Source organism: Arthrobacter sp. HS15c, assembly GCF_040812005.1.
Lineage (GTDB): Bacteria > Actinomycetota > Actinomycetes > Actinomycetales > Micrococcaceae > Arthrobacter.
Genome location: NZ_JBFOHM010000002.1, coordinates 228,858 through 286,071, shown reverse-complemented (window position 1 = coordinate 286,071; position 57,214 = coordinate 228,858). Strand labels below are relative to the sequence as shown.

The following is a 57,214-nucleotide window of genomic DNA, read 5'->3' as shown; positions in this document are numbered from 1 at the left end:
TGCCCGAGGCCCACGATGTCGGCCTCGGGCTGGCCGCCCGAGGCGTGCACGTCATCTCCGTGGACTACCGGCGCGTCCCTCCATGGAGCCCGTTCCGCAAACCCCGCCCCGGCAAACTTCCCGGCGTCCGGTTCCCCGTTCCCGTGGATGACGTCACCGCTGCGTTCGACGCCGTTGCCCTTTCCGCATCCGATTCAGGCCGCCCGGGTTCCCGGATAGCTCTTGGTGGCGCCAGCGCAGGGGCGTGCCTGGCGGCCGCCGCGACGTGGGGCCTCAGCAAAGGACGGGAACGGCCATCTTCCCTGGTCCTGGCCTACCCCACTGTCCACGCACAGCTGCCACCAATGCAGCCGGAACTCAAGAAGAAGCTCCGGGGCGTCCGCGGCCTTTGGCAGTTCACTCCGGCGACCGTGGAACGGATGAACCGCAACTACGCCGGATCGCTCGGGGCCATGACAGACCCGCGTGCGTTCCCGGGCGGGGCAGACCTGTCCACATTCCCCAAGGCCCTCATCCTCAACGCAGAATTCGACAGCCTTCGCGCGTCAGGCGATGCATTCGCCTCCGAACTGGCTGCCCATCACGTGCCCGTCGAAAACGAGTACCTGCCAGGCACCCGGCACGGTTTTCTGAACAAACCAGGAACCACCGGCATGAACGCAGGGCTTGACCGCATCGCCTCCTGGCTCCACGCATCAACCTCGGCTGCCTGAGGGCCAACGATCCCGCCGAAGTCAGCCAGTAAGACCACTTGACTGCTACGCGGTCAGCGCCAAGCCACTTTCCGTATCCCCAGGAGACCTACGAATGATTCGTTCCCCCTTCAACGCCGGCTGGACTTTCCGTCCGAAGGCCAACGAGTTTGCCGAGCTGACCGGCGCCGCCATGCCCCCCGTGCCGGTAACGCTCCCGCACGACGCCATCATTGGGACTCCCCGCGACCCGGACGCCGAAGGCGGTGCAGCCACAGGATACTTCCACGGCGGCACGTGGGAATACTCCAAGTCGTTCGATGCCCCCCAGGAGTGGGCCGGAAAGCGGATCTACCTCGAATTCGAGGGGATTTACCGGTCCTCCCTGGTTTACGTGAACGGCGCCCTTGCCAGGAGCTGGGCGTCTGGCTACACAGGGTTCACCGTGCCTCTGAACGACTTTCTCGTCCTTGGGGAAGAGAACACCCTTCGGGTGGAGGCCCGTGCGCACCGCGACTCCCGCTGGTATTCAGGAGGAGGGATCCACCGGCCGGTTCATCTCATGGTCGCCGGCACCGTCCATGTCCCCCTGGACGGAGTGACCGTCACGACTGAGGAGATCAGCCAGGGTTTTGCAACCATAACGGTCCGCACGGAGATCACCAATGCTGCTGACCGGCTCGCGACGGTCCAGGCTGAAACACTCATTACTGCACCGGACGGGACCCTGGTTGTACGCGACAGCGCGCCTGTGACGCTGGGACGTGGTGAGACCACGGTAAGTACGCGACGCCTGGTCGTGGAAAACCCGGCACTATGGAGCCTGGATGACCCGGCACTCCACCAGGTGCAGGTCTTATTGCGACTAAACCAAGAGATTGTGGACGAAACCCAGGTGCGGTTCGGCATCCGCCAGTTCGCCGTTGATCCTATCCGGGGTCTTCGGCTGAACGGCCGGGAGGTGAAACTACGGGGCGCCTGCGTTCACCACGACAACGGCCTTCTCGGCGCAGCGACCATAGGGCGCGCCGAAGAGCGCCGTGTGGAGCTCCTTAAGGACGCCGGGTTCAACGCGATCCGCAGCTCCCACAACCCCCTCAGCCGGGCCATGCTGGATGCTTGCGACAAACACGGCATGCTTGTGATGGACGAGGCATTTGATGCCTGGACGCAAAGCAAGAACGACTTTGACTACGTATTGGACTTCGAGGCCTCCTGGGAACGCGACATTGAGGCGATGGTCCGCAAGGACCGCAACCATGCCAGCGTGTTCGCATACTCGACCGGCAACGAGATCCCCGAGGTCGCGACCCCCCATGGCGCCCGTTGGGCGCGAAAGCTCGCCAACCGCGTCCGCGAACTGGATCCCACACGTTTCGTCACCCACGCCCTCAACGGGCAGCTCGCAGTCATGAAGGAATTCATCGCCGAAATGATGGCGGATCCCCAGGGCAACCCGGAGGTCCACGAGGGCATGGGCATCAACACGATGATGTCCCAAATGGCCGAGCTCGGAAACCACATCGGCGCGTCCGAACTCGCCACAAACCGCACGGAGGAAGCCTTCTCCACCGTGGACATCGCCGGGATGAACTACACCGAAGCCCGGTATGAGCTTGATCGTGAGCTGTTCCCCCACCGCGTCATCGTGGGCGCGGAGACATTCGCCACCCATATTGATAAGCTCTGGGCGCTCGTCACGGACAACACACACGTTATAGGCGATTTCACTTGGACAGGCTGGGACTATCTTGGTGAGGTCGGCATCGGACGAACGCGATACACAGACACCGACGACGACGGCGTTACGGCCCGCTACCCGTGGCTGCTCGCGCACGTGGGCGACATCGACATCACCGGACACAGGCGCCCTGCTTCCTTCTACCGCGAGATCGTTTTCGGCCTGCGCCCCACCCCCTACATCGCCGTCGGCCGGCCTGAAAACCACGATCGCGAAATCGCCTCCAGCCCCTGGGCCTGGTCAGACTCCATCGCCAGCTGGACCTGGCCCACATTCGAGGGCAAACCAATCACAGTTGAGGTGTACTCGGACGCCGACGAAGTCGAACTCCTCCTCAACGACACACCCATCGGGCGGGCCCCGGCAGGTGCCGGCCACCGCTACCGGGCGGTGTTTGAGACCACATACCACCCCGGAACCCTTACCGCTGTCAGCTACAGCGACGGCGACGAAGTTGCACGGCACCAGCTCGCCACCGCCCAAGGCCGGACCCGGGTCAAGGCCACCGCCGACCGTACCCAAATCAGTGCCGCCGATACCGACCTGGCCTTCATCGACATCGCGCTCGTGGATGACGACGGCTCGCTGTTCAGTTCAGCAGACCAGCCCCTGACCGTATCGGTGTCCGGCCCGGGCACGCTGCAGGCCTTCGGCACGGCCAACCCCACCAACGAACACACGCATTTCACCGACGAAACCCACCGCACCTATGACGGACGCGCCCTCGCCATCATCCGCCCCACCGCGGCCGGCTCAATCACCATCAATGTGTCAGCCGCCGACGGTACAGCAACGGAAGTGACCGTCGGGGCAGGGATGACGACGGATAACAACCTGGCCAGGCGCGCCCATCGGTAAACGACCAGAGGACTCAGTTAGTGACCACCACACCGCACGCCGGCACGGACGGCGTGGCCACCAATCCGTTCCTTCCCCTGAACGAGTACATTCCCGACGGCGAACCGCACGTCTTTGGAGACCGGGTCTACCTTTTCGGGTCGCGCGATTCTGAGACGGGGACCACCTACTGCGAGCTGGACTACGTCTTCTACTCGGCTCCGGTCGGCGATCTCTCGACGTGGACATCCAACGGCGTCAACTACAGGGCAAGCCAAGACCCTGGGTACGAGCGGGGCCGGCGGTACATGTACGCGCCGGATGTGGTCCAGGGCAACGATAAGCGCTTCTACCTCTATTACTGCATGTCCGGGGACAAGGGCCGCGGTGGTTACCACGGGCCGATCAGTGTCGCTGTGGCTGACGAGCCGGACGGCACCTACGAATATCTCGGGTTTGTCCGGAATCCGGACGGCTCCGCCTACGACGAGTATGTGCTTTTCGATCCCGCAGTCATCAACGACAACGGCGTCATCCGCCTCTACTACGGGATGTGCTATCCGTTCGAAGACCAGCCTGCCTTCACACGTGTGCTCACCCGGCGTGTCCAGGCAAAAATGTTCAACAAGACTCCAGCCGGGATAAAGGCGCACGGTGACAGCGTGCAAGGGGCCATCGCCGTGCGTTTGGACGATGACATGCTCACTGTCCGCAGTGAACCCCAGCGCATTATCCCCACCCGAACCAACGGGACCAGTTTCGAAGGGCATGCGTTCTGGGAAGGCAGTTCAATCCGCAAGGTCGATGACACCTACTACTTCGTCTATTCCTCCTTCAACTCGCACGAGCTGTGCTACGCCACCAGCCGTAACCCCGACCGCGACTTCGTGTACCGCGGAGTAATCGTCTCTAACGGCGATATCGGCCTCGAAGGGCGCACGGCCCGCGACCGCATCAATCAAACCGGAACGAACCATGGAAGCATCGAAAGAATCGGCAACCAGTGGTATGTCTTCTACCACCGCAACACCCATGGCTCGATCTACCGGCGTCAAGCATGCGCTGAACCTATCCGCATTGAAGCTGACGGCACTATCCACCAGGTCCCTGTTTCCAGCAGCGGCCTGAACAACGCACCCCTGCCGGCGGACCAGACGTACCCCGCGGTCACGTGCAGCATGCTGACCAACGGCAGAATGCGGCACGGGAAGGCACGGTCCAAGCGTTTTCCCAAGGTCACCCATGACGCTGCTGACCGCTTTGTCGGCGATGTCACCAGCGGAACCACCGTCGGTTTCAAAGCCTTCGCGTTCGCCGGGCCGACCCAAGTCGCCGTAACAACCCGAGGGACCGGCTCTGGCCTCATCAACGTGTCCACTGAGACCGGTGTTGCCGGCTCTCTCACGGTCTCGCCCTCCTCTCGATGGCGCCAGGAATCAACAGTTATCGAACTGGAGGGGCCCAACAACCTCTACTTCAGGTTCACGGGCAAGGGTCGCCTGGACATCCTCACTGTCTCCTTTTCAGAGACCGGCATACCGCAGGTGCAGTAGGCAGAGATACCGCGGGTACACGATGTTCATGGTCGGAGCCCGAACAAGACTGGTACTACCCGGCACACCAGACCTTCCCGGCACCCGACCCAGAAAGAACTTCAACGATGCAGCCAACCAGCACGCAGACAGTGTCACCCCCACGCGGGGCGCTACCGCAAGACAGGTGCCCCTTTGATCCTGACCCCCAGTACGCCGAGTTGAGGGTGTCAGAACCGGTGACCCGGGTCAGCACGCCCGCCGGTCTCGACGTTTGGCTCGTCAGCGGGTACGACGACGTACGCAAAGTTCTCGGCGACAGCATCAACTTCAGTAGCATCGACGCCAGTTCTTCCCACCTTATGGGTGATCCGGAAGCCCTGGGCGGAACTCCTCCTCCGGGAGTCCTCCTGCGCTATGACGGCGACGAACACGCCAAGCTGAGGCTCCGCCTCGCCCGCGAATTCATGATCAAACGTATCGCGCGCCTCGAACGGTTCATCAGGCAACTCGTCACGGAACACATCGACCGCCTGGGTCAGAAGCAAGGCCCGGTCGACCTCTACCGCGAGTTTGGACTGCCTGTTCCCGCCCTGGTCATCAGTGAGCTGCTTGGAGTCCCGGAGCATGACCGGGAGACGTTCGAACAAGCGACAGCCGCCCAGGTGGACCTCAGCCTGTCGCTGGAGGAACGGCAGGCCGCAGGAGCGGAAAACGCCGGATTCTTCGCCGCGCTCGTTGCCGCCAAGTATGAAGACCCGGGCGATGACCTCATCACCAGGCTCATCCAGGAGCCCGCCGGCCGTCCCATGGATTTCGCAGAGCTGACCGGCCTGTCCATGCTGTTGCTGGCGGCCGGACACGATACCACCGCGAACATGATTACGCTGGGCACCTACGCCCTGCTGCAGAATCCCGACCAGGCCCAAAAGATGGTAGTGGACCCTGCCGTCATGGAGACAGGCGTGGACGAGCTGATCCGGTACCTCAGCATTGTCCACAACGGCGTCCTCCGGAAGGCAACGGCGGACGTAACCATCAACCACCAGCTCATCCGGCGAGGTGAGCACGTCGCCGTCGTTCTGGAATCCGCCAACCGGGACCCGCGCTTCCTCGAAGGCGCCAACACGCTGGACCTCACCAGGTCCTCGGCCCATGTCGGATTCGGCTACGGTCCCCATCAGTGCCTCGGCCAGCACCTTGCCCGCTTGGAGCTGCGGATCGCCCTGCCTGAGCTGTTCCGCCGGGTCAAGGGATTGCGGGTCGTGACGGACACGGAAGACATCCATTTCAAGAATGACATGGTCGTATACGGAATTCATGAACTGATGATCGACTGGGATGAGGTAGTGGCATGAGGATCGACATCGACAGCGCAAAATGCGTGGCAGCAGGAGTCTGCGTCCTGGCCGCCCCTGACGTCTTTGACCAGAACGACGACGACGGCGTGGTCGTTCTGCTCGACCGGCAGCCTTCCACGTCCCAGCTGCCAAAGGTCAGGGACGCGGCAGCCCGGTGCCCAGCCGCGGTCATCCGCCTCACCGAGAATCTGTGAGAGCCGAACCGCAGCGGATCGTTGTCGTCGGGGCCTCGGCGGCCGGCCTCAGCGCCGCCGAAGCCCTTCGACGCGGAGGATATGCGAACAAACTCACCATCATCGGGGCCGAGACGCACCGCCCCTACGACAGGCCCCCGCTGTCCAAGCAGTACCTGACGGGTGAATGGGACGCCGAAAAGGTCATGCTCCGGCCGGCAGCGCATCTGGAAGACCTCGACGTCGATAGCCGTCTCGGCATACCGGCAAGTGGACTCGACATTGACGCGAGCAGGGTGGTCCTCACCGACGGTACGGAGGTCGGCTACGACACCCTGATCCTGGCGACAGGGGTGTCACCCAAAACGCTGCCTAACACCCGGCACTTACGGGGAGTCCACACACTGCGCACCCTCGACGACGCCGACGGACTCAGAGACGAACTTCACGCTGAGAGCCGGGTGATCATCATTGGGGCAGGCTTTCTGGGGACGGAAATTGCCGCCGTCGCAGCTTTGCGCGGTGCCCGCGTCACCCTCATTGGGAATGCCGCACCACTGGCAGGCATCCTTGGGCCTGACCTCGGCGCGCAACTCGGTGGCCTCCACGCGAGTCACGGAGTGACACTCAAGGCCGGACCGGAAGCAGCCGTCGCTTCGGTCCTCCACGAGGACGCAAGGGCCACTGGCGTGGTCCTCAGAAGCGGCGAAGTGCTCCTGGCCGACGTCGTGGTGATGTCCATCGGATCAGTTCCCGCCGTCGGCTGGCTCCGCACCAGTGGCCTGAGTGTCGCAGACGGCGTTTCGTGCACCACTGACTTATCAGCGGCACCGGGAATCTACGCCGCAGGTGACGTCGCCCGGTGGCACAACACCCGTTACGACGTCAGCATGAGGCTGGAACACCGCATCAACGCCGTGGATCAGGGAATTCATGTGGCCGAACAGATTCTTGCCGGAACGAGCCAGGACTACACTCCCGTTCCGTATTTCTGGTCGGACCAGTACGACCTGAAACTACAGAGCTACGGCTGGCTGCGGGACCACGATGAAATGCTTGTCACGGAGGGGTCGCTCAGCGAAGGAAAATTCGTGGCACTGTTCCGCCGGGGCGGGCGGCTGACAGGTGTCCTTGGCGCACGGTCGCACAAGGCGCTCAGGACGTGGCGGCAGTACCTCTGCGATGGTGCCAGCTGGGGCGATACCCTTGATGCCGCATGAAAAGCAAAACCACCAGCCGCCATTGAGAACCGGCAGCATCATCAGCTGGCACAGAAGCATCCCAGACCTGTGGCAGCTTTTCCTTGACGTCGTGGCGGGGGCCGTTCTGGTGACGGAGGCGTACCGGATCAGCCAGGAAGGCTCCTCCGGCTTCACTTCCTTCGTGCTGCTGACGGGCGGCCTCGCCGCCGTGGCGGTGAGACGCCGCTTTCCTGTGTTGGCGCTGGTGGCGACGTCTCTCTTGACCGTGTTCCTGCCACTGCAGACCGGGCAATACCTTCCGGCCTGGATACTGCTGGAAGTCTGCCTCGCTTCCTTCGCCATGCTCAAACCGCGAACCCGCGCGGTGGCCGCCACCACCGCTGTGGGGATTGTTCTCGTAGGCGGGGCGCTCGTATTGTTGCACCTGCTGGTCTTTGACCCGTTGTTATGGGCGCTGGTGGCGTGGACTGCGGCGGCGGGCGGAATCGGTTCGGCAGTCCGCTTCCAGCGGCAATACGTTGAAGCTTTGGAGGAGCAGGCCAGCAGCCTCGTACGGACCCGTGAAGCTGTGGTTGCCCGGCGGATTGCCGAGGAACGGATGAGGATCGCGAGGGAACTGCACGATGTCATGGCCCACCATATTGCTGCCATCAGTGTCCATGCAGGCTCGGCAGAAGCCAACACCGTAAGCGACCCGCGAACGGCTAGGGAGTCCTTGGTCCGCATCAGGACGGCCAGCAGCGAAGCGCTCCGCGAACTGCAAGCTATTTTGCACGTCCTCAGATCAGGCCAAACCGGAACCGAGGCTGACATCCCCGCGGCCAGGACAGCCCAGCTCCCCCACCTCCTCGAGGCCTTTCGTTTACTCGGCTTACGTGTTGATTATCACGAGGACGGTGTTCTTCCCCAGAACCTCCCGCCGGCTTTAGACCTTGCCCTCTACCGGATCACCCAGGAAGGACTGACCAACGTGCACAAACACGGAAACGGGACAGTGCTGCTTGACCTCACGACCACGCGTACAGGCATTCACCTCAGAATCCGGAATGATGCCACCGCCGCTCCTGACCCGGCCCGCACAGTCCGCCCATTCGGCCAGCAGGGATTCGGGATCGTCGGCATGCAGGAGCGCGCCATATCCGCGGGCGGACGCCTCAAGGTTGCGTCCGACGGAAAGTACTTCACCATTGACGCGTCCTTCCCGCTGGGGCCCAGGCTATGATCCGCATCGTTGTGGTTGATGACCAGAAGATGATCCGGGTGGGCCTGCGAGGGATCCTGCAGACCCGGCCCGATTTCACGGTTGTGGGCGAAGCCGCTGACGGCATCCAGGCGGTGGCCGTGGCCGCGGAGGCAAGACCCGACGTGGTGCTTATGGACATTCGGATGCCCGGCATTGACGGCGTCGAGGCCGTACGCCGGATCCGGGCCGACCGGGACTTGGACGGGGTAAGGATTCTTGTCCTCACAACCTTCGAAGACGACCACAACGTCATCCGGGCCATCAAGGCCGGCGCCCAGGGATTCCTCGGAAAAGACGTGGGACCGGCAGAGCTGATCGGGGCGATAGAGCAGCTAGCAGCAGGAGGTGCCCTGCTCTCACCAGCCGCTACCGGATCGCTGGTTTCTCACGTCGCGCGCTCGTCAAAGCGTCCAGTGGATGAAAGCGCCGAAAACGTGTTGGCCACCCTGACGTCCCGGGAGCGCGCGGTCCTGGTACAGGTTGCAGCGGGGCTCACCAACGACCAGATAGCGGCGGCACTGTTCATCTCCCCATTCACGGTCAAGACCCACCTCAACCGTGCCATGACCAAGACGGGCACCAACGACCGGTCACAACTGGTAATTCTGGCGTTCAAAGGAGGGCTGGCCGACCCCGTCTAGCTTTAGGCCGTTCCTCCTGGCCTGCCTGGTTAGCGGCCGTGAAGCCGCCCCAGGTCTGCGAGGAGGTCGTCGATGTTCTCGATGCCCACGGACAGCCGGACGAGACCGGGGGTATCGCGCTCCCCGGTTATTGCGCCCCCAGCCAGCTTGAAGGACACGACGGCGCCCGTCCCCTGGGTCCTTACTTACGGCCGCGCCTGTACCAGGGCGGTTCCTGCCCTGCGTGGATCTGGCGGCTTTCGAACAGCCTATCGAATGGGATCCACCACAAGGGCCGTGTCCAGCTCCTGCCTGGCCAGGCGGTGCATGGCCAGGACGCCGACCACAGGACCGGGAAGGAGCAGCAGGAAGGCGTACTGCCACCCGACGGCAGCGGCGAACAGTGGGACAAACTGGATGGTCACCACAGTTAGGAGGAAACCTATGGCTGTCTGTGCCGTCAGCGCAGTTCCGACGTACCGCGGATCTGCGTTTTCACTCAGAGATGTTGAGAAGACGCCGGAATCGGCGATCACGGCGGCACCCCAAACGACCAGAAAGACAAGCAAGGGTGCGCGTTCGGCCCTAAACATCAGGGGTGAGAGGTAACAGCACGCTCCGCTCACGGCCAGGGCCAGGGCGGCGGACCTGGGCCGCCCCCAGCGGTCCGCAGCCCACCCTCCTAACAGGGCGCCGGCCACCCCGCCCACGCCCATTGCGACGAACACTGTTAGTCCGGCGTCGGACGTCTTACCCGGGCCATCTGCCTGGCCTGCCAGCAGGTACATCGGGAGCCAGGTCCAGAGGGCGTAAAGTTCCCACATGTGCCCGAAATAGCCGATGTTGGCCAACCGGAGACGCTGCTCCTTGAACATGGCCAGCGCGTAGCGGGGGTTCGGCTCGGCACTGCCTGTTCCGCCAAATGGACCCGGCCGGATGGCCAGGACGGCTGTCAGGGCGCCCGCTGCGGCAAGGGCCGCTGCAGCAGCCATGACGTTTCGCCATGCAAGATCGCCCAGGCCGCTGATCAGATGGGGTGCGGCGGATCCTAGCGTCAGGGCTCCTATGAGGATCCCGAAAGCCTTTCCGCGCAGGGCAGGGGGCGACCATGAAGCCATCAGCTTCATACCAACGGGATAGACGCCGGCCAAAAAAGCACCGGTCAGGAACCGCAGTCCTATAGCAGGAGCCAAGGCGTCCACGAAGCCTGCCAGAATGCCGGTGGCAACGGCGGCCCCGGCGGCACAAGTGCCGAGCAGGAGTTGTGGCGGGAATCTGTCGGCCAGGCTCAGCAATGAGGACGTGACCGCGCCGATCACGAAGCCAATTTGTACCGACGCTGTCAGCCAAACGCCGGCCACGGGACTGATACCCCATTCGTGCTGCAGGGTGGGGCCTACTGCTGACGCGGAGAACCAGACAGCGAGGCCAAGGACCTGTACGACGGCGATTAGGGCCTGCTGCCGGTTCAGTCGCTCAAAGTGCACAGTTGCCATCTTTTCATGCGCAGAAATGGAGGCGGGTAGCCGCGTTTGGCGCAGCTACCCGCCCAGAATTTGCTCCTATTCCAGCTCCTGGCGTTAGCGGAGGCGGGTGATAACGGGGACCGGGTTGGCCAGCGTGTCGCGGATCGGCGAGGTTGCCTCCAGCGACACGATCAGGTCTTCCAGGTCCTCGCGTGAAGTGCCGGGGCTGTCGATCTGGACGTCCACGGAGATCTGCTGGGCGCCTTTGCGGACGCTGTCATCAATTCCGAGGAAGCCGCTGAGATCGACATCGAAGTCCAGAGTCAGCGCGACGTGCTTGAGCGGGATGTTCTTGCCGGCAGCCAGGGAAGCAAGCGTGGCAATGTAGCAGGCAGCCAGTCCCTTGAGGATGTACTCGGCAGGACTGACAGCGGTATCGGTACCCAGGAGGGAGACCGGTTCGTCGCTGTGCAGCGTGAACCTGCCGCGGCGCGTTTCGTCAGCTGTGCCTGCCTGGGTGAGGGGGCCTGTGACGGTCTTTGCCGTCAGCCCTCCGGCTGACTCGCTGAGCATGCGGAAAGTGACCTTGCCGAGCTCGCGTTTTTCGGTGACGGCTGCCACCGTCGCTTCAATCGCCGCGAGGTCAGCGAAGGGCTCTTTGGCCAGGGTGTTCGTTTCAGTCATGGTGTTCCTTTCGTTTGTTTTGGTAGCGCTACTGCATTAGGGACTCCTGCTACGTCAGCGACTCCTGGTAGAACGGGTAGTCGGTGTAGCCCTTGGCCCCTTTTGCGCCCTCGCCGTAGAACGTGGACGGGTCCGATTCGTTCAGCGGAAGGCTGTCCTTCCATCGGCGTGCAAGATCCGGGTTTGCGATGGCGGGCCGGCCCACGACGACGGCGTCGGCGTGGCCGTCGGCGACCAGGGCAATCGCCTCATCCCGGGTGGTGACAACACCGAAGCCGCTGTTGACCAGAAACGGGCCACCGAACCGCGCGCGCAGGTCCTGGACGAGTGCACATGTGGGTTCGTGGTGGAGCATGCTCAGGTAAGCAAGGTTCAGCGGGGCAATGCCGTCCACTAGGGCCTCGTAGATTGCACGGACCTTGGAAGTGTCGCTCTCGGCTATGTCGTGCTGCTCGTTCTCCGGGGAAAGCCGGATACCGACCCGGTGAGCTCCGATCGCTGCTGCTACCGCGTTGGCGGTTTCGACGACGAAGCGGGCATGGTTTTCCGGCGCCCCACCGTAGCGGTCCGTGCGGACGTTGGTGTTGGGGGAAAGGAATTCGTGCAGGAGGAACCCGTTGCCTGCGTGCAGTTCCACGCCGTCGAAACCGGCTTCGATGGCGTTCAGCGACGCTGTAACGGTCTCCTCGATTACGGCCGGAAGCTCCTCGAGCTCGAGGGCATGCGGGACCGGGTACGGCTTCTTTCCCGTGGGTGTCCGGGCTTCCCCGTCCATGGGGATGGCACTCGGCGCCACAACGCGGTGACCGCCGGTGATGTCTTCGTGCGAGACCCGGCCACCGTGCATGATCTGGGCGAAGATCCTGCCGCCCTCGGCGTGGACGGCGCTCGTGACACCTTTCCAGCCAAGAATTTGTTCCTCTGTGACAAGTCCCGGCTGGCCGGAGTAGGAACGTCCCGCCAGGCCCGGGTAGGTGCCCTCACTGACAATGAGGCCCAGCGAAGCCCGCTGACGGTAGTGTTCAGCAACCAGCGGGCCGGGAATACCGTCGTCTCCGGACCGTGTCCGGGTCAACGGTGCCATGACCAGCCGGTTAGGAAGCTCAAGCTCGCCGAGGTTCAAGGGGGAAAACAACATCAATAGGGGCCTTTCAAAGAAGAATGAATGGCTGTGGAAACAGCCGTTGGGCGCAGGAAGGGGCGCCCTGGGGGCCAATTTGCCCCCAGGGCGTCATGGGACTGGCCGGTGATTGTCGGGAAGGCTAGGAAACTCCGGCCGCGGCGTGGGTGTGGCCTGCGGCCACCGAGTCCGGTGCTCCTTCGTAGAACTTCATAGCCATGAACCCGTGGGCGAAGCTGCCGCCCGCTCGCAGTGCCGAAGCGATCATGACTGTTTCGGACAGTTCCTCAGCGGTCGCACCTTCGGCCTTCGCGGCCTTTACATGGGCTTCAATGCAGTATGCACACTGGGTCGTGAGCGCCACGGCAACGGCCATGAGCTCGGTGTTCTTCCGTGAAATAACCTTGTTGGCGCCGCTCAGTGCTTCCTGGTCGAATGCCAGGAAAGCCTTCACCGCGTCCGGCGCTCCGGTACGGAGGTTGCGGAGGTAACGGTGGTCTGTGTGCTCATGGTATGTCATGGGATTTCCCTTCGTTTGGGCTGCGTAATGGGTGAGAATGACAGAACTGAATTGATGGAAACTAGCTGAGGTACGGTGACAGCCGTGTTTCGAACGCGTCCTTGGGCATGGCGCCAAGGAAGGAGCCCACGACGTCGCCGTTGTTGAAAACCCTGAACGCAGGGATCGACGTGACAGCGTACTTCCGGGCGAGTTCGGGATTCTCGTCGACGTTTACCTTGATGACTTCGATCTTTCCTTCCTGCTCTTGTGCCAGCTGGTCAAGAACAGGACCAACGGCGCGGCAGGGCGGGCACCAGGGAGCCCAGAAATCGACCAGGACAGGAAGTCCGTTCTGCAGGACATCGGACTGAAATGTGGACGTTGTCGTCGCTCGTACAGACATTGGTTTCCTCTTTTATCTATCTTGTTTCGGTTGGTAGGAATTCAACAGCCGAGGATTGGCCGGAGCCCGCAGGGGTTCTCAAAGCTGGGTGGTGCCGCCGTCAACAGCCATGTCAGTTCCGGTAATGAAACTCGCGTCATCGGAGGCAAGGAAGGTGATCGCCTCGGCGATCTCTTCAGCCGCTCCCAAACGGCCCATCGGAACGGAACCCGCCAGTCCGGCGCGCACGGCGTCGGCATCCGTCGCTCCGGCAAACAATCCGTCGAGGATTGGCGTCTCCACCGGGCCGGGGCTGACGGAATTGACCCGGACGTTCCGGCCCATGAGTTCCGCGGCCCAGCTGCGGGCGAAGGACCGAACGGCGGCCTTGCTTCCTGAGTACGCGGTAAAGTCCGCCCACCCCAGCATGTGACCGACCCCGGCAACCAAGACCACAGCGCCTCCGTTGTTCAGCAGGGGCAGCGCCTTCTGAACCGTGAAGAACGTGCCGCGGGCATTGATGCCGAACGTCTTGTCGAAGTGCTCCGGAGTAGCTTCAGGGAGGGTTGCGGCTTCAGCAATGCCTGCGTTGGTGACGATAACGTCTACGGAACCGCGCTCCCGCTTCACCTGTGCCCACAGGCGGTCGAGATCGTCCAGGTTTGCGATATCACCCTGCACGGTAACTACCTCTCCCCCCAGCTCGGCGCTTGCCTTGGCAAGATCCTCTTCACGGCGGCCAGTGATGTACACGTAGGCACCCTCAGCAATGAACTTCTTGGCGGTAGCGAGTCCGATTCCGCTACTGCCGCCCGTAATCACTGCTGTCCTGCCAGTCAACTTGCCCACGAAGATTCCAATCTTTTATGTAGTGGTCACTAAAGAACTGATGAGATATACTGTAGCGAAGACTACAGAAAAAGCAAATCGCGGCCACGAACGCCGTAGAGGAGGGTTGACATGACCAGAGGCCGTAAGCGCGCTTTCGATGGCGACGCCGCCCTGTACACAGCCATGGAGCTGTTTTGGCGCCAAGGCTATGAGGGCACTTCCATAGCGGACCTCACCCAGGCGCTCGGCATTAATCCGCCAAGCCTGTACGCGGCCTTTGGCAGTAAGCGTGAACTGTTCGAAAAAGCGTTGGACCGCTATATGTGCGAGCGGACGGTTCAGCTGGAGGTGGCAATGGCGGAGCCCACTGCTTACCAGGCAGTGTTACAACTGTTGACGGGGAGAGTTGAAGTCTTCACAGCTCCGGGCCGGCCTGCCGGCTGTATGACAATTCAGGCCGGCCTGTCGTCCGGGCAGCCGCACCATGAAATAGTCGATCTCCTTGCGGCTGCCCGCGAGGAGATGAGGCGGACCGTCCTGAATCGGTTCGACAAATCCGTCTCGGGCGGCGACTTGCCAGCCGGGACCGACTGCGCCGCCCTGGCGCGGTGTGTCATGGCGGCAATTTACGGACTGAGTGTTGAAGCAGCCTCCGGCGCCCCCAAGGAGGAACTCCAAGCCGCTGCCATCCTCGCCGCGCAGGTGGTGCCGAGGCCCTAAATGGCCCTTGGAAAGTTGAGGATGACGGATACCTTCATGCCATGGGTCCTAGCAAGGTTTTGTTGACGCACGCCAACCGAGGAGCGTCTTGGGAGAGTTGCCTTCCGCCTTTTACACGAAGTGTTAAAATTGTGTAGTTCCCGGGTCCCCGGATCTCAACAATGGCTGACAGCGAGGGCAAATCATGAGCAATGAACCCAGGAGGGCAACGGTGCCAGCAACGGAGGGACTTCAGGGGTTGGACGCCGAGTCAATCAACCGCATCCTTGAGCCTCTGGTGGAGCCCCTGCAGGCGGCCGTTTCACAACCAACAGAAGTCGTACTACACGACTTACAGCGCATCCCGAACACGGTGCGGGCCATTGCCGGGGTTGTTACCGGCAGGCGGATTGGTGACCCGCCTACTGACAAACTTCTCGAAAGAGTGGCTGCCGGAGATTTGAGCCATGAGGTCGGTTACCGATCCCAATTGCCAGACGGCCGAATACTCCAAAGCACTACCATTATCTATTCGGACAGGGACGGGCGAGCGGCCGCAGCACTGTGCCTGAACACCGACGTTTCGGCTTGGGTCACGCTGCGCTCGGCCATGGACCGCTTCGTCCTCGGGCATGAAGGTGTGCCCACGCAGGCGCAGGCCTCACCCGCAGCCAAGAGGCCGGAGTCCGGGTCGGAGCGCCCGAACGCCAGTGAGTATTTCCCGCATAGTGTAGAAGAACTGAGCGAACGCCTCATCGATGCAGCCATATCCGCTGTTGGGGTTCCGCCTGGAGAAATGCGTAAGGAACAAAAGGTACAAGTAGTGGCGGAGCTTGACCGGCGTGGCTTTTTCCTGATTAAGCAGGCAGCCGAAACAGCAGCCGCTGCGTTAGGAGTGACCCGGTTCACGATCTATAACTACCTGAACGAAGTGAACGGAACGGCTGAAGAGAGTGCTTGAAAAGGACTAGGCCCAGACAGTGTAGTCCAGGCTTAGTTCCAGCATTCAGCTCAATGAGTTGGGCGTACCCGTCCCATGCGTTCAACTGCCTCGGTCAGGATTGCTTGGGAAGTGGCGAAGTTCAGCCGGACATGCCCGGCACCGCCGCTTCCGAACACATGGCCTGAGCTCAGTGCCACTCTGGCCTCGTCCAAAAAGAGCCTGGCCGGGCCGGCCAGGTCACTCACCACGGCGAGTCCGGGGCGACTGTCAGGTGTTTGGCCCCCAAGATGGCCGCAGTCCAGCCAGGCCAGGTACGTTCCTTCGGGTTGCCGGTAGCCTACGTCGGGCAAATGCTCCGCAAGCAACCGGCCAAGCAGGGCCCGGTTTGAATCCAGCCCTTGGAGCAGGGCTTTGAGCCACTCTTGCCCATGCTCAAGCGCGGCGGTGTGGGCTATGAGGCCGAGGTGGCTTGGTCCGTGGCTGACCTCTTCGGGCATGCGGTTGAGGTCTGCGACGGCAGTGGGCCCGGCAACAGCTAAGGCTGCTTTAAGGCCTGCCAGGTTCCACGCTTTGGAAGCAGACATTACAGCGAACCCGTTTTCAGAGCCGGGCACGCTCAAGTAGGGGATAAACCGCGCTCCGGGCAGGACAAGCGGGGCGTGTATCTCATCCGAAACCACCCGTACACCGAACTTGATTGCGAGCTCCGCAACTGCGCTGAGTTCGCCTACCGTGTGAACTGTTCCAGTGGGGTTGTGGGGGTTGCTCAGCAGGTAGGCGGCCCGGCGTCCTTCCTGTCGAATCCGGCCAAAGGTTTCCTCGAGCGAGTCCAGGTCAATCCGCAGATCCTGGCCCAAAGGCGCCTCAACAATCTGCCTGCCGTCGTGGCTGACGAAGGCATAGAACGGTGCGTAGACCGGGGAGTTAACCACGACCGCGTCGCCGGGACTCGTGACCAGGCGCAGGAGTTCCACGACGCCCATCATGACGTCCGGCACGATCGCCGTTCTGCTCACATCCAGACCGCTCCATCCCCAGTTCCCTGCAGCGAAAGCCCCAAACGCCTCGGCGTAGGCAGTTCCTATCGGATAACCCGTGTCCCCAATGTCGATGGCACGATGAAGGGCATCGGCGACGGGCCGTGCGAGCCTGACGTCCATCTCGGCGACCCATAGCGGCAGCACTTCGTCGGGGTGCATACGCCATTTCATGCTGGTGCGCTGGCGAAGCTCCGCCAGGCTAAGCTCCTCCAACGGGTTGGGCACGTCAATGGCCGGGAGCGGATCGCCGGCATTCATCGCGTTTGCCGTCAGCACTGGACTGCCAACTCAATTTCGACACAGGCCCCCAACGGAAGGGAAGCCACTCCCAACGCCAGGCGTGCGTGCCGGCCCCGGTCGCCCAGTGCGTCCAAGATTACCTGGGACGCTGCATCGACGACGGCTGGCGCGTTGTTGAATCCATCGCCGGCTGCGACGTAGCCGCCCAGCCGCGCAACGCCCTTCACATCATCCAGGGAACCCAAGGTCTCGCGGATGACGTCAAGGCAGTTGCCGGCTGCCAGGGCTGCCGCTTCCCTTGCCTCTTCAATGGTGACTGCCGTCCCTACATGGCCCGGATAAAGAAGCCCGGCGTCGTTGACGGGAAGCTGGCCCGAAATGAACAGCAACTCGCCCACGCGCATGGCACGGGCATAAAGAGGCGGCGCGGTAACTGGCTGAGTCATGGTTGTGCCTTCCATCTAGTCGAATATCGGTGCCGGAGAACAGAGCAGGGGAAGCTGCAGGCGTGGCCTCAGGCCGCGCTGACCATGATTACACAGAAAGTGTAGATATGGAAGCCACGTCCGTGGAAACGGGCCTTCGCCGGGACGGTTGCAACTAAACATTTAAGGTTTTTGCAACGAACTGTTGATTAAGCTGTGATGTGGAGCATATCCTCAACTCACAAGTGAAAGCCTGGAGGCATTCCAGCGCCCGGGCATTCAATCCCGCTCTCGCTGTTACCCAGCCTTCCCCCGTGCTTGGATACCGCGGCAGCGGATGCAGGAAAACCCGTCAAGTCCAGGACAGACGCCCAATTCGGACCATCGTTGCCCAGTCCGACACATCAGCGCCGCCGCCCCAAGAAAGGCCCCCATGTCTACTCCGCTATCCGACCTTGACCTGCCGCCAGAGCGGGTAAACCCCCGTCAATCCAGCCGCGTCCATGCTGAAGACGCTGGCTATCACAAGAGCCTGAAGCCACGACAGATCCAGATGATTGCCATTGGCGGCGCGATCGGCACGGGCTTGTTCTTGGGTGCCGGCGGTCGCCTGGCGGCCGCGGGTCCCTCGCTGATCCTTGCCTACGCCATCTGTGGATTCTTTGCCTTCCTCATTCTCCGCGCTCTTGGCGAGCTGGTACTCCACCGGCCCACGTCCGGCTCGTTCGTTTCCTATGCTCGCGAGTTCTTTGGCGAGAAAGCTGCTTTCGCATCCGGTTGGTTCTATTGGCTTGTCTGGGCCACGACGACGGTGGCCGACACTACCGCCGCGGCACTGTATATGAATTTCTTCGGCAACTATGTGGCATGGATCGGAACGGTTCCGCAGTGGGCATGGGCCCTCATATCACTCGTGGTAGTGCTTGCACTGAACCTGATCTCGGTCAAGGTCTTCGGCGAAATGGAATTCTGGTTCGCCTTTGTCAAGGTGGCGGCGCTGGTTGTCTTCCTCGTCGTCGGCACCTACTTCGTCATTTTCGGAACACCTGCGGGGTCCCCGGTCGGCATCCAGCTCATCCTGGACAACGGCGGCTTCTTCCCCACAGGCCTGCTCCCCATGATCGTCCTGATGCAGGGCGTCATATTCGCCTACGCTTCGATTGAACTGGTGGGTACGGCCGCCGGCGAAACCGAGAACCCCGAAAAGATCATTCCCAAGGCCATCAACTCCGTCATCTTCCGCATTGCAGTGTTCTACGTCGGCTCGGTCGTGCTGCTTTCCCTGCTGCTTCCGTACACGTCATACCAAAAGGGTGTCAGCCCGTTCGTGACGTTCTTCGGCTCCATCGGCATCCAGGGTGTGGACGTCATCATGAACCTGGTGGTCCTGACCGCAGCCCTGTCCTCCCTGAACGCGGGCCTTTACTCCACGGGCCGGATCCTGCGATCCATGGCCGTCAACGGCTCGGCTCCCACGTTCGCCTCCCGCATGAACAAGGCCGGCGTTCCATACGGCGGCATCGCCATCACCGCAGGCGTATCCCTCCTCGGCGTGCCGCTGAACTACCTGGTCCCGGGCGAAGCCTTCGAAATCGTCCTCAGCGTCTCGGCCGTCGGCATCATCACCACGTGGGCCACCATCCTTCTATGCCAGATCCAGCTCAAACGCTGGGCGGACAAAGGCTGGCTTACGCGCCCCTCATTCAGGATGTTCGGCGCACCCTACACCGGATACATCTCGGTCATCTTCCTGGCGGCGGTTTTGGTCATGATTTTCGTCGACTCTCCACCAACGCTCCTAATTACCCTGGTGGCCGCCGCCCTCATGGGGGTCGGATGGTTCGTCTGCAGGGAGCGTATCAGGGGCATTGCACAGACACGTGACAGCTTTACTGGCGCCTCCTCAACACTGCCGAAGCCGGGCGAGTCACATACCACCCCATCAACAACAAAGGAATACAAATGAACACCGCAACCGCACAGCCCAATGTCGACCAGACCGCCGTCGAAGCAACCGTCGCAGCCGTGACCGCCCAGCGTGAACTCGGCCAACTGACCTTCACCCTGCTCAGCCAGTCCACCGGCGGCCTGACGGCGAAGACCCAGACCGGCCCGCTGGTCCAAGCCGGGGTTCCGGACGAATCACGTCTCGGGAAATTCACGCTGCACAGCGACGAACCCCTCGGCCTGTTGGGAACCGACACCGCCGTCAGCCCCTCCGAATACCTGCTCAAGAGCCTCGCCGGCTGCTACACGGCAACCCTGGCCTTCCTCGCCGCGGCACGAAACATCACCCTGAACGAGGTCCGCCTGACGCTGGGCTTCGAGACAGATCTCAGCGGCTTCCTGGGCATCGATAAGACCGTCCGCAAGGGAGCCAACCAGGTGACCGTCGACGTGGAGATCGACAGCGCAGGCACCCCTCGCGAGCAGCTCGAGGAACTCGTGAAGGCTCTCCAGGAGACTTCGCCCATCCGGGACACCATCGCCAACCCGGTAACCGTCACCACCCGACTCGTCTAACACAATTCGACCCCGGGTTCCGGCCTTGCTTCTTGGGTCGGAACCCGGGGTTGAGCACCATCCAACGACGCCGTTTAAGCTCCCAGCCGTCCGGCAACCAGGCGTTCGTCAGGATCGGCACCGGGCATGGGATCGCCGTCGTAAACCTTCTGGCCGGCAAACCATGTCTGAGTGGCAGTAATGTGGCGGACCTGGTCCACGTCTATCTGGTGGGGGTTGGCGCTGAGCACAACGAAGTCAGCGGACTTGCCGGGCGTCAGTGCCCCGGTGACATCATCGAGGCCCATCGCCTCGGCGGACCAGGTGGTGTAGACGCTAATGGCTTCGTCCAGGCTGATGGCCTGTTCGGGCCAAAGACTCCCAGGGAACATGCCGGTGGGGTCCATCCGGGTCACCAGTCCGTAGATGCCTTCCCAAGGGTTCGGGGAGATGCTCACCGGCCAGTCAGACCCGCCGGCGATCCGCGCACCGGCATCGAGAAGTGCCCGGTTCGGCTGCATCCTGGACGCCCTCTCGGCCGGCAGGACGGCAGCTATTGCCTGGGTGATGACGCCCGGAAACCAGAGCGAGGGAGAAATGTCGGCGGTGACATCCAGCTCGGTAAATCGCGGAATATCATCCGGTTGGACGAACTGGCCATGCGCGATGTGGTACTTCACGTCGGAGTAGCCTGCGGCGCGGACCTTCTCCACGGTGTCCAGCACTAGCCGCACCGAGGCGTCCCCGGTGCAGTGGATCTTCGCAGAGATGCCGCGATCCGCTGTTCGCAGCAGCCACCCCTCCAGCTCGTCCGCCTGCAATGCTGTGGTGCCGCAATGGCATTCCGGGAAGCCGACGCCGGGGAGGTACGGCTCGATGAAGGCTCCGGTGCCTGCCGGCGGGACGCCGTCGAGGAAGATCTTGATGAAGTCAGGGCGGTGATGTTCGCTTCGAAACCCGTCCCGGTGGGCGATGATGTCTTCCCCCAGCGGGTGGGTGCCGAGAATCGGGTCGTTCACCGGCATCGACGTGACAATCCAGGCCTTCAGCTGCCCGGCGTCGTCAAGCGCCTTCAGCGCCTGCATCTGCTGGAGGGAGGAAGCTGCGTCCTGGAAGCCCGTCACGCCGCACGAGTGGAGGATGCCGATCCCACGTTCAACCGCTTGCCCGAGCATCTGTACGGATTCCGGGCGGAGCCGTGCCAGGGTCTGCTCAAGGAGCACCCCTGCGGCCTCGATCAGGACCCCGGTCGCCTTGCCTGTGGCGTCCCGGAGGATCTGGCCGCCTTGGGGATCCTGGGTCTGCCTGCCAATACCGGCGAGCTCCAGGGCCACCGAGTTCGCCCAGCGGTTGTGTTTGCTGTCGTCTTTGAGCAGCGCCGGGCGTCCTTGCGTGGCTGCGTCCAGCCGGGCGAGCGCCTCGGTTGAGTTGATTTCGGCCAGGAGCCCGGAGCCCCAGCTGCCGCCCACCAGCCATTCGTCCGGTCCGAGCCCCGCAGCGTAGCGCGCAACCGCAGCAAGGAGCTCATCCAGGCTCAGGACCGGGGGAACGTTGAGTTCGAACAGCTCCATCTGTCCCGCAACCATGTGATGGTTGTGCACGTCAAGCAGGCCCGGCATCACGTAAGAGCCGTGGAGGTCAATGATGCGGGTATGAGGCCCGCATGCCAGCTCTGCGTCCTCGTCCAGGGCCAGAACCTTGCCGTCCTTGACAGCCAACTTCGAAACCACTGGTTGGGCGCTGTCCAACGTAGCGATAGTTCCATTTACCAGCACCAAATCCGCCGTATTACCAATCAAACAACCCATCCCCTTCAGTAGTGATGGAGACGACTCTAGGGAGGTGTGGAACGGGATCGGTTGTCATTTCGCGCACAACACTAAGCTTTCCGCGACCACCTGAAGCCGGGCATCAATGGCGATGCCCGGCTGGGCAGCCGGCTGGGGAACCTGCTGGGAACGGATCTACTCTCGTAGGAGGGACTACTTGGCGAGGAAGGCCAGCAGTGCCTCGCTCACTTCCTCGCCGTGAGTCCAGAGCAGCCCGTGGGGAGCTCCCTCGATCTCTACGTAGTCCGCCGTTGGCAGCGCCTTGTAAAACGGGCGCCCGGTGGCATCTATAGGCAGGATGTTGTCCGCGGTTCCATGCAGGATGAGGGCAGGAACATCGATCTTCGGGATGTCGGCCCTGAAATCTGTGGTCCAGGTGGGCACGGCCGCGCTCGAGGCATACCACGAAGCGCCGGCAGCCACATTCCAGCTGTTACGCAGGGCTTCTTTAGACAGGCGGGTTCCGAGGTTTTCGTCGGTGTTGAAGAAATTCTTGTAGAAGTCGGAGAAGTAAGCGTAGCGGTCAGTGGTGACGGCGTCGAGAATTCCGTCGAAAACCTCCTGTGGGACGCCGTCGGGGTTGTCATCGGTCTGCAACAGGAACGGTTCCAGGGAGGCCAGGAAGGCTGCCTTCGCAACGCGGTCCGATCCGTAGGTGCCAAGGTAACGGCCTACTTCGCCGGTTCCCATCGAGAAGCCGACCAAAACAGCGTCCGTGAGGTCAAGGGTTTCCAGGATCACGTTCAGGTCGGCGGCAAACGTGTCGTAGTCGTAACCGATGGTGGGCTGGCTGGAGCGCCCGAACCCCCGGCGGTCATAAGTGATGACGCGGTACCCGGCGTTGAGCAGGGCAGCGCTCTGCTTCTCCCAGGAATGGCCGTCCAAGGGATACCCGTGGATGAGCACTACCGCCTGGCCCGCGCCGTGGTCCTCGTAGTACAGCTCGATGTCAGTGCTGTTTTCTGTTCCGACCGTAATGAAAGCCATGGGATGATCCTTTCGAGTGCAGAGAACGACCGTTCTCTGGTGACTTGCATTACTATAGAGAACGATCGTTATCCGCGCAAGTCCTTTTGGGAAGCAGGGCCACAGTGGTGCCAGACCAGATTGCTCCGGGGATAAAAACGTCTTCCGGCCCGGCCGATGATGAGACTTCGCGGCTATCAGCCCTCGAAGCGGCCGACCGGCTCTTCTATGCCAAAGGGATCCAGGGCGTAGGGATGGATGAACTGCGCACCGCCTCAGGGATCTCCCTGAAACGGCTCTACCGGCTGTTTCCATCCAAGGATGCAATCGTGGAGCAAGTTCTGCTCGCCCGCCACAGAAAGTGGACGGAGGGAATCAGCTCTGCGGTGGCCCGCGAGACACAACCCCGTGAGCGGCTCCTGGCTGTCTATGACTTCCTTGCCGCGTGGTTCATCCAGGAAGACTTCCGCGGATGTGCCTTCATCAACTCTTTTGGCGAGCTCGGAGGCACGTCTGCCCGGGTTGCCGAAATCGTCAGGAGTCACAAGGAGGACTTCCAGAAGTATCTTTCGACTCTCACCGCAGAGATGGGCGCGCCGCCTGCCTTGGCCCCGCAACTGGCCATACTGGCAGAGGGAGCGCAGACCACCGCCGCAATCTCAGGCAACGCCGAGCCCGCCCGGCAAGCCCGCGCGGCCGCCGAAGTATTGATCGGGGCGGCACTGGTCGGTCAGTAGGTGTCCGGCTTCGCCGGCGCTGTTGTTTCTGTTCGTGAGGCCAGGGTGTTGAGGAGTCGCGTGAGTCCACGCTTGAGGGAGGAATACTCGTCACCGTCGTCGAGGAGGCGCGCGTACTCGCGCTCAATCCGCGTCAGGAGTGCGTAGCAGAGCTCGACGGCGGCTTGGCCGCGGTCCGTGAGCATGACGACGCGGGCCCGCCGGTCAGTTGGATCGGGAATCCGGGTGATATAGCCGGCAGCTTGGGTGTCGTCGAGCAGTTGGGCCATGGCCTGCTGTGTCATGCCAAGCCGTTCCGCCAGGACGCTGCCGCGCGTCCCATCCTCGTCGAGCGCCTCGAAAAGCGCCGTGTGCCGCATTCGGATGTCGGTGTACCCCTCATCGCCAAGAGCTTCGAAGAAATCCGCTTCGCACGCCTTGAAGACCCTGTTGGCGAGGAGCGCCATCGGCAGCTCTGGGGGCGTTTTCATTCTTTCCACACTATCGCGATGTCCGGCATACGCTATACTCAAGTTACCTGTCTATCAGGCCACTTGAGTATATAGGAGAAAACGGCATGAACGCATACATCGGCAAAGCCTTGCAGTTGGACCTCATCGACACCGACGGCAAGGGCTTCGCACTGGAGCCCGGACGTGCCACCTTCGTCTACTTCATGCGGGCACCCACTTGCCAGCAATGCAACAGCGCCGTCCGCAAACTTGCAGCGCGCCAGGACGCCCTGCGCACCGTCGGCGTCGACGTCGTCGTCGCCCTCCCCACCGGGACCGAAGAGGCGGCCGCCTGGAAGGCAGCAAAGCGTGTGCCATTCGACGTCGTCACCGGCCGCAGCGGAACAGCCCACGAGGAAGCCGGCCTACTCCGGAAGGTGTTCGGGCTGATCCAGCAATCCGGCGGAATGCTACTGGACCAGGACGGACAGGTCCGCTACTCGCACGTCGCGACCAACCCCGGAGATAGCCTCCGCCTGCCCGAACTGGACGAAGCCATCCAGAACCTGCCCATCTCCCGATAACCCCAGCCCCAATCACAGAACCGAAGGAACCTGCATGCACACGACCACCGCCTCCCGCTACGATCTGCCAAGCCGACGTCGCCGTTAAGCTGGATCGCTCCGCCAGGCCAGCGGTCTCGGATTTGCTTCCGGCACCGCTGGCCAGGTTTGAGATGTCCGGGGCGATGTTGGCGACTACCCAGTGCCACAAGCCGCTGCCGGTGGTGCGTCGGATTATAGGCGGTGACGGCTAAACTTTTCACCACTACCTCGGATTCTCGATGGCAGGACACAACGTGGCGCGGGCCATCATCACCGTCACCTACGGGGCATAACCCATCCAAACCGGCTCCCGGCACTCCCCCACTGAACACCACGGGGAGCCGGACGGAGGGTCCTTACTGTCACCCTGCGCAGGACTCCAGAGCGATCGCGTCGGGAATCGTGGTGCACCGAAGCGGGGCGCCCTTGACAAGAAGACATCAGGCTCGCACTCCTTGTGCGAGAAGGCACCATTACCGGAACCCAAGATCATTCCGGCGACCTCAGATCGGCCAGCTAGGCCTTCTCCCAGCCCGCTTTCGCCAAAGTAAATTGGACGATCCCTCCTGATTTCGCTCATTTGAGCGCCCACCTTTTACATATTGAGCGTTTGGTCCATACTTTAGGAAAGCTCAAACTGAGAGGTGGACCACACAAATGAGCACAACCGGCACGAATGGTGGCGTGGACGCTGTCATCGACGCAGCACGTTCCTTTGTCTCCGCCGAAGAAGGAGCGGTAAGGGACGTCGTTGATCAAATCGACGAGACGTTCGTCCGCGTCGCATCGCTAGTTCTCAATTCCACCGGAATGGTAGTGCTCACGGGAGCCGGAACGAGCGGATTCACAGCCGCCCGCAGTGCCCATCTCCTGTCAGTTACGGGAACCCCGGCCTACTTCCTTAACCCGACCAACGGCCTGCACGGGTCGATGGGCTCGCTGAGGCCGGACGACGTCATGATCGCGCTGTCAAAGGGCGGATCCTCGGGTGAAGTTAACGAGCTGGCTCTAAGGGTGGCAACTCAAGGGGTAAAGGTCGTTGCGCTAACCTCCAACGCGGAATCGCCCTTGGCGGCATCCGCCGACATAGCAGTCACGTTCCGCCCATTCCCCCCTGCTGACCCAGGCAGCCTCATCGCCATGGGCAGCACCCTGGCGCACAGTGCATGGCTGGACGCCTTAGCTGTGGTTCTAATGCGCGCCCGACAGTACCCCTGGGACAGAGTCCAGTACATCCACCCCGGCGGTGCGGTCGGCAAGGTGCCGGCACTCCCTCCAGCCGTTGAAGCTCTGGACATCCCTGTAATGCCGCTCAACGAAAAGTTGAGGAACTGACTGGCGTTCACTGTCCGCGACCGCCTCGATGCCGTCAACGACTTCCCCAAGATTTATGTCCGCTAGATCGGACCGATGGCGCCGCTGGGCCAGCACAGCTAGCCCGTAATCAAGTCAACCAAATCCCCCGCTAGCGCATTCGCGCCATATCGCTTTACTTAATTCTTCAGAACAGAGAGGTTCCCATGAACAAGCGACGCATCCCGGAAGAACTTGGGATACTCGGCGTCCTCATAGCAGTGGTCGTCGTGCTCAGCCTTCTGTCCCCGACATTCCGTACCATTGATAACGCTCTGGTGCTGCTGGTGAACGGCACCGTGATTGCCTTCCTTGCACTGGGGCAGACCTTCGTCCTGTTGACCGGCGGAATTGACCTCTCAACCGGCGCCAATGTGGCCATGACCGGGGTGCTTTCAGCACTGCTGATGCAATCAGGACTCCCGTGGCCGGTTGCTGCGCTTCTTGGTCTCGCGGTTGGAACAACACTAGGAGTCGTAAATGGCCTCCTGGTTCATTACCTGAAGATCCCCGCCTTCATCGCCACGTTCTCAACGCAGGGTGTCGCCCTGGCGATTCCACTCATCGCCACGGGCGCTAACTCCGTCTCGGTAGTCGACGTCGGATTTTCGTGGATCGGGCAAGGCAAAATCGCCGGCATTCCGCTTCCTGTTGTCCTGTTGGTCATCACGGCGGTCGTGGCAGGGTGTTACCTCCGGCTGACCCGCCCCGGGGTGCACATCTATGCTATGGGCGGGAACAAAGCCGCAGCCCGCCTCGCAGGTGTCAATATCCCCCGCACCACCGTCCTCGTGTACGCCGTCAGCGGTTTCTGCGCGGGAATGGGCGGCATCATTGCCACGTCGCGCTTGATGGTCGGATTCCCCGCTACAGGAACGGGCAACGAGCTTTTCTACTCAATCGCCGCAGCCGTCGTGGGAGGCATCTCCCTTTTTGGAGGAGTCGGGACCATCCTTGGCGCGATGATCGGCGCGGTTCTCATCGCCGTAGTCAGCAACGGAATGAACGTCCTCAATGTCCAAAGCTACTGGCAGTCCTTGGTTATCGGCCTCATCATCCTCGCGGGCGTTTCCTTCGACACCTACCGACGGAGCCGGGCACGCAAACCCTCACCGATACCACCAGGCAAAGACACATCGACCACGGCCGGATCACACACCTCCACCGGACCCGGTCCGGCGGCTTCCCAGACCTCAAACGCCCCTCTTTCACAATCCTAATAATCGCTCTAGAAAGGTATGACCAATGAAGATCAAACTCGCCCCCCTTGCAGCAATCGCGCTGCTGGCCCTGAGCATGGCAGGCTGTTCGAACGCATCTACCGAAGCCAAGCCTGACGGCTCCGCTTCACCGGCGGGCCTACCAGCCTCGTGCACGGGTGACAAGCCGACCATCGGCGTCGCGTTACCCAACACCGTGAACCCTTACTACGTTTCCATGAAGAAGAGCTTCGAGGATCACGGCAAGGAACTTGGCTACGATGTCAAGGTCGCCATCGCGAACGACAACGATTCAAACCAGCTGGCTCAGATCGATTCCTTCATCCAGCAGGGCGTCTGCGCCGTAGCGCTGAACGCCGTCAACTCGGGTCCTGGTGCGGCCAGCGTTGCCAAGCTGAATGCGGCAAAGATTCCCGTGTTCACCGTGAACGTGATCGTCTCAGACCAGGACTTGAAGACCCAAAACGCCTCGTACGTCCAGTATGTCGGTGCAGACCAGGTGGCCGGCGGCAAGCAGATGGGTGAGCAGGCGCTCAAAGACCTCGGCAAGGACGCCAAAATCGTTGCCGGGATCATCGGCAACCCCGACCAAATCCCAACCAACCAGCGCGATGAAGGCTTCACCACCGCCCTCAAGGCCAACCCGAATGCCAAGGTCAGTACCACGGTCAACGGAAAAATCGACCCGAGCGTCAGTCTCCAGGTCGCCGGCGACCTCCTGCAGGGCAACCCGGACCTGAACGTTATTTTTGCCGACGCCGGCCCTCACGCAGTCGGTGCGCTGCAGGCCGTTTCGCAGCAGAACAAAAAGGACAAGGTCAAGGTCTATGCCTTCTGCGCAGCCGACACCCCGCTTCAGGACAACTACGCAGCCTGCGCCGCTCAGGAACCGGCTGAATACGCCAAGATCACGCTAGACAACATGAAGACCTTCATTGGCGGAGGGAACGTTGAAAAGCAGGTCCTACAGCCACTGAAGGTCTTTGTCAGCGGTCAGACACCGGGCCCCGGCGAAGTCGGCTAAATACACCTGGTCCCGGGCGAACACGAAAAGAAGGAAGATGAACCATGTCTGATGTGTCAGGACTTGTTGTCACCGACATCTCCAAGACCTACGGCGCCACGCGGGCGCTGAGCAACGTCAGCCTGCGTGTCCGCCCGGGCGAAGTTGTGGCCCTCATCGGCCACAACGGAGCAGGAAAATCCACCCTGCTCCGCTCCCTCTCCGGGGCTGAAGTTCCGGACAGCGGAACCATCAGCGTTGACGGGAACGCCTCGGGCTTCAGCTCGCCGAAAGACGCAACAGATGCCGGCATCGCCTGCGTCTACCAGGAGCTGAGCCTGATTGACCAGCTGAGCGTTGCAGAGAATGTTTTCCTGGGACAGGAACGGAAATCGGGAGCACTCCTCAACCGCAATGAGATGCAGCGCATCGCCGACGACCTTTGCCGCGAGTACGGTATCCCGGTCAGGGCCACAGACGCTGTCGGGACTCTTTCAGTGGCCCAACGCCAACTGCTGGAAGTCGCACGCGCCATCCACCACGAGGCCAAATATCTGCTCTTGGACGAGCCCACAACGGCACTGGAAGAACAGCAGGTGCATGACCTGCTTGCAATCATCCGGCGCCTGACCCGGGAAAAGGGCGTCGGCGTGCTGCTGGTCGACCACAAACTCGACGAGGTATTTGCCGTGGCCGACCGGATCGTTGGACTCTCAAACGGCCGTATCGTTCTGGACGGCGACGTCAACGAAGTCGACAGGCAGATCGTCGTCGATGCCATCATCGGCGATCATGAAGTACCCGTGGAGGAGATCGTCGGAGGCGGGCCCCTTCCAGGGGACATAGAAGAAATCAACGAGGAAGAGCTGCGGAAGACGTTCGGCGCCCCCGTGCTCGAGGCTGTAAACGTTCGCGGCAACGGGCTGTCCGGAGTAAGCCTCAAAGTCCATCAAGGGGAAATCCTCGGCATCTACGGCCTGATCGGCTCAGGTCGCTCCAGATTCCTGCGCACTGTCTATGGTGCAGAACCCTTGGCAGAAGGAGAATTGTCCCTCGAACGAGGGAAGTACACTCCCCGACGTCCCGGAGACGCCATCAAGGCCGGGGTAGCCTTCGTCTCGGAAGAACGCAAATCCGACGGATTCATCCCTCAACTGTCGTCCGTCGACAACGCTGTGCTTCCCATCCTGGGACGCCATATGCGGGCCGGGTTGCTGAACTGGAAAAAGTTGCGCGGCAGCGCCGATGAGGTGCTTTCGCAGATGAGGATCCGCGGTGAGATCACATCACCGATCACTGCTCTTTCTGGCGGCAACCAACAGAAGGCCCTGTTCGCCAGGGCAACCCTGCAGGCGCCACGACTGCTACTGCTCGACGAGCCCACCAAGGGCGTAGACATCGGAGCAAAGCAGGAGATCCATAACATCATTCGCCGTCTCGCACGCGAAAAGAACGTCGCTGTCATCGTGGTATCCAGTGAAGAGGAAGAACTGACAGGCCTGGCCAACACCATCTGTGTCTTCCGAAAGGGCAGCTGCGATGGCACGGTCTTCGCGAAAGAGTCAGTCAGCCCTGCACAGCTGCGCGAGCTTGCCTGGGACGACCCCGCAGAACTGCGGGCGTAAGCGCCAGGTGCGGGCACCGGTTGAGGTAAACCGGTGCCCACTGCCCCACGAGGCCGAGGTTCCCAAGACTATTCGTCCGGCATCCCGAAAAAGCCCTGGGGCGTCCCAGCCTCCCCAGAAATGAAGGCGGTCGCACGTGAACGCCCCAATGCACCTCAATGCAGATAATGCCGACACGGCAGCCGTCGCTCCGCTCCTGCGGGATCGCTCATCGATGGGGTCACCTCCGACGCCTCGATCCTCAAGGCATCCAGTCTCACGGTGGAGGACATGCGCGAGCTCCATGCTTTTGTGGACTGATACCGGGGCGGGGGGAATCTTCTTTCAGACGTGGGGAGCCGACGCAGCGCAGCTGGCTCTGGACGCCATACGCTCCCCACCCCTGGACCTGATTCAAGCCAATCGGAGGGCCTTAATTCATTGTGAGCAGTTCACGCGCCAATGATGCGTCGGTGACCACAGAATCAATAAGCCCGGCTGCTATGGCGGCCCGCATAGCACGTGCTTTTGAGGCGCCGCCTCCGACACATATGACTTCCGGGATCTTCCTGAGGGTTTCTGCCCGAATGGCAATGGTTCGATCATCTATGGTGTCAATTGTTTTTCCACCGTCGGCGATGAGGGTGGCGGCCACTTCGCCCACGACACCCTGGGCAAGGAGCTTATCGGCAAATCCCAGTTCACGTGCCGCATCGTACAGCTGCGAGTTGGGCGGGTCCCAGCTGCCCACCGCAACTACGCCCTTGGTGACCCGCTGAAACTGGGAGGTCGCCTCATGGATGAGCGGATCATGCAGGAGCGCGCGGGCGGTTGCTGGATCCCGAACAACCAATGGGGCGAAGATAGGCCACATACGCCCGCCGGCGATGCGCTGGGCGCGGCGCAGGATCTCAACACCATGCTCGGTGGCCTGGCCCGCCACACCGCCGAGAGCAACGACATCACAACGGGCAAGCGACTCAAGGAAGCCCGCAACCGCGTATACAGTCCGGCCAGAGGTGAAGCCCACCACGTCGCCTTCTTCAACAATCTCGGTCAAGAGCTGGGCGGCGGCCTTTCCGACGTATTCGCGGGCGATGTCGTCGGTATCGCCGGGGGCCCCCACAACCAAAGCGCGGCGGAGGCCAAATCGCTTCTGGAGGTCCACAGAGAGGCTGGGATCGACGAGATCCCCCGCACTGATCTCGAACTTGATAATTCCCTGGTCCTTCGCGCGCTCAAGCATTCTCGCGATCTTGAACCTGGAGACACCAATTTCGTCGGCGATCTCAGACCGAGTGGCATCGTCGCGGTAGTAGCGACGCGCCACGTAGGCCATCCTGAGGCGTTCTTCCGGTCCCGTCATCTTTGTCCTGTCCTCTCACTTACTCGTCCCTCAAGCATACTCCGAATGCTCATTTGAGCATAGATATTGCACCTTTGTTGAGAGCTTGGTTACAGTCAATGTTGTGAGACCGCGGAAGGTGCTTGCGTCTCACCGGAAGGAACAAATATGTCCAGCACGTCAAGGGGATTCATCGGTCGGCAGACTGAGCCTCCTCCCGAAGTCGAATCCTAGGATCCCTCATGAGCACAAGACTGCTGGTCGCCGGAGTGGACTCCTCAACACAGTCGTGCAAGGTCCAACTGCGTGACCTCGAAACCGGTGCCCTGGCAGCCACCGGAACCGCCCCGCACACACCCACCTTTCCCCCACTAAGCGAACAGGATCCGGCTCAGTGGTGGACGGCATTCACGCTCGCATTCCGGCAAGCCCTCACGACGGCCACAGCGTCGTCCGGTCAGGTGGTCAGCATTTCCGTGGCCGGCCAGTGCCATGGGCTGGTACCGCTTGATGAATCGGATCGGATTATCAGGCCTGCAAAGCTGTGGAATGACACCACCTCCACACCAGAGCTCATCAGGTTACGCGAACTGATCGGCGACGAAGTATTCATCCGCAGTGTTGGTTCGCTTCCCACCGCGGCCTTCACGATTTCAAAGCTGGCCTGGCTGGCCGAGCATGAGCCAGCCAATTTTCAAAAGCTGCGCCGCGTCCTTTTGCCCCACGACTACCTCACCTTCCGGCTCACGGGACAGTACGTGACAGACCGCTCCGAGGCCTCCGGCACGGGTTACTTTGACGCCGCGGAGAACCGCTATCTTCCCGAATTTCTCGGCCACATAGCAGATCGCGATTGGGAAAGCATGCTCCCAGCGGTGCTCGCTCCGAATGAGGCCGCAGGGGAAGTTAGTCCCCAGGCACTGGAGGAACTGGGCTTGACCGGGCGAATCCAGGTCGGTGCAGGGGGTGGCGACCAGCATGCTGCGGCACTGGGCCTGGGTGTCCAGCACGGGGACGTCGTCTACTCCTTCGGCACGTCCGGAGTAGTCTCGACTGTCCATCCCAAGGCCGTCCACGACCTCGAAGGCGCAGTTGACGGGGTCGCCGACATGACGAACGGGTACATGCCGCTGGTCTCGACACTGAACGCCGCCAAGGTCACCGACACCTTCGCCCGGATCCTCGGCGCGAACCGCGGGGAAATGACCGAACTCGCCCTGAACGCGCCGGACTCAGATGGACCCTCACTGGCGGCATTCCTTGACGGCGAGCGGACCCCCAACAGGCCCGACGCTTCGGGCATTCTGGCTGGCATCACTACGGCGACCACCCGTGAAGAGATCGCCCGCGCTGCCTATGAAGGCGTGGTATTCGGCCTCTACCGGGGCCAGCAAAGTTTGGAGCGGGTCGGAGTGGACGTTACCGGACGGATCATCGCTGTCGGCGGGGGCTCCCGTTCCGCCGCTTACACGCAACTCCTCTCCGACATTACGCGGCGGTCGGTGCTCGTCTCCGCCGAGGATGAGGCCACCGCCCGGGGCGCGGCCGTGCAGGCCGCGGCTGTCGCCTCGCAGCGGAAGGTGGCCGATGTCCGTGATGACTGGGCCCCCGCGGCAGTAATCGTTGCCGAGCCCCGAACTGGGAACCGGAAGGCGGCCTTCGCGGCCTATTGCCGGACTGCGGACCTAACTCAACTGGACGGCAAACAATGACCGACAAATCCAACCCACGCGTATCCCAGTCGCTCGATTCCGCCGCCTCGGGGCTGGGTCTGGCCCGTTGGGCTGGAAACTTTGCGCCCGGCACGATCAGCGGCAGTGTCTACGCCGTCCCTGCCGCCAACCGGATCCACGCAGCCCGACTGCTTACCGGCCATGGACACCGTGTACACGTTGACCTCATCGTCGCCGCCGACGGAACCCATACCGGCGTCACACCCGAGCAACTCCTGCTCATGCGCCAGGCCGTCCCTGATGCACGGTTTGATGTCCACCTGATCCTCCCGTCCACAGACATGAACGGCCCGGCACGGTCCGCCTCGGAAACTGCGATTCGGGCCGCGGGGAGCGTCAATGCAGAGTTTTTTGCCCTGGCGCCGAGACTGCTGCACGATCTCATCGACGACCTAGAAGACCTGCGCACCAAGGAGGTACCGATCTGGGCCGAAGTCGCAATCGGGGATGACCTTACCGGTCTTCGCCGGGCTGATGGCGCGCTGGTGATGCTCATCGAATCCGGCACCAAAAACGTAGCTGACCGGTCGCAGCTACGAAAAGTCGTGCGCCTGGCGGGCACCACACCGGTGGGGATCGACGGCGGTGTCACCGCAGCCGTGGCGGCCGAAGGCCTGCTGGCCGGAGCCGACGTCATCATCTCCGGCCGTGCGCTTTTCGAACTGGCCGACCGGAAGTGAAACGGAGATGACTTCTAGCGTCCCGTGGTTCCGCCCGGGACGACCTTGAGCCCTTGGAGGTAATCGTCCATGGACTCCTCCGGGACCTTGAGATCCTGTCCCGCCACGATGCGGCTGATCAGCTCGCTGTACCTTTCGGTGATGGGGGGCAGGCTCAGGTACCCCGGTGCGGCCACCGGCGGAAGGCACATCACCCAGGGAAAGAGGACCCTTTTGCCAACATTCGACACGCGCCACCGTCCGGCCGAGTATCTCACCACAGTCATCGAATCCGTCATCATCGTCGTTTCCGTTGCCTACGTTCTGACCGGAAGCCTTCCAGCGCTCATCGTATGGGAGTCGATCGCCGCCATGTACCTTCTGATCGGATTCTTGTACACCCGACGAAGGTCCCTCACCGGCCATGAAGGTTCCGGACGGACCGGAGTACTGGACACGCTCTCCTGGGTGCTTCCACTGGCGGCCAGTTTGGTAGGCATCAGTTCTGCCATCCATGTCCTGGTGGTCCGCGCCCTGAACGAGACCGCCCAAGGTCAGGGCATTGTCCTCGCCCTAGCAGCGTCGCTGGCGATCATCATCTCGTGGCATCTGCTGCACACCGGATTTGCGCAGATCTACGAGACGTCCCTGGCGAGGCGCAGCGACGAACCGGGCCTGACCTTCCCCGCCAACCCGGCGCCCGGTTTCGCGGACTTCCTCTACTTCTCCTTCACCATCGGGACGTCTTTCGCGACCTCCGACGTCACCGTCAACACCAGCCGGATGCGTTGGACAGTCCTCGTCCACAGCATCACCAGCTTCTTCTACAACGCCCTTGTCGTCGCCGTCGCCTTCCAGGTTCTGCAACAGCTGGCCGGAAGCTAGCCGCCGCCGCAGGCTGATCGAAACAACCATCCGGCTGGCGGGGACGACAGCGAACTCAGGAACCGCCGTCGTTCTGGTGCGCCACCAGGGGAGCATCCTCGCCTGCCCGGGAACTATCAGTGAGATTCACCGTCGGCCCGCCGGCCTGCAGGGTTTCATCCTTCTTCAACTCGCGGACTTCCGATTTGAATATCCGCATAGACTGCCCAAGGTTGCGTGCCATCGATGGCATCTTCGGCGCGGCGAAGAGAAGCATCGCCACAACGATGATGGTCCCAATGACCCAGGGTTCGCTCATTAGTCTTCCCATAGCGTCCGATTTCCTTCCGGTTTGGGGCTGAGAGCGGGTCGCTGTCAGCTGAAGGCCCACTGAAAGATAGCAGGGCAAAAGACTCCCGTCCATAGCCTGCAACTAGTTTCTGAAACTAGTTGCACAGACCCTTCGCCGTCATGTACTGTCCGTGTGACTGCCCTCACGTCCGCGTTTCCTCGAAGGCCGTCCCCTCTCCCCTTTCTGAAAGTGAGAACACCGATGTTCGCAGACATTCGCCGACGATCCATGCTCAAACTCGCGGCAGGAACGGCAGGTGCCGCTGCCGCTGGCTGGCTCTGGTCGGCACCGGCCGCCGAGGCTTCCCCGAGCCCTCACCTGGCCACCGGATCCAGCAACGCGGGCCCGCTTGACGCTGTGGTGTTTGGCGACGCCGCCTCCGAATCAGCCCACGGCCTGACTACGACCTTTTCGGACATCGTGACCGGAGGGCTGAACCAGCCCGCACGCGTGCTCAACCCTGCGGACGGATTCTGGGGCGGCACGGTTGGCGCAACACTCGCCTGCAAACCCAAGGGCCCGACTTACGTAACGGTGAAGCTTTGGGGCTCCGACGTCGACGACCTGCTGGGAAACCGCCTTCAGCTCTTCGTGGACGGCAAACAGGTGGGCCACTATCACCTGGGTGCCGTTGATCCCCTCGACATCGCCAGCGACGAGGCGCGCAGTCCCGGGCGGTTCTATCTGCACACCCTTCCGCTTCCTGAGGAAGTGACGGCAGGGAAGGAATCGGTGGCCCTCGAGATCCGCTCGATGGCACCCATTGCCGGCTACGCCCAGACCGCCACCCAGTACTACAAGTCGATGCAGAAGCCGACCCGGGGCATCTACCGGCTCTACACACATTCCGATCCGTACTTCAGCCTTGACGACGGCGATGTGACGGGAACGCTGCCTGTCGCACCCGTGCGCCCCTCCCCCGGCCGGGAAGTACTCGACCTGGTCATGGCCAAGGTCGTCGCCCAGGCCAACGCCGAGGCATCACGCACCGGACCCCAGCTGGACGTCTGGTTTCTGGAGTTCCTGGGCCGCGCATTCAAGATGCCTGCCACGAAAGCATATGGAAATCCGGCAGTTCCGGGGCAGGTCGCCAGCAGCCTGGATGCCATCTACTGGCGCTCGCGCACCGACCCGAAAATCATCAGGGATTCGAACCAGCAGTGGATGGGTCTTGGCCGTTTGGGGCTGGTGCTGCTCCAACTCGAGAAGGACATCAAACCCCTCTTCGACGAGCCTATTGCCGGTTCTCCCGGGGTCATCAGCAATCCGGGCTTTGAGCTGGGCGGGACCATGCCCAGCGGATGGAGGCAGGCCACCTGGGCCGGCAGCGGAACGGCATCGCGCGACACTGCTGTCTTCCGCAGCGGGACCGCCGCAGGAAAGATCACCGTTCCCACCACCGGTGTGGTGGGGCTGGTAACCAACGCAAGGATTCCGGTCGGCACAGGCACCTACACGTATGCCACCTGGGTTAAGACGGACGGCGTCAAGGCCGGCGGTGCGTACCTTGACGTACTGTTCTTCGATGCGGCCAACAAGCTCGTCGGCGGGGACCACAAGTACTACGCCGCCGCGGGAACCAACGACTGGCACCCTGTGTCGGCCAGCCTTGCGACTCCGGCGAACGCCACTCAGGTCGAAATTCAGGTACGGCTTGATGGGGCCGGCACGGCATGGTTCGACGACCTGACCTTGCAAGCGCCTGCAGGTTCCGCCTTGGCGCCCATACTGCGCCGCAATGCGTGGGCGACAATGCTGCTGGAAAGCCGCGAGTACTGGCGGCAGAACTTCCCCCAGTACACCAACCAGGCCATGATCTGTGCAATCGGCCTCTACCTCGCCGACAGGGGGCTGAGCCTCCTCGGTTCTGCGGATGCATGGGGCGAGACCAGGGCCCGGGGCTACATTTACCAGTCCGTAGGCCTGAGCCCCTGGCTGGGCCCGGAAAAGGCGGATGGCACGCCCACGAAACCGCTCGGCGGTTCCTATTTCCAGGTCTCCCGAAAGGGCATCTCCAAGGAGCTGGGCTACGCGGGGAACTACGGCGAGCTTCAGGACTGGATCTCACTGATATTCGATGCGGTTATCGGAATCGGCGGCATCGACGACCAAAAGCTGCGCCAGCACCTCATCACCATGGCCAAGGCGCGGATGATATTCAGGCACCCCGCAGTGGACAGCGACGGATACAAGTCCGCCCGCTATGAGGCAATCGTCGGCTGGCGCGACTCCGAGTACCCGGGCCGCGTCGCATACGACGAAGGCAACAAGTGGGACGGGCATCCGCTGAAGGTGGTTTCACTCCTCAAGGACCCGGAGCTGACCGCCTACGCCCGCCAGTCCTTGGAGGACAACCAGTTCTTCCACATCCTCCAAGAGGGCTACGACATGGGCCTGCAGGCCCGCACGTACCTTCACTTCCTCAGCGCCGCGGACGACTACGCCTATGTGAGCGGGGCCCCGGCCAGCAGCGTACGCCTGCCCATGATGCCCGGCCAGCCGGACTTCATCTTCAGCGACGAGGAAAACGGCCTACTCGCGCTCAAGAACGGCGACGAAATTCTTTTCGCCTCGCTGTACTGGCGCGCCCGATGGGGCATCAACAGGCTCGCACGCCTGCACCACATCAGCTCCAATGGCGTGGAGCGCTCCGGGACGGTATGGCAGAACGTCCAGTTCGTACCCGACGGCCGGACCCACACCGAGCCCAACTGGGTCAACTGGGAATTCGGCAACGCGGACATGCCCGGCATCCCGGGAGGCGGCTTCGCACCTCCGGGACCGGCCCTGCAGCAGGTCTTCGCCGGCCAGCCGCTCCCGCTGGCCGCGTCGCCGTCGGACGTGCCCGTCATGCCGGTTGGCAAGGAAAGCCCCTTCGCGGGCCGTGCGGCCTTCTACCAATGCGAATACGGTCCCTTCCTCATTGCGATGAACAGCTCGGCCGATAGGACGTATTCCTTTACCCCGAGCGCCGGCTTCGGAGTTTCGGTGAATCTGGCCACGGGCGAAATGGTGCAGCAGAGCAAGGAACTGAAAGTCGCACCCGGGACAACCGTGGTGCTTCGCAGGCAGTAGTCCGGAATGTGCTCCGGGAGCCGAAACGACGGGACGGCTCCCGGAGCACCTCATGAGCACCTCCATTGCTAGGATCAAACAGTGAAGTCGACCGTGGAATCAAGGACATCCCAGGGAGATCCCCGCTCCGGCGCGAATGCCCGCACACGCGGTCCCGCCCGCGCCGGCATGGTCAACATGAAGGACGTCGCCCAGCACGCCGGCGTTTCCTCGTCAACCGTTTCCCGCGTCATTGCTCAGAACCCCGCGGTACAGCCCGAGACCCGCGACCGGGTCCTGGAAGCAATGCGGGAGCTGGACTACGTGGTCAACGGGCTGGCCCAGTCCATGCTGGGCCGGGGCAGCCGGGCAGTTGGGTTCCTGGTAAGCCACATGGTGGGTCCGACCTTTGCCGACGTCGCCCAGGGGGTTGAGGAGGAGGTCTCAAAGTCGGGGGATCTGCTGACCATCATCACCACGCATGGGGATCCTGAAGGCGAGATGCAGGCACTCCAGCAGATGCGCGAGCAGCGCGCCCGGGCGGTCCTGCTCGTGGGCGCAAGCCGCACCGGGTCCGGATATGGCGAGAGTCTGCAGAGTTACCAGGCGTTTCTGTCTGCCGCAGGTACACGTTTGGTGCTTTGCGGACATCCTGCCCTGTCGTCCGTGCCCAACGTCCCCAGTGTCCACTACGACAATGCCGGCGGCACGCGCATGGCCACTGAACACCTCCTGGCACTCGGCCACCGGCGTATCGTGTACCTCGGTGCACAGGCTGACCATAGCACCGCCGAAGACCGGCTCCGCGGGTATCGTCAGGCGTTGGAGGCCGCAGGCCTGGAAGTAGACCCGGGGCTGGTCCCCGACTCGACCTTCGAGCTCGACACCTGCCAGGCAGCGATGGAAGAACTGGTGTCCGCAGGCCGGGATTTCACCGCCGTCGTTGCCGCCCGGGACGAAATCGCGGTCCGTGCCCTGCGCGTGTTCAGGCGCCACGGGATAAACGTGCCCCAGGATGTCTCTCTGGTGGGCTATGACGACATGCCCTTCATGGCCGACCTCACGCCGGCCCTGACCACGGTGCGGGTGCCATACCGTGAGCTCGGCCGCCGTGCAGGCAGGCTCATTTCGAACGGAGATGCTGCGTTCACGGACGACGTTCTGCCGGTCGAACTCATCGTCAGGGAGTCGACGGGACCGGCCCCCGAAGTACGCGCGGGCTGACGCCAATCCACGTTCTCAGGTCGGCAAGGAGGCGACGTCGCTGAAGGGCGCACGACGCCGTGGTCCACCCCTCCTCCTTCAAATCAAGGCTGGTGACCTACTGGTCTGACTGCCGAGTTCGATGACAAAGACTCCAACAACGAGGACGATTCCTACGCCATGCGCCGAGTGAACCGTCCCGGGTTTGATGCCGCTATCTTCTGTGAGAAAGATAGTGATTATGCCCAAGCAGTTCCCGCCCGAAGTCCGTGACCGCGCAGTGCGCATGACCTTGGATCGGTTGTCCGAATACCCGTCTGTTTATGCTGCCTGCCAGGCCTTGGCGCCGAAGCCGGGGTAGGTTCTGAATCGCTGCGCCACTGGGTTGTCCAGGCCCAGGTCGATGCCGGTGAGAAGACCGGTCCGAGCAGTGATGAGCTGGAGGAGATCAAGCGGCTCCGGGCTGAGGTGCGGGATTTGAAGGAGTCCAACGAGATCCTGAAACAGGCTTCGATTTTCTTCGCGAGGGAGCTCGACCTCGCCGCCGCTGATCTGTCGATTCATCGACGAAATGCGCGCTGTTGGTTATGTGGTCGAGTCGATCTGTACCGTCCTGCGGGAGCAGGGCGTGCAGGTTGCCGAACGAACCTACCGGGCGTGGAAGACGCGCAACAAACAGGCGGCATGATTCCCGGGACGGTTCACTGTTCCGACGCCACGTAAGTCGGTCCCACACAAACGTCTCTCATGCCCTCAGAATATGCGGAGGCACAGACAGTGCTGGAGATAAGACTAGATGCCCGGCCCCCTACGTGTCAGGCTAGAACGGTACCAGTGGCTCATAGCAAGTCCGTTTAATCGCGTGGGGCGAGAGCCAGGAATCCAGTAATCATGTCCAGTCCGGTTTTGAGTGCAGTACGCAAAGATAGTGCTGTGAGTAGTAGTAGTAGTAGTAGTAGTAGTAGTAGTTCTTCCGGTCCGCGGGCCGGTGGGCCGCGGCCACGCCGGTCGTTCACCCCGGTCCAGAAGCTCGAGTTTTTGACCGCGTATGAGAAGGCGTGCGAGAACAACGAAGGAGGCGCGTTCCTGCGCCGGGAGGGACTGTATTCCTCGCAGATGACCGAGTGGCGGCGGCTGCGTGACGCCGGTGTCCTGGCCGGGAAGAAGGCTGGGGAATCGATCGGGAAACTCTCGGCGGAGCAGGCCGAGAACGCGCGTTTGCGCCGCCAGTTAGAGGTGACTGAGGGCCGGTTGCAGAACACCGAGGCAGCCTTGGAACTGATGGGAAAACTACAGGCGTTCTTAGAGAGCGCCTCAGAGGATATGCCGGCCGGGCCCCGGTCCAAGAAACGCTGATGGCCACCTACCGGTCGATGCTGGAACTGAGGATTCCCGCGCGGAAGGCAGCGTCATTGACCGGCGTTTCCAGGACGACCGCGAACCGGAAGCCTGCCCTGCCGCGGGACCAGATGGCGGTGGCGCCGCAGAACAAACTCAGCGCCGCCGAGAGGGCCGGGATCCTGGCCGCGCTGAACTCGCCGGAGTTCGTGGACCTGCCGCCGATGCAGGTCTATACGAAGATGTTGGATCAGGGAGTCTATCTGGGGTCTCGAAACCGAATTCCCGTCTTTCCTCTACCCCATCACCAAAGGCGCCACGACCATTTGGGAGCGGTGGGATTCGATCCAGCCCGATGGCACCATCAACCCCTCGGGCATGACCTCCCTGAACCATTATGCTCTCGGCTCCGTTGTCGACTGGATGCACCGCACGATCGGAGGCCTGACCACTATTGAGCCCGGGTACCGCACGATGCGCATAGCCCCCAAGCCAGGCGGGAACCTCACGTTTGCAACGCTCGACCATCAGACCGTCCACGGCAAGGTGTCCGTCTCCTGGAGAATCGATGGATCTCGAGTCTCGGTTGACGTCACAATTCCCGCGGGCACCTCCGCGACCGTGGAGCTCCCTCTACATCCCGAGAACCTCGTGGAGACCGTGACCGAGGGCACATATCGGTGGAGCTATGGACGCGTGGCTGCCGATCACACCACCTTCACCCTTGACACCCCCTCACCTCCCTTGCTCGGGACCCAGCAGCATGGCGCCGCGTCAGAAACACATTCAAGAAACACCTCCCCCGAGTCCCCCTCGATGCAGATGCCCCCGAAGCCGCCGGGATGACCCTGGCTGTTTTTCTGAGCTACATCCCTGGCGCATCTCCCGAACTCACCCACGAGCTCACCGAGCAGATGGCTGCCCTATCCACCACCGGTCAGTGAGAGCGAAAATAGTTGATTCTCATGGTTGGCATGACCCTGGTCGGCCCAGAAACGAAGATGCCATCGGCCACCACAACCAGGCAACAACCAACCGCTTCCTCGGCCAGCTTGTACCCCAACGGCCCCTGGTGCCGGTAGCGGAACGATCACTCCGGAGCGCACGAAAGAAGGCCCATAACCATGACACCACAAGCCGAGACCGGCGCTGATGCCCCAAGAAAACAAGCCTACGAGAAGGCGAATGACGCTGAGTTTCCCGGCCCCAACGGCCCGATCCCGGCCCGACTTTACGGTACTCCCAATACCAGCGGACCAGTGCTCGTGTGGCTTCACGGTGGCTCTTTTTCTCATGGAGACCTGAACATGTCCGAGGCCCACGAAGTTGGCCTCGGACTGGCCGCCCGTGGCGTGCACGTCATCTCCGTAGACTACCGTCGAGTGCCTCCATGGAGCCCATTCCGTAAGCCCCGCCCCGGCGTACTACCGGGTGTCCGATTCCCCGTTCCACTGGACGACGCCATTGCTGCGTTCAAGGCCGTGGCCCTCTCTGAGTCAGCTTCCGGCCAGCAATCATCCCGCGTTGCACTCGGTGGCGCCAGCGCGGGGGCGTGTCTGGCAGCCGCAGCCACATGGGACCTCAGCAAAGGACGGGAACGCCCAACATCCCTTATCCTGGCCTACCCCACTGTCCACGCCCAGCTCCCCCGTATGCGTCCAGAACTCACAAAGAAGCTCAGAACCTTCCGCGGCCTCTGGCAGTTCACACCGGCAACCGTGGAACGGATGAACCGCAACTACGCTGGATCGTTAGCCGCCATGACGGATCCGCGTGCCTTCCCCGGCGGGGCGGACCTCTCACACTTCCCCAGCACCCTTATCCTCAACGCAGAGTACGACAGCCTACGCGCATCAGGCGACGCGTTCGCTTCCGAACTGGCACTCCACAACGTGCCCATCGAAAACGAGTACATGCCAGGTACCCGTCACGGCTTTCTGAATAAACCTGGAACCGCCGGCATGATCGCAGGATTAGACCGGATCGCCTCTTGGCTCCTCGCATCACCCCGGTCCGCCTGAGGGGCAACCATCCAATACGCCGCCGCCATCCGGCAGGCCAGCCCTGGCACCAATCGGGCGGTTAAACCGTTGACGCCAAAGCGGTTGATGCTGGTAGCGCTGAAGTGGGGATCGTGCTCGATCACGACGGCCGCGTCGAAAATGAAAGCCGTGTCCCGCACGCTCGGCCGTAGCAGCACCGATCAAGCTTGCACCAGCCGCCAGTCCAAAGGTTCCACACTCTGGATACGACAAGCACACGTTCTGACCTCCCAACCGGGGCGGGTTCAGATCTTCACCACGGGCCAGGCAATCAGACCACAATGACCAAACCCATACGTCCGTCGAGGAACAAACACCTCGTACCGGGCCGACAAAGGAAGGATATAATGGTACCCACAACGGAACCCATTGAAATTCTAGTCAACAACCGTCTTGAACTGGAGGACCATCTCGAGGACGCCGTCCGGCGCCTCCAGCAATTGGCCGCTCTCTCGGGGACACACGGAATCCTAGTCACACGGCATCGGGCGGGCCACTACAGCGCGTCATTGTCCGAGACGGTTCCCTTCGGGCTAACCCGGGAACTCATCAGCTGACCTACCGGAAACCTCACACGTCGGCCCTGATCCTCAGGCTCCATCGTGCGGGTGGTCAACCGACAGCGCCGATACAACCCGGACAACGCTCCGGTCGTTGGCTCACGGGGTTTCCAGCCGTCCGACGAAGTCCCGCTTGACTTTGTGCAGCGCACAGCCTTCAACGTTCGCTTGAAGTACACCCCAACCTGCCGTTCGGCTTCTACTCAAAACCCGTCAGAATAGAGTCCACAAGGCGGTTCATACACTCCCAGGAAAGAGTCTCAGACTCAAATCTGACCCTGCTAAATCAAAACCGTGAGCAGCACGCTGAAGATGGGCGCCTGTCGAACCTGGCTGCCGCAGGCAACCTCTGACCCGGTTCCCTTTGGGCCCAGAAGCTGACAGGTTCCGGTCCCCAAATAGCCCGCGTTACTGTGCCTATCGTTGTCCGACGACGCTGACAAAAATGATTCAAGGTGAGTCCCTGATGGAATGGCTTCTTCAGAGTCTTGTTCGAAGGTAGCCGCCAAGTCAGCACCGAATCTAACGAGCCGGAGCATTCGCCAAGAAGATCAGCGCCTGTCGTTTTGCGGCCAGCGGTAACGCGTGCGGGGCATCCAAAGGGCTGAAACCGCATTTCGGGCCATCTGCGCCACTGAAGGCGCCTTAGAACCGACGAAAACCGTCCAACTCCGGCACTGGATCCGGCCACCTTGTGTCGAACTCGCTGTAGATCCTGACCGAGCCTCAGCAGCCGCAACACCGTCAGCCGACGAAGGGACATCGGAGAATGTTCACCAACTCATCTCATTCCCCGTCGCCGGGCCAAAAGGGGGCACCACCACCGGGCTCTTGGTCGAAACGTTGTAGGGCGGCGCCGAAGACAACCCGGTGACGGATGGTTGAGGGTCCGCGTGGGCTTCGGCGTCCGGACGAGGCGATGGGTGTGCGGAGCGCTGGTAGACGGTAATCCCGAATCGAAGGTCCGGACCAATGGTCTCGGCGATGATGCGTCGGGACTCGCGCCGCTCGCCGTCTTTGTCGTAGGCCCGGAATTCAAGCTCGCCAGCCACATGAACGGGATCCCCCTTCTTTAGTGAGTTGGCCACGTTTTCTGCGAGCGCGCGGAAGGCGGAAACGTTGTGGAAGACGGGTTCACCGTCACGCCATGTACCGTCTGTCCCCTGGATTCGTTGGTTCACAGCGACACGCAGCTTGGCATGGGCCACACCGCTTTCGCTGATGGTTAGCTCCGGATCGGCGACGAGGTTGCCGGTGATGCTAATTGGAATCTTGGTTCCCATTTTGTTCTTTCCTTTCCACTGCAAGCGGGGCCCTCCCGCTCGACATCGAACACCTTCGGCGTTACGGTCCAGCCATCTCTGGCCCGTCAACGGTCCTGATTAAAGGCTCGGGGCCAGCAAAGCCCGCCGTCGGCGTGATCTTTGGATCGCGTTCCGTGCTCGCCAACTTGCCTCCGAACCCCGGCGGCTGAGTGATTTCCAGGATCCCCTTCGTCGCCGCAGTCACCCGGCCCAGAACCGACTTGGCCACATCCACGCGTGAAGTCGGGTGCATGCTGTACATGTCCTGTTCGAAGGCGGCGCGTTGAGTCTGGATGACCGATTCGGCCCATGCCCAGAGGTACAGCCCCGACTGCCTTCCCCGGTCAATGCCGTGGGCCTTCAGAACCGTGTAGGCGACGGATTCGGCCTCGACTTCTGCAAGACCACGATGCTCCGAGCTGCTGCCGTAGAGCCTTCCGGTCTTGTCATCGGGACCGTGAAGCATGACATGCCCCAGCTCGTGTGCAAGGACCGCAACCCGCTCTTCGATGTTCATCCACGTCCCCACCTCGATCCGGCGGTGTGCGAAATCCGTAAAGCCGCTTGCGAGCCCGTGCTGAGCACCAGATTCCTCCAGCTCGAAACCATACTTTCGGGCGACCAGGGACAACGAGTCCCACAGCTTCTGGCTAGTAGCCTCCGACTGGGTTTCTCCGCGGGGCACCAGCAGCGGCCTGCCCCTCGTTTGTGACACATCAAAGACCGCCTGGCCGCGCCAACCGGTCACCACGGACTTCTTCTCGTCACTGAGAGCGTCCGTAGGCACAGCCTCACTGATCGGAAAGCGCTGCCGGGTGCCATCGGGCATCGTGACTTCCTGTACCCGAGCCGTTCGAGGGGCGATGACCCACAAGGCGTGCTCACCCTTCAGTACCGCGCGGCCGTGACGTTCCCACTCCCTATAACCGGCCACAAGACTCGGCTCCTGGGTTCCACACTGAGCCATCTGAATCATCAGTAAAGCGACGTTGCCGCCCGAGTATCGCCACAGGGTGGCGGACGCATCAAGCAGGACCTGCCACTGCTCCGGGGACTCAACAGCCGTTTCGAGTATGGCGTGAAGTCCCTGCGTCAGTACGGCAATACGCTCTTCGGGTGTCGTCCGCTTCTTGCTGAGCCCGTCCAGGCGGGGCACAGAACCAAAGGGCAGAGAATCACCCAAGAACTCAGACGTCGGTGCCACGACAGCAACCCTCCACAGTTCTCGGATCCGCTAGAAACAGTTACCTATTCATGTCGAAGCCGCGGGGAACCGCATGACGTCAGAAGTCCGCCTCAAGTTGATGGTGGCTCCGCTGCCACTCAACGAACTCCGACTCCTCAGTCGTCAACAGGCGAGGGGTGGGTTCTTTATGTGCCTGGAGACCCACGCACCCGGCAGCCCGGCAGTGCGTCCTCAAACGCTCGACGGCGTGAGGCAGCCTCTCATGGAAGGCAAGCGGCCCAAAGCCCGAGTCGTCCGGGGTGTAGGAGGCGAGTTCCGCTCTCTGGAGGGCATAGAGCTCAGCCACGATCTCGGAGTGCCGCCACCAGCATTCGGGGACGACCGACGTCGTGAGCTTATAGGTGGCGACCAACCACCTGACCCATGCAGCCAAGGATTGCCAGACACCCTCAGCCTGATGGGGCTCCAAGTCCCGCCATCTGTAGGTAGTACCGACGGCTCCTCCCGGCGGGCGAAATGCAGAGCGGAAGAGCTGCGCGGTCAAGTCCTCATCGTCCGCTCCGATAGACGGGATTTCAAAGCGGTCCCCATCCTCATAAGTGCTCATCGTCCGCCTCCTCGATTCGCTGCTGACGCAGCCGATGGCCCTCAGCCAGCACCCGTTCAAGTTCCGCTTTGGAACGCCCCAGCTCGGCAGCATCCTTGCGCTTGTGCCATTCACGGAGGTCCAGGAGGATCGGCCTGGTACGCCTGGCTAGCATGAGCGCCGTCCCGGTCGGCAGTCGACGGATCTCATCCAGGCGGATTACAGGGCTTTCCCGGATCTGCTCACCGTCCTGCCGTCCCTGGTTGGACCAGGAGCGGGTGTTCAGGATCAGGCTGCGCTCCCCCAGGAGCCCGGCAAGGGAGCGGAGGTCCCGTTCGTCCGAGCCGCCGCCAAAAATCACCTTGATGATGGCCGAGTCCCAGATAGTGGCGGCTTCGTCGATCGACCAGCCTGTACGGGCTTGGGAAAGTGACTGGAGAACCACCAGTGTGGAGATGCCGATACCGCCACCGTCTGACAAGGCCACCGGAAGGCCTGGCCAGGGTGCCAAATTGGCAATCTCGTCGAGGATGAGTGACAAAGGCGGATCGAGGCGTCCTCCGGGCGCCACGAAAGCCATTTCCCGGGCAGCATTGTCGATGTCATCGATCAGCGCGGAGAGGTATGGGCCCGCCGCAGCGGCTCCTGCCCGGGTGCCAATCAGGTAGAGGGTGCCGCGCTCGCGGATGAACGCCTTGGGATCGAACTCCTCGGTGGCGTCCTTCGGGTCGAGAGCGGCCAAGACCTTGGGCGAGGACAGCGGCGCTACGGCCGCCGATACACCGATCCACGAGTTGGACGTGTTCCGAGGATCGTCCTCAATGATTCCCATGAGGTCTGCCTGCCACCCGAGCGCGGCCCTTGGATTGCCAAGCACTTCCAGAGCCTCCCGGGCCAGCACGGGACTAGAAGACCAGCGTCTGAAGGCGCGCACGCCGTCACCGCTGAGCGCCGCGGCGTGCAGGAGACATTGAAGAACGATCAGCGAGCGCTTTTGCCAAGCTGCGTTCTCTCCCCTCATCTCGGTGTCGGCTGTGATGACAAGGGCACGGCGAGTGGCGATGTCCGGGTCATCGCATCCGCGCACGGGTGACCAGCGCAGAGTGGAAGGCAGCCCCGACATTCCCTGCGGATCGAACACCGTCACTGGCCTGCCGCCAACAGCGCGCGCCTGCATGGTGACCACGAGGTTGTCGGCACGCGTAGACGTTGTCACCACTGCACCGGGCGCATCGAGGATAGCGTTGATGATCACGTACAGGCCCTTGCCAGAGCGGGGGGCGCCTTGGATGACCATGGATTCTTCCGTGGAGACGTGAATCGTGACTCCCCGGGACGTTCCCAGCGTCCACGACACGTCTTGGATGCTGGGTTTGGCCAGCCCAGGTCTGGTGAACTTCCCCCGTTTCCTGACGGCCCGAGCACCGAAATCGTGAAGAATCTCGGCACGGCGGGCGATGCCGTCACGGTTCAAGATGTCCAGGCGCAACCACGCGCCCGACTGTTTCCATCGTCGCCAAACCACAATGGAGCCAACCGCGAGCGCACCCATGATGACCAGAACCGGCGCTGCCAACAGCCAAACGTCCGCGGTCGTGACACCGCAGCCGTCAACCGGGCGGACAATCCAATCGATTCGACCCGCAAGAAGTCCGACGGCGGCTGCGGGACTAAAGGGCGACGGCGGCTCGGCACCGCAGCGCCAACTGACTACAGAGCTCGCCACTGCTTGGACCAGATAACAAAGGCAAACATAGACGGCGATCGTCACAAGCCCGGCTGTCACCAGCGGGCTGTTGTTGCCCCCGCGCGCGTTCATGCTCTGGCCCTCAGATCATCCGGTCGTCGGTGCCGAAGACCTCCAGCTCATCGGTGGTCACCCGGTTCGCGACGATGAATGACCGGTTACCCACTTTCCAAAGCCCTACGCCCTTCGGAAGATTCTCCACGTGCTCGCACTCCGCTTCGGTAAGCCCGAGCGCTTCTTTGGTCAGGCGCATGGCATCGTGCTTCTGCCGGTAGATGATCCGCGTGTCAGGCTCCGTCAGCAGTCCGAGGGCCTTTTGCCGGTGCCCGCTGGAGCTGTCCCCGATCTCATTCAGATCGGCGACCTTGTGCATGATCAGCAGATTGGCGATCCCATAAGTGCGCGCGAGCCGCCACTGCTCGCTCATCTTCGCCAGCATGTACGGATCGGCGAGCATCCGCCAACCTTCGTCGTAGACCACAAGCCGTTTGCCGCCGTCGGGGTTTGTGATGGCAGCTTCCAGCCAGGTGGCACCGCACGCCGCGGCCAGCGATAACGCCTGCTCAGAGGCTCCAATCAACGCAGACGTGTCCATGACCATGATCGGGGCATCCGCGTCGAACGCCACGGTGGAAGGCGCGTCGAACATACCCTCCAAGTCTCCCGAGACCGTGCGCCGGAGCGAGTGACTCACCGCGGTGCCGCCGTCGGCTCCGACGAGGGCAATCATCTCCTTGGACGGATTCAGAAGGTGGTCCAGGACCATGGGTAAGGTCGGATTTGAGTTCTGCGCCATTGTCTCCATGAGGGCCATGTCCAGCGCCGTATGTTCAACGGGACGCAGAGGGGTTCCTTGACGCATGAGCGAGACCAGCGCGACCAACAGGTAACGCCGGCGTTGCCGCACCACCGCCTGCCACTGGGCCTCCGTCAGAGCACTCGGCCGAGGTCCGGCGTCGAGCGGGTTGACCCGGGCTGCCCGCCCTGGACCAACGGAGATAACCTTCCCTCCAACAGCGTTAGCCACTGCAACCCACTCCCCCTTGGGATCAGAGGCGACGGCGGCCTTCCGCCCAAGAGTGATCGACCGGGTCACCAACGATTTCCCGCACATCGACTTTCCCGTCCCCACCGTGCCGATGACAACGATGGACGGGCCGCTGATGATGCCCTTGTCGTACAAGATCCAAGGGTCATAGGAGAATGCGCCGGAGCCGAAGACGTCCGTGCCGATGTACGTCCCTTCATGCCCCAGGCCGGATTCAGTGATGAACGGGTAGGCCGCCGCGAATGTCATCGTGGAAGCGCGGTGCGGCGCAGGCCTCAGCCGATGCGGTCCGCGGAGCGAATTCGGTTCCCGGCTCCCCCATTCACCGGACAAACCTGGTTTCCCCAGTCTCGTCTCTGCGAATTCCGCCAGCCTCAGCGCCGCATTGTTACCCTGGCGGTCCTGGCGGGCGGCCTCAGCCCGACGTCGCTCACGCCGCTCGTGCCGGCTTTCACTCGACGGCAAGTACTGGACCGCTTCCGGCTTCCCGGTCATCGCAATCCCCTTCCGAAGGGAAGGGCCCCGGCAACGAAGGCGGCCCACTGCTGCCCGGCGAGCAGCCGCAGCTCAACGAATGCACCCGCCGCTGCCGACTCGAGTTCCTGTCTCTGCCTGGCCAGGTCATCCAGCGAGGCTGCCGTGATGGTGACAAAAGCCGCAGGCCGCACATCCCCATGACCGGCGACAATCTCTTCCTCACGCTGGGCAACTTCGTCTTCCTCTGCCTTCTGTTCACGGGTCAGTGGCCTGTCAAAGCGTGTATTGATCCGCCTCCGCGTTTCGTGGGCCTCTTGGGCGGAACGGATGTCGCGCAGCGCTTCCGCAGTCGGCACAGCGCGGATCACTTGGGTCACTGAATGGCGGAAATCGCCTACATAGACCAATGGATGAATGAATCCAGGAAAAACCTTCTGTCGTGGCCACTCGGAGACCCAGAACGTTTGGTGGAAGGCAGAGTCCGTGCGCAGATAGGCCCAATGTTCTTCGACGGCCATGGGTCCACCCGTAAGCGGCACCGGGTTGGAAGCCCTACCCGCCGCCCGGACGACTGCATCGGGATCGAACGCACCACGAACAACGCCTAGAAGTTCTGGCTCCGGCAACCATTCTTCGACCTTCACATTGTGCGTCGACAGTCCTGTTGTCATGGCTTCGACCTCGAGCCGGATGACCCGCTCCAGGCCAACCAGTCCGCCTCCGGACTCCCGGATCCGCCGTCGTGCTTTGGCTGTGTCGATGACCAGGGCGACCAACAGGTCGTGCCTCGTGGTTGATCCCGCCGCGGCGACTAGGTCCTCATAAGCGCGCTCACCCCAGGTATGTGCAGCTCCGCTACCGGCACGGTTTGGCACACTCTTCTCGTAAAAGTCCCGCAGCGCGGTTGACGGATAGGGAACCGTGTAATCCTGGACTGCGATTCGGGCGATGCTCTGCCGCTGGGCCAGCCCGGCTTGCACTCTCGACCAGGCCTGAACAGCCCACGCCTTGTCATCGCTGTCCAGCAGGGCAAAGGACCTGGTGCTGCACCGGAGGACCGCCACCGCTTCCCTGCCCTGGGCGTCCACGATGAAGGACTCTCCCTGCAGCGCCTGCCGGACCTCGAGATTCCCCAGGCCCCCGGGCAGGGCAAGCCGTCCCGCCAGCGGCGGAGCCTCCGGCCTCACTAGAAAACGTGTCTGCTTCAGGGCGGTTCTATAGAGGAAGAGGAAGATGTGGGTCGCCCACACCGGGTAAGGAATCCGCGAGTACTGCAGAAGCCCAACAAGCATCAGAGCAAGCCACATAGGACCTGAACTAAACAACGCGGCCGGTCCGCCGACGGCGGAAGCGACGCTGGCGACCAGCACACCGCTGGCAAGAAGGAGCAGCTGGTACCACTTCAGGCCCATGAACAAGCCACGACGTTCGTGGCGGGGAAACTTAACTGCTTCGAGTGTCCTTGCCTCATCGGACATATGGATCGCCCCCTTGGCGAGGATCGGTGGGTGGCTTTGGACGCATTATCGGCGGTGCCTTCATCAGGCGCGTAGCTGAAGAACTGCTGGCGTCTGGGGATGGCCGGGCTGGCCGTGTGTGGGCCCTGTCGGTGGATGAGTCGACGCCCTCCGACGGACCGGCCGCAGGTCGCGTCGACGGCGGGCGGTCACGATGACCTCCACCGAGATTCGTTGTTCCGTGTAGCTCGGGCGTGCCGTTGGCGGGGCCAGCGCGGCCGGCGCCGAGCATCCGTCTTCCACCTCCGGGTGATCCCGGGGACGACGGCGCGGGTACAACCGCAGGGAGGGCTCGGGTGGGAAACTCGGGTCGACTCGAACGGATGGGCCGGGTCATCGACGACCGAGACAGCATCCCCGCCAAAGTGAATCGGCCGCCAATCTGTCGGCTCATCTGCCGGGCTGCGATGCTGCTTGTCCTGGAGAGCACGTGACCGCCTCCGGCCGATTGAGCGGCGGCAGCCAACTCGCCGCCTGCGAAACTCACCAACCGCAATGCCATGAGGGGAGCCCCGCAAGCGAGCGCCATACCTACTGTTCCGGCAGCCAATCCGGCGAACGACTTTGAGTCGGCGAAGAGCTTGACGGCAACAGCCAGCACTGTGGCCGCCAGAGGTTTCGCGAGCAGCAGCGCAACGACGACTTCACTCCATCGCCGCGCCCACGTCTTTGTTCTGTCCCAAGGCACGAGCATCAAGGCAACGGGCGCGACGGCGGCCAGCACAATCAGCGCAAAGGACCGAAAAATCATGGAACACATGAGGATGAAGGCCAGTATCCACACAACGATGACCGCCATGGCCGTGACGACCACACCGCCCACGGCTCCCCCTGTGGTTCCCGGCGACAAGGAAACGATGTTCCATTCCCTGCCCGATCCTTCCGCCGCGCGTTCAAAACCGAAAAGCCGCATGAAGACGAGATAAGGGTCGGAGCCCATCGACTCGAGGAGGGCAGCCGAAGCGGAGTCGCTGACCTTGGTCAGCTGCCGGACCAGGTAAACGGCGCCCGCTACGAGGGGAACTGCCAGGGCCCCACCCAACAGGGCCCTACCTATTCTTCGCGGTTGCTGGCTAATCAGTCCCGACAGCAGTTGGAGGATCATGACGACGACGAGCGGCGTCATCATGACGATCACCCACCAGTTGGTAATGCCGTCCACCGCCAGCCACTGCGAGTCATCCACGTCTGAGGCGCTAAACGCTCCGGTGATGAATGCCCACAGCCAGGAAGCGACGTTCTGGAGGATGTTTGCAAAGAGGGAAGTGACTGCACCGGTGGCACCGTCGTTCGCTTGCGAGACGAGTCCGCAACCGGGCGGCCACCAGCCATTGAGATCGCACTCGACAGGCATGGCTGGCGGCCCTTAAAAGCCGAGCGGAAAAGCGGTTTGGGACCACAGGATGTAGCCGTTGATACCCCCGAGAATCGCGGCCACCGGTCCCGTCCACAACAGAATCACGCCACCTCCGGATGCGAGCCGGGATGACTGACTCAGCTTGCCGGCCAGCAACATCGCCGCACCGATGATGGCCACAATGGCGATCACGACAAATGCACCGACGAGGATGCCCCCGCCGATCTGCTTCAGGGATTCAAGAAAGGGAAAATTAGCGTTTGGGGTAATACCAGGGTCGACTGCTGCCAAAAACATGGCGCGCTCCGTCCATCGTCTTCCGTTGGGATGAGCAGTTTGAGCTCACGACTTCATGGGATAGGCGGGGGTGGAACGACATGACCTAGTATCTGTCCACAAATGGCCACGATTAGCACAGGTAGCAATCAGTCGCCCTGACTCCTGACTTCGCTACTTATAAGGCTTCGGGCACGTTTTGCATTTCCGGTGTCTAGGACATCAGTGCGTAGCCGGACGCTGATCTGCCCAAAAGCCTGCAATACGGACAACGGGAAGCCGAAGGTGAACCGGTGCGGCTTCGGACGGTAATCACCCGGTGACGGTTGGGGCTAAGAAAAAATTAAGTCCCGTCCGTCCGTCAGCAACGCGGAGCGCAATGTAAAACCCCTAAGGGCGGCCCGCAGGACACTGGCTTCGCGGCTCACCGGGGGACAAACTGCGCTGGCCCAGACTCGGGGCCAAGAACAGAGAGTGCCCAGCACCAGGCTGGGGTTGGCCCCAGAGATAATTAGCAACAGGGGTGGTGCGGATCACACTAAGGGCCTGACCTGGTGAGTTCACGCACGTATGTGCGCACTTCCTTTGATTAAGCAGGAGGTCGTAGATGCAAATGACCCTGGCGATCGCCGTGTACATCACGTGGCCTGGGCTCCTATCTCCTTCGTCAGAGCAGCGTGAAGTACGTCCATGTCAATCTTGGATCTGTTCGTGAAGGGCAGGACACGTGCCACGTCGTGCCAGTAGTTTCCTTGCAGGAAGGCTGAAAAGTCCGTAGTCCTACCAACCCAGGCCCGAGAATTACTCCGCTCTTTTACCTGCGTAGCTTCGAAGAATTTCATGCCTTGAGGTACGCGTAGCTGAGCCCTTGTTGGAACTTCATGGACGCCAAAGTCCCATCTGTCTTCGGGTACCCCGGCAGCCTAAGGTACTTGTAGATCGGCGTGTTTGTCCTTGCGGGGAGATTCTTGGGTAAGACGTGGGAGACGACCAACTTCATCGACTCAACGTCGGTAGGGAGTTGGATTGATGATGTCCCGGAGCACATCGTATCGATCTCGACCCACTATCCCTTGGCCCGTCGTCGTCAGCTTGTCGTGAACACCGATGCCAATCACAACGTCCACTTCGTCGCTCTTGAAAGCCTCATCTATCGACATAACGTAGGTCTTGTCTTTCGGAGCACTAGTCAGAACGAACTCGGTCACCTGGTTCCTGACCCTTCGCAGGGGGCTAAGGGGAAGTCACTCCTCAAGCGTAGACAGGGCCAGGAGGATGTCCTCATACCCGGATACGGTAATTTCCAAGATGGGAGGCTGAAGGCATCCGTGGGACTATAGGGTCTGTTGATTCGCGGATCGTAGCGTTCCGATCCCACTGTGCGAAGATGAGACGATTCTGAAGCAGAGCGATGTTGTCTTTTGTGAGAACGCTCCACCGACGCGTCCAAGAAGCTGTCCTTCCAGTAGGATCCACTCGTACTGGAAGAGTACGGTCGTCATCGCTTGTGCTCACGCCGTCCCTGTCTGTCACAGGGAACAACATGGAGGGGCCGGAAGTATTCAGCTACTTTGACCCCTTACTGCCGCTGGTAGAGAATCGTCGTGAACTGGCTGACGCGAACAATCTTTCCCCTCTGGCACCTTAGGTTTCTTGTCGATCCTGGGTCCGCACCTTGGCGGCGCGATCAAGATATTCCCTAAGGGCTGGCTACAGGCCTTAGGGCGCCGCTCGAATCTCTTTCGGAGCCCATTTTCAAGCGACAGAAGGCGATGGAGTTGATTCCGAATCTTCTCGTCGCTGAAGAATGGGCGCTGCGAGTTGCCCGAACCGCCGGCCTTCCCGCGGTGGATGCCCATCTCGCGGCAGATGAACTGCTCGCCGTTACTCGATTCGACTACCCTTACGAGGGAAAATGGCTGCACCATGAAGACTTTGGTCAGGCGCTAGGTCTGGATAGTGCTCGGGCGTGCACTATGTTTCGTTAGTAGTGGCCCGGAGCGCATTGTGGAACTGGCTTGCCATCTCTTGACGGAAGCCATCGAAGTCACCTTCCAAAGCAAACGCAGCCAGTCTCTCGTGCTCAACGGCGATTTCATGCAGGTTGCTGTATGTAGGATGGTCGGCCGCTAAGTAGAGACGCAGCTTGTTCTCCCAACCGTTCCAAAGACTTTGCAGGGCCACGTTCCCCGAGAATTCATAGAAGAGCCGGTGGAAGCGAAGATGGGCATCAACGCTGGCCGGGATATCGTGCGTGTCCGTGGCCCGGTAAAGTTCCTCGATGGTTTGCTTCAGCCGAAGCCGCTCAGGACCACGCAACGTTGGCGCCGAGAGTTCAGCAGCGTAAGGTTCCACGAGTAACCGGATTGCTGCGATCTCGGCGACGTTGCGGGCACTTACCTCCACAACGAATGATCCCCGGAAGGGGATCTTCACAACCAGACCCTCCTCCTCAAGCCTGGTCAGCGCCTCACGTAGCGGGGACCTGCTGATTCCGAGATCGGCAGCAATGTGCGTCTCGCGCAGCTGTTTCCCAGGGGGCACACTTCCGCCCAGGATGGCTGTACGCAGCAAGCGATACACGCCGTCCGGCGTCGTTGTCCGCTGTTCCTGCCACTTGAACTTGCCGTCCATCATGCCGCCTCTCTTGTCGATGTCGGTTGTTAGGGCATTGCGTTTCAACTTCCAAGACGAACACTTCGTAGTTCTTAGGCTGACGGTGTGTTCTAGCTCGTCTTAAAACGCTCCGGGCGTACGAATTCCAGGCCTTTGAGTGACTGTTTGCCGAGCGCTTCGTGTGCGGCGATCTGGCCGTACCCGGTGGCATTCTTGAATCCGCCTCCGGAAAAGCCTGTGGCGCCGTAAATCCTGCGTGACTCACCGAACCAACCCAGCAGCGGGTTCCGATCGCTCGTGTAGAGGTCCGGGAATGCGTCCGAGCGGACGATCGTCGGGATGAGGCCGGGGATGAATTCCGAGACCGTTTCGAAAGTCTCGGCGATTTCGGCTGTTGAAAGCTCCCTGGGGAAACCGTCGGGGTCCGGTGTTACTGTGCCCCGCCCGTCAAGGGTGGCTTTGACTGTGACCCCGTCGACGGAGGGTGCCCCATACATAGAGCGGCCCTCGTACATCCGGTTAAACGTGGGGAACTTTTCCGGGGTGAACTGGGCTCCGTCGCGGGCAACGAACCACGACAGGAAAACTCTGCGTGTTTCCGTGTGCGCCTTAAGATACGCAGGCATAAGGCGTTGGGACCAGCCACCGGAGGAAACGATGACGTTCTCGAAAGTCCAGGAGGTGTCTCCGGAGGTGATGACAACTCCGTCGCCGGTTTCGGTGATGCTGTCGATCGGGGTGTTGGTGTGGACGGTTGCGCCGTTGGCCTGGGCCGCGGCGACGGCGGCAGTGACGGCTCTGTCGGTGCGCAGGACCCCGGCGTTCGGATCGTAGATGGCGCCGTCATCCGGTCGAAGGTTGTGCTGCGGGTAGCGTTCGGCCATCTCTTCGTAGCTGAGGATTTCGTGGGCAGCCCCATTGGTTCGGGTGGTTTCCAGGAGGCTGCGTATGTAGGGGCCGTCGGCGGTGCCGATGGACAGGCCGCCGCAGCGTGTGAGGATGTCCTGTCCGGTTTCTGCTTCGAGTTCTGCCCAGAGATCCCGTGAGCGTTCCAGGATGGGGTAGAGGGCGGGGTTGCCGAGGTAGATCATCCGAAAGAGCCTGGTGTCGCCGCCCACGGCGCTTCTGCCGTGAGCAGGTGACTGCGCCTCGAATCCGGTGACGGAGTCGGTCAGGTGCGATGCCTGCCACAACGCCATGCTTCCGATGCTGCCCAGGCCTACGACTGCGAGTTTTCCGTCCATGGCCTACAGCACTTTTTCCGGGAGCGCCTGGGTCTTGGCTTCCTTGGGATTGGCCAGGATCCACCTGGCGTCACCGCGCTCCATCATGAGCCCCGCGGCTGCCGTCTGGATCGTGTTTCTGGTTTTCATGCTTTTCCGTTCGGAGGGTTCGGGTGAAAGGTTGAGTGGGTTATTCGTGGAGTCCGGCGAGTCTGCTGCCGAATTTGGCCAGGAGTGAGGTCTTGGTGGAGTCCCTGCGTTCTTCCCATTGGTCGGCGATGCCGAAGAGCCGGTACATGCCGTGGACACCGAGCCAGCGGAGGGGTTCGGGTTCCCACTTCCGTGCGCGGTAGCCGACCCAGGGGAGCGTCGTCCGTTCGGTTTCCGTCTCGAAGGCCAGTTCCGCGAGGGTTCGGCCGCCGACGTAGGCTGCGGTGACGCCGTGTCCTGCATAGCCGGTGGATGATCCGGTCCCGGATGCCTGGTCCCAGTGCACGCCGCCGTTCCAGTCACGGGTGACGCCCAGGACTCCGGACCAGGCGTGGTCCACTTCGAAGGGGATGCCGGGGAAGAAGGAGCGGAGCTTTGTGGAGATCAGGTCAATGGTGGACTGGGGTGTTGAACCGGCGCCTCCTGTGCCGGAGCCAAAGCGGTAGGGCATGCCCCGACCGCCCATAGTGATACGACCGTCCGCTGTGCGTTGGGCGTAGATAAAGGTGTGAGCGGAGTCGCTGAGGCACTGCA

The 57,214-nt window shown here is 62.0% G+C and carries 54 protein-coding genes and 1 pseudogene (2 of these 55 only partly in view); 27 read left to right on the top strand and 28 right to left on the bottom strand.

The features are described 5' to 3' along the window. The 8 genes from ABV518_RS04350 to ABV518_RS04315 all read left to right on the top strand — a co-directional run. On the top strand, positions 1-713 hold the 3' portion of the coding sequence (locus ABV518_RS04350) for an alpha/beta hydrolase (protein ID WP_367765578.1). The gene continues 184 nt to the left of window position 1, outside the view; only the last 713 of its 897 coding nucleotides appear in the window; its start codon lies beyond the left edge, outside the window; its stop codon occupies positions 711-713. Positions 714-807: 94 nt separating this feature from the next. Further along, complete coding sequence (locus ABV518_RS04345) at positions 808-3,291, top strand: glycoside hydrolase family 2 TIM barrel-domain containing protein (protein WP_367765577.1); 2,484 nt, start codon at positions 808-810, stop codon at positions 3,289-3,291. Between the two features lie 20 nt (positions 3,292-3,311). Continuing rightward, positions 3,312-4,823 carry a family 43 glycosylhydrolase gene (locus ABV518_RS04340; protein ID WP_367765576.1) on the top strand — a complete coding sequence of 504 codons (1,512 nt, stop codon included), beginning with the start codon at positions 3,312-3,314 and terminating at the stop codon, positions 4,821-4,823. A 218-nt stretch (positions 4,824-5,041) separates the two neighbouring features. Beyond that, positions 5,042-6,160: a cytochrome P450 gene (locus ABV518_RS04335; RefSeq protein WP_367765574.1), complete on the top strand. Its 1,119-nt coding sequence runs from the start codon at positions 5,042-5,044 to the stop codon at positions 6,158-6,160. Then, positions 6,157-6,357 (top strand): ferredoxin, encoded by a 201-nt coding sequence (locus ABV518_RS04330; protein WP_367765573.1) that lies wholly within the window; start codon positions 6,157-6,159, stop codon positions 6,355-6,357. The genes ABV518_RS04335 and ABV518_RS04330 overlap by 4 nt, the downstream gene beginning before the upstream one ends. Next, positions 6,354-7,556, top strand: a complete 1,203-nt coding sequence (locus ABV518_RS04325; protein WP_367765572.1) for an NAD(P)/FAD-dependent oxidoreductase — start codon at positions 6,354-6,356, stop codon at positions 7,554-7,556. The genes ABV518_RS04330 and ABV518_RS04325 overlap by 4 nt, the downstream gene beginning before the upstream one ends. 22 nt (positions 7,557-7,578) lie before the next feature. Beyond that, a complete protein-coding gene (locus tag ABV518_RS04320) occupies positions 7,579-8,760 on the top strand; it encodes a sensor histidine kinase (RefSeq protein WP_367765571.1) in 1,182 nt (393 codons plus the stop codon). After that, positions 8,757-9,422: a response regulator gene (locus ABV518_RS04315; protein ID WP_367765570.1), complete on the top strand. Its 666-nt coding sequence runs from the start codon at positions 8,757-8,759 to the stop codon at positions 9,420-9,422. The genes ABV518_RS04320 and ABV518_RS04315 overlap by 4 nt, the downstream gene beginning before the upstream one ends. A 29-nt stretch (positions 9,423-9,451) precedes the next feature. Here the strand turns inward: ABV518_RS04315 and ABV518_RS04310 are convergent, their stop codons facing one another. From ABV518_RS04310 to ABV518_RS04280, 7 genes are all read right to left on the bottom strand, one after another. Then, on the bottom strand, positions 9,452-9,580 hold the full coding sequence (locus ABV518_RS04310) for a hypothetical protein (RefSeq protein ID WP_367765568.1): 129 nt from the start codon (positions 9,578-9,580) through the stop codon (positions 9,452-9,454). 90 nt (positions 9,581-9,670) lie between these two features. Beyond that, positions 9,671-10,888, bottom strand: a complete 1,218-nt coding sequence (locus tag ABV518_RS04305; RefSeq protein WP_367765567.1) for an MFS transporter — start codon at positions 10,886-10,888, stop codon at positions 9,671-9,673. A 93-nt stretch (positions 10,889-10,981) separates the two neighbouring features. Then, complete coding sequence (locus ABV518_RS04300; RefSeq protein ID WP_367765566.1) at positions 10,982-11,551, bottom strand: OsmC family protein; 570 nt, start codon at positions 11,549-11,551, stop codon at positions 10,982-10,984. Positions 11,552-11,600: 49 nt separating this feature from the next. Beyond that, positions 11,601-12,689, bottom strand: a complete 1,089-nt coding sequence (locus tag ABV518_RS04295; protein WP_367765565.1) for an alkene reductase — start codon at positions 12,687-12,689, stop codon at positions 11,601-11,603. 124 nt (positions 12,690-12,813) lie between these two features. Continuing rightward, positions 12,814-13,191 (bottom strand): carboxymuconolactone decarboxylase family protein, encoded by a 378-nt coding sequence (locus ABV518_RS04290; RefSeq protein ID WP_367765564.1) that lies wholly within the window; start codon positions 13,189-13,191, stop codon positions 12,814-12,816. Between the two features lie 61 nt (positions 13,192-13,252). Beyond that, positions 13,253-13,576, bottom strand: coding sequence for a thioredoxin (gene trxA, locus ABV518_RS04285; RefSeq protein WP_367765563.1), 324 nt, complete (start codon positions 13,574-13,576; stop codon positions 13,253-13,255). Between the two features lie 78 nt (positions 13,577-13,654). Then, the gene (locus ABV518_RS04280; RefSeq protein WP_367765562.1) at positions 13,655-14,404 is read right to left on the bottom strand and encodes an SDR family NAD(P)-dependent oxidoreductase; all 750 of its coding nucleotides are present in this window, start codon (positions 14,402-14,404) and stop codon (positions 13,655-13,657) included. A 111-nt stretch (positions 14,405-14,515) separates the two neighbouring features. Between ABV518_RS04280 and ABV518_RS04275 the strand changes: the two genes are divergently transcribed. Together ABV518_RS04275 and ABV518_RS04270 are read left to right on the top strand one after the other, a co-directional pair. Continuing rightward, the gene (locus ABV518_RS04275; protein ID WP_367765561.1) at positions 14,516-15,106 is read left to right on the top strand and encodes a TetR/AcrR family transcriptional regulator; all 591 of its coding nucleotides are present in this window, start codon (positions 14,516-14,518) and stop codon (positions 15,104-15,106) included. Positions 15,107-15,290: 184 nt separating this feature from the next. Beyond that, positions 15,291-16,046, top strand: coding sequence for a transcriptional regulator (locus ABV518_RS04270; protein WP_367765559.1), 756 nt, complete (start codon positions 15,291-15,293; stop codon positions 16,044-16,046). A gap of 50 nt (positions 16,047-16,096) precedes the next feature. On the opposite strand, the gene ABV518_RS04265 is transcribed toward ABV518_RS04270, so the two are convergent. Together ABV518_RS04265 and ABV518_RS04260 are read right to left on the bottom strand one after the other, a co-directional pair. Next, positions 16,097-17,344: a MalY/PatB family protein gene (locus ABV518_RS04265; protein WP_367765558.1), complete on the bottom strand. Its 1,248-nt coding sequence runs from the start codon at positions 17,342-17,344 to the stop codon at positions 16,097-16,099. After that, entirely contained in the window at positions 17,338-17,754 is a 417-nt protein-coding gene (locus tag ABV518_RS04260; protein ID WP_367765557.1) for a RidA family protein, read from the bottom strand. Before ABV518_RS04260 ends, ABV518_RS04265 begins: the two co-directional genes overlap by 7 nt. A gap of 412 nt (positions 17,755-18,166) precedes the next feature. On the opposite strand from ABV518_RS04260, the gene ABV518_RS04255 reads away from it, so the two are divergent. Together ABV518_RS04255 and ABV518_RS04250 are read left to right on the top strand one after the other, a co-directional pair. Continuing rightward, on the top strand, positions 18,167-19,699 hold the full coding sequence (locus ABV518_RS04255; protein ID WP_367765556.1) for an amino acid permease: 1,533 nt from the start codon (positions 18,167-18,169) through the stop codon (positions 19,697-19,699). Beyond that, on the top strand, positions 19,696-20,256 hold the full coding sequence (locus ABV518_RS04250) for an OsmC family protein (protein ID WP_367765554.1): 561 nt from the start codon (positions 19,696-19,698) through the stop codon (positions 20,254-20,256). Before ABV518_RS04255 ends, ABV518_RS04250 begins: the two co-directional genes overlap by 4 nt. A gap of 74 nt (positions 20,257-20,330) precedes the next feature. On the opposite strand, the gene ABV518_RS04245 is transcribed toward ABV518_RS04250, so the two are convergent. Together ABV518_RS04245 and ABV518_RS04240 are read right to left on the bottom strand one after the other, a co-directional pair. Continuing rightward, the gene (locus ABV518_RS04245; protein ID WP_367765553.1) at positions 20,331-21,953 is read right to left on the bottom strand and encodes an amidohydrolase; all 1,623 of its coding nucleotides are present in this window, start codon (positions 21,951-21,953) and stop codon (positions 20,331-20,333) included. 264 nt (positions 21,954-22,217) lie between these two features. Beyond that, on the bottom strand, positions 22,218-23,051 hold the full coding sequence (locus ABV518_RS04240) for an alpha/beta fold hydrolase (protein ID WP_367765552.1): 834 nt from the start codon (positions 23,049-23,051) through the stop codon (positions 22,218-22,220). Positions 23,052-23,182: 131 nt separating this feature from the next. Here ABV518_RS04240 and ABV518_RS04235 point away from each other — a divergent pair, with 131 nt between their 5' ends. Next, on the top strand, positions 23,183-23,767 hold the full coding sequence (locus ABV518_RS04235; protein ID WP_367765747.1) for a TetR/AcrR family transcriptional regulator: 585 nt from the start codon (positions 23,183-23,185) through the stop codon (positions 23,765-23,767). Here ABV518_RS04235 and ABV518_RS04230 read toward each other — a convergent pair. Then, entirely contained in the window at positions 23,761-24,237 is a 477-nt protein-coding gene (locus tag ABV518_RS04230) for a MarR family winged helix-turn-helix transcriptional regulator (RefSeq protein WP_367765551.1), read from the bottom strand. The genes ABV518_RS04235 and ABV518_RS04230 overlap by 7 nt on opposite strands. Before the next feature lie 86 nt (positions 24,238-24,323). Here ABV518_RS04230 and ABV518_RS04225 point away from each other — a divergent pair, with 86 nt between their 5' ends. From ABV518_RS04225 to ABV518_RS04205, 5 genes are all read left to right on the top strand, one after another. Then, positions 24,324-24,782 carry a redoxin domain-containing protein gene (locus tag ABV518_RS04225; RefSeq protein ID WP_367765550.1) on the top strand — a complete coding sequence of 153 codons (459 nt, stop codon included), beginning with the start codon at positions 24,324-24,326 and terminating at the stop codon, positions 24,780-24,782. A 678-nt stretch (positions 24,783-25,460) separates the two neighbouring features. Next, entirely contained in the window at positions 25,461-26,138 is a 678-nt protein-coding gene (locus ABV518_RS04220) for an SIS domain-containing protein (protein WP_367765549.1), read from the top strand. 239 nt (positions 26,139-26,377) lie between these two features. Further along, a complete protein-coding gene (locus ABV518_RS04215; RefSeq protein WP_367765548.1) occupies positions 26,378-27,376 on the top strand; it encodes an ABC transporter permease in 999 nt (332 codons plus the stop codon). A gap of 25 nt (positions 27,377-27,401) precedes the next feature. After that, entirely contained in the window at positions 27,402-28,400 is a 999-nt protein-coding gene (locus ABV518_RS04210; RefSeq protein WP_367765547.1) for a substrate-binding domain-containing protein, read from the top strand. Between the two features lie 44 nt (positions 28,401-28,444). Continuing rightward, on the top strand, positions 28,445-30,004 hold the full coding sequence (locus ABV518_RS04205; protein ID WP_367765546.1) for a sugar ABC transporter ATP-binding protein: 1,560 nt from the start codon (positions 28,445-28,447) through the stop codon (positions 30,002-30,004). Positions 30,005-30,416: 412 nt separating this feature from the next. Here the strand turns inward: ABV518_RS04205 and ABV518_RS04200 are convergent, their stop codons facing one another. Then, positions 30,417-31,349, bottom strand: coding sequence for a sugar-binding transcriptional regulator (locus tag ABV518_RS04200; protein ID WP_367765545.1), 933 nt, complete (start codon positions 31,347-31,349; stop codon positions 30,417-30,419). Between the two features lie 221 nt (positions 31,350-31,570). Here ABV518_RS04200 and xylB point away from each other — a divergent pair, with 221 nt between their 5' ends. Continuing rightward, complete coding sequence (xylB, locus tag ABV518_RS04195) at positions 31,571-33,040, top strand: xylulokinase (protein ID WP_367765544.1); 1,470 nt, start codon at positions 31,571-31,573, stop codon at positions 33,038-33,040. Beyond that, positions 33,037-33,741 carry a hypothetical protein gene (locus tag ABV518_RS04190; protein WP_367765543.1) on the top strand — a complete coding sequence of 235 codons (705 nt, stop codon included), beginning with the start codon at positions 33,037-33,039 and terminating at the stop codon, positions 33,739-33,741. The genes xylB and ABV518_RS04190 overlap by 4 nt, the downstream gene beginning before the upstream one ends. 14 nt (positions 33,742-33,755) lie before the next feature. Here ABV518_RS04190 and ABV518_RS04185 read toward each other — a convergent pair whose 3' ends face one another. Next, positions 33,756-33,971, bottom strand: a complete 216-nt coding sequence (locus ABV518_RS04185) for a hypothetical protein (protein WP_367765542.1) — start codon at positions 33,969-33,971, stop codon at positions 33,756-33,758. Here ABV518_RS04185 and ABV518_RS04180 point away from each other — a divergent pair. Beyond that, a complete protein-coding gene (locus ABV518_RS04180) occupies positions 33,955-34,605 on the top strand; it encodes a DUF1345 domain-containing protein (RefSeq protein WP_367765541.1) in 651 nt (216 codons plus the stop codon). The two genes, ABV518_RS04185 and ABV518_RS04180, sit on opposite strands and share 17 nt — an antisense overlap. A gap of 55 nt (positions 34,606-34,660) precedes the next feature. On the opposite strand, the gene ABV518_RS04175 is transcribed toward ABV518_RS04180, so the two are convergent. Further along, a complete protein-coding gene (locus ABV518_RS04175; RefSeq protein WP_367765540.1) occupies positions 34,661-34,915 on the bottom strand; it encodes a twin-arginine translocase TatA/TatE family subunit in 255 nt (84 codons plus the stop codon). Positions 34,916-35,164: 249 nt separating this feature from the next. Between ABV518_RS04175 and ABV518_RS04170 the strand changes: the two genes are divergently transcribed. Further along, positions 35,165-38,011, top strand: a complete 2,847-nt coding sequence (locus ABV518_RS04170; protein ID WP_367765539.1) for a hypothetical protein — start codon at positions 35,165-35,167, stop codon at positions 38,009-38,011. Between the two features lie 81 nt (positions 38,012-38,092). Continuing rightward, positions 38,093-39,214 (top strand): LacI family DNA-binding transcriptional regulator, encoded by a 1,122-nt coding sequence (locus tag ABV518_RS04165; RefSeq protein WP_367765538.1) that lies wholly within the window; start codon positions 38,093-38,095, stop codon positions 39,212-39,214. Between the two features lie 300 nt (positions 39,215-39,514). Here the strand turns inward: ABV518_RS04165 and ABV518_RS04160 are convergent, their stop codons facing one another. After that, positions 39,515-39,757 carry a hypothetical protein gene (locus ABV518_RS04160; protein WP_367765537.1) on the bottom strand — a complete coding sequence of 81 codons (243 nt, stop codon included), beginning with the start codon at positions 39,755-39,757 and terminating at the stop codon, positions 39,515-39,517. Between the two features lie 369 nt (positions 39,758-40,126). Between ABV518_RS04160 and ABV518_RS04155 the strand changes: the two are divergent. The 3 genes and pseudogenes from ABV518_RS04155 to ABV518_RS04145 all read left to right on the top strand — a co-directional run. Next, positions 40,127-40,803 (top strand): annotated as a pseudogene (locus tag ABV518_RS04155) (IS3 family transposase); the annotation flags it as partial. Then, on the top strand, positions 40,766-41,377 hold the full coding sequence (locus ABV518_RS04150; protein ID WP_367765746.1) for an alpha-L-rhamnosidase C-terminal domain-containing protein: 612 nt from the start codon (positions 40,766-40,768) through the stop codon (positions 41,375-41,377). The pseudogene ABV518_RS04155 and the gene ABV518_RS04150, both read left to right, overlap by 38 nt. Before the next feature lie 461 nt (positions 41,378-41,838). Beyond that, positions 41,839-42,552: an alpha/beta hydrolase gene (locus ABV518_RS04145; RefSeq protein WP_367765536.1), complete on the top strand. Its 714-nt coding sequence runs from the start codon at positions 41,839-41,841 to the stop codon at positions 42,550-42,552. A 1,354-nt stretch (positions 42,553-43,906) separates the two neighbouring features. Here the strand turns inward: ABV518_RS04145 and ABV518_RS04140 are convergent. The 8 genes from ABV518_RS04140 to ABV518_RS04105 form a co-directional block, all read right to left on the bottom strand. Continuing rightward, positions 43,907-44,416, bottom strand: coding sequence for a single-stranded DNA-binding protein (locus tag ABV518_RS04140; RefSeq protein WP_367765535.1), 510 nt, complete (start codon positions 44,414-44,416; stop codon positions 43,907-43,909). Positions 44,417-44,477: 61 nt separating this feature from the next. Continuing rightward, on the bottom strand, positions 44,478-45,641 hold the full coding sequence (locus ABV518_RS04135) for an ArdC-like ssDNA-binding domain-containing protein (RefSeq protein ID WP_367765534.1): 1,164 nt from the start codon (positions 45,639-45,641) through the stop codon (positions 44,478-44,480). Between the two features lie 79 nt (positions 45,642-45,720). Beyond that, complete coding sequence (locus ABV518_RS04130; RefSeq protein ID WP_367765533.1) at positions 45,721-46,230, bottom strand: hypothetical protein; 510 nt, start codon at positions 46,228-46,230, stop codon at positions 45,721-45,723. Further along, positions 46,217-48,028 (bottom strand): type IV secretory system conjugative DNA transfer family protein, encoded by a 1,812-nt coding sequence (locus tag ABV518_RS04125; RefSeq protein ID WP_367765531.1) that lies wholly within the window; start codon positions 48,026-48,028, stop codon positions 46,217-46,219. The genes ABV518_RS04130 and ABV518_RS04125 overlap by 14 nt, the downstream gene beginning before the upstream one ends. 10 nt (positions 48,029-48,038) lie before the next feature. After that, complete coding sequence (locus tag ABV518_RS04120; protein ID WP_367765529.1) at positions 48,039-49,499, bottom strand: ATP-binding protein; 1,461 nt, start codon at positions 49,497-49,499, stop codon at positions 48,039-48,041. Then, the gene (locus ABV518_RS04115) at positions 49,496-50,959 is read right to left on the bottom strand and encodes an SCO6880 family protein (protein WP_367765527.1); all 1,464 of its coding nucleotides are present in this window, start codon (positions 50,957-50,959) and stop codon (positions 49,496-49,498) included. Before ABV518_RS04115 ends, ABV518_RS04120 begins: the two co-directional genes overlap by 4 nt. Next, the gene (locus ABV518_RS04110; RefSeq protein ID WP_367765525.1) at positions 50,949-52,352 is read right to left on the bottom strand and encodes a type IV secretion system protein; all 1,404 of its coding nucleotides are present in this window, start codon (positions 52,350-52,352) and stop codon (positions 50,949-50,951) included. The genes ABV518_RS04115 and ABV518_RS04110 overlap by 11 nt, the downstream gene beginning before the upstream one ends. A 12-nt stretch (positions 52,353-52,364) precedes the next feature. Continuing rightward, on the bottom strand, positions 52,365-52,652 hold the full coding sequence (locus ABV518_RS04105) for a hypothetical protein (RefSeq protein ID WP_284990656.1): 288 nt from the start codon (positions 52,650-52,652) through the stop codon (positions 52,365-52,367). Positions 52,653-54,337: 1,685 nt separating this feature from the next. On the opposite strand from ABV518_RS04105, the gene ABV518_RS04100 reads away from it, so the two are divergent. After that, on the top strand, positions 54,338-54,619 hold the full coding sequence (locus ABV518_RS04100) for a HipA domain-containing protein (RefSeq protein ID WP_367765745.1): 282 nt from the start codon (positions 54,338-54,340) through the stop codon (positions 54,617-54,619). On the opposite strand, the gene ABV518_RS04095 is transcribed toward ABV518_RS04100, so the two are convergent. The 4 genes from ABV518_RS04095 to ABV518_RS04080 all read right to left on the bottom strand — a co-directional run. After that, a complete protein-coding gene (locus ABV518_RS04095; protein WP_367765524.1) occupies positions 54,606-55,268 on the bottom strand; it encodes a GntR family transcriptional regulator in 663 nt (220 codons plus the stop codon). The genes ABV518_RS04100 and ABV518_RS04095 overlap by 14 nt on opposite strands. An 89-nt stretch (positions 55,269-55,357) precedes the next feature. Then, on the bottom strand, positions 55,358-56,491 hold the full coding sequence (locus ABV518_RS04090; RefSeq protein ID WP_367765523.1) for an FAD-dependent oxidoreductase: 1,134 nt from the start codon (positions 56,489-56,491) through the stop codon (positions 55,358-55,360). A gap of 3 nt (positions 56,492-56,494) precedes the next feature. Next, positions 56,495-56,620 carry a hypothetical protein gene (locus ABV518_RS04085; protein ID WP_367765522.1) on the bottom strand — a complete coding sequence of 42 codons (126 nt, stop codon included), beginning with the start codon at positions 56,618-56,620 and terminating at the stop codon, positions 56,495-56,497. A 40-nt stretch (positions 56,621-56,660) separates the two neighbouring features. Beyond that, a protein-coding gene (locus ABV518_RS04080; RefSeq protein ID WP_367765521.1) for an NAD(P)/FAD-dependent oxidoreductase crosses the window boundary here: on the bottom strand, positions 56,661-57,214 show its final stretch. Its footprint extends 853 nt past the window's final position; the window shows 554 of its 1,407 coding nt (coding positions 854-1,407); its start codon lies off the right edge, out of view; its stop codon occupies positions 56,661-56,663.

What these genes read in the sequence shown, in the direction of transcription:
- ABV518_RS04225 (WP_367765550.1), top strand. Translation starts at nt 24,324, where the DNA reads ATGAACGCATACATCGGCAAAGCCTTGCAGTTGGACCTCATCGACACC.
- ABV518_RS04170 (WP_367765539.1), top strand. Translation starts at nt 35,165, where the DNA reads ATGCTCAAACTCGCGGCAGGAACGGCAGGTGCCGCTGCCGCTGGCTGG.
- ABV518_RS04190 (WP_367765543.1), top strand. Translation starts at nt 33,037, where the DNA reads ATGACCGACAAATCCAACCCACGCGTATCCCAGTCGCTCGATTCCGCC.
- xylB (WP_367765544.1), top strand. Translation starts at nt 31,571, where the DNA reads ATGAGCACAAGACTGCTGGTCGCCGGAGTGGACTCCTCAACACAGTCG.
- ABV518_RS04105 (WP_284990656.1), bottom strand. Translation starts at nt 52,652, where the DNA reads ATGTTTTTGGCAGCAGTCGACCCTGGTATTACCCCAAACGCTAATTTT.
- ABV518_RS04275 (WP_367765561.1), top strand. Translation starts at nt 14,516, where the DNA reads ATGACCAGAGGCCGTAAGCGCGCTTTCGATGGCGACGCCGCCCTGTAC.
- ABV518_RS04125 (WP_367765531.1), bottom strand. Translation starts at nt 48,028, where the DNA reads ATGAACGCGCGCGGGGGCAACAACAGCCCGCTGGTGACAGCCGGGCTT.
- ABV518_RS04140 (WP_367765535.1), bottom strand. Translation starts at nt 44,416, where the DNA reads ATGGGAACCAAGATTCCAATTAGCATCACCGGCAACCTCGTCGCCGAT.
- ABV518_RS04095 (WP_367765524.1), bottom strand. Translation starts at nt 55,268, where the DNA reads ATGATGGACGGCAAGTTCAAGTGGCAGGAACAGCGGACAACGACGCCG.
- ABV518_RS04210 (WP_367765547.1), top strand. Translation starts at nt 27,402, where the DNA reads ATGAAGATCAAACTCGCCCCCCTTGCAGCAATCGCGCTGCTGGCCCTG.
- ABV518_RS04090 (WP_367765523.1), bottom strand. Translation starts at nt 56,491, where the DNA reads ATGGACGGAAAACTCGCAGTCGTAGGCCTGGGCAGCATCGGAAGCATG.
- ABV518_RS04260 (WP_367765557.1), bottom strand. Translation starts at nt 17,754, where the DNA reads ATGACTCAGCCAGTTACCGCGCCGCCTCTTTATGCCCGTGCCATGCGC.
- ABV518_RS04230 (WP_367765551.1), bottom strand. Translation starts at nt 24,237, where the DNA reads ATGAAAACGCCCCCAGAGCTGCCGATGGCGCTCCTCGCCAACAGGGTC.
- ABV518_RS04295 (WP_367765565.1), bottom strand. Translation starts at nt 12,689, where the DNA reads ATGTTGTTTTCCCCCTTGAACCTCGGCGAGCTTGAGCTTCCTAACCGG.
- ABV518_RS04240 (WP_367765552.1), bottom strand. Translation starts at nt 23,051, where the DNA reads ATGGCTTTCATTACGGTCGGAACAGAAAACAGCACTGACATCGAGCTG.
- ABV518_RS04290 (WP_367765564.1), bottom strand. Translation starts at nt 13,191, where the DNA reads ATGACATACCATGAGCACACAGACCACCGTTACCTCCGCAACCTCCGT.
- trxA (WP_367765563.1), bottom strand. Translation starts at nt 13,576, where the DNA reads ATGTCTGTACGAGCGACGACAACGTCCACATTTCAGTCCGATGTCCTG.
- ABV518_RS04300 (WP_367765566.1), bottom strand. Translation starts at nt 11,551, where the DNA reads ATGACTGAAACGAACACCCTGGCCAAAGAGCCCTTCGCTGACCTCGCG.
- ABV518_RS04120 (WP_367765529.1), bottom strand. Translation starts at nt 49,499, where the DNA reads ATGACCGGGAAGCCGGAAGCGGTCCAGTACTTGCCGTCGAGTGAAAGC.
- ABV518_RS04085 (WP_367765522.1), bottom strand. Translation starts at nt 56,620, where the DNA reads ATGAAAACCAGAAACACGATCCAGACGGCAGCCGCGGGGCTCATGATG.
- ABV518_RS04220 (WP_367765549.1), top strand. Translation starts at nt 25,461, where the DNA reads ATGAGCACAACCGGCACGAATGGTGGCGTGGACGCTGTCATCGACGCA.
- ABV518_RS04330 (WP_367765573.1), top strand. Translation starts at nt 6,157, where the DNA reads ATGAGGATCGACATCGACAGCGCAAAATGCGTGGCAGCAGGAGTCTGC.
- ABV518_RS04255 (WP_367765556.1), top strand. Translation starts at nt 18,167, where the DNA reads ATGTCTACTCCGCTATCCGACCTTGACCTGCCGCCAGAGCGGGTAAAC.
- ABV518_RS04110 (WP_367765525.1), bottom strand. Translation starts at nt 52,352, where the DNA reads ATGCCTGTCGAGTGCGATCTCAATGGCTGGTGGCCGCCCGGTTGCGGA.
- ABV518_RS04345 (WP_367765577.1), top strand. Translation starts at nt 808, where the DNA reads ATGATTCGTTCCCCCTTCAACGCCGGCTGGACTTTCCGTCCGAAGGCC.
- ABV518_RS04175 (WP_367765540.1), bottom strand. Translation starts at nt 34,915, where the DNA reads ATGGGAAGACTAATGAGCGAACCCTGGGTCATTGGGACCATCATCGTT.
- ABV518_RS04200 (WP_367765545.1), bottom strand. Translation starts at nt 31,349, where the DNA reads ATGACGGGACCGGAAGAACGCCTCAGGATGGCCTACGTGGCGCGTCGC.
- ABV518_RS04250 (WP_367765554.1), top strand. Translation starts at nt 19,696, where the DNA reads ATGAACACCGCAACCGCACAGCCCAATGTCGACCAGACCGCCGTCGAA.
- ABV518_RS04315 (WP_367765570.1), top strand. Translation starts at nt 8,757, where the DNA reads ATGATCCGCATCGTTGTGGTTGATGACCAGAAGATGATCCGGGTGGGC.
- ABV518_RS04270 (WP_367765559.1), top strand. Translation starts at nt 15,291, where the DNA reads ATGAGCAATGAACCCAGGAGGGCAACGGTGCCAGCAACGGAGGGACTT.
- ABV518_RS04115 (WP_367765527.1), bottom strand. Translation starts at nt 50,959, where the DNA reads ATGTCCGATGAGGCAAGGACACTCGAAGCAGTTAAGTTTCCCCGCCAC.
- ABV518_RS04130 (WP_367765533.1), bottom strand. Translation starts at nt 46,230, where the DNA reads ATGAGCACTTATGAGGATGGGGACCGCTTTGAAATCCCGTCTATCGGA.
- ABV518_RS04205 (WP_367765546.1), top strand. Translation starts at nt 28,445, where the DNA reads ATGTCTGATGTGTCAGGACTTGTTGTCACCGACATCTCCAAGACCTAC.
- ABV518_RS04145 (WP_367765536.1), top strand. Translation starts at nt 41,839, where the DNA reads ATGTCCGAGGCCCACGAAGTTGGCCTCGGACTGGCCGCCCGTGGCGTG.
- ABV518_RS04160 (WP_367765537.1), bottom strand. Translation starts at nt 39,757, where the DNA reads ATGAATCGACAGATCAGCGGCGGCGAGGTCGAGCTCCCTCGCGAAGAA.